At 58.0% G+C, this 57671-nt stretch carries 52 protein-coding genes, 1 pseudogene and 1 riboswitch (1 of these 54 running past the window's edge); of the genes and pseudogenes, 19 read left to right on the top strand and 34 right to left on the bottom strand.

Annotation, left to right across the window (positions count from 1 at the left end; translation table 11 throughout):
• Positions 1 to 199 carry the start of a helix-turn-helix domain-containing protein gene (locus O9H32_RS21625; RefSeq protein WP_269868208.1) on the bottom strand. It extends 611 nt beyond the left edge of the window, so 199 of the gene's 810 nt are visible here — the first part of the coding sequence; it begins with the start codon at positions 197 to 199; its stop codon lies off the left edge, out of view.
• 246 nt (positions 200 to 445) lie between these two features.
• Here O9H32_RS21625 and O9H32_RS21620 point away from each other — a divergent pair, with 246 nt between their 5' ends.
• On the top strand, positions 446 to 1129 hold the full coding sequence (locus O9H32_RS21620) for a futalosine hydrolase (protein WP_269868207.1): 684 nt from the start codon (positions 446 to 448) through the stop codon (positions 1127 to 1129).
• Between the two features lies 1 nt (position 1130).
• Positions 1131 to 1973 (top strand): 1,4-dihydroxy-6-naphthoate synthase, encoded by an 843-nt coding sequence (locus tag O9H32_RS21615; RefSeq protein ID WP_269868206.1) that lies wholly within the window; start codon positions 1131 to 1133, stop codon positions 1971 to 1973.
• Positions 1974 to 2151: 178 nt separating this feature from the next.
• Here the strand turns inward: O9H32_RS21615 and O9H32_RS21610 are convergent, their stop codons facing one another.
• The 7 genes from O9H32_RS21610 to O9H32_RS21580 form a co-directional block, all read right to left on the bottom strand.
• Positions 2152 to 3099, bottom strand: coding sequence for a phosphotransferase family protein (locus O9H32_RS21610; RefSeq protein ID WP_269868205.1), 948 nt, complete (start codon positions 3097 to 3099; stop codon positions 2152 to 2154).
• A 212-nt stretch (positions 3100 to 3311) separates the two neighbouring features.
• A complete protein-coding gene (locus O9H32_RS21605; RefSeq protein WP_269868204.1) occupies positions 3312 to 3503 on the bottom strand; it encodes a hypothetical protein in 192 nt (63 codons plus the stop codon).
• Positions 3504 to 3604: 101 nt separating this feature from the next.
• The gene (locus O9H32_RS21600) at positions 3605 to 3988 is read right to left on the bottom strand and encodes an ArsR/SmtB family transcription factor (RefSeq protein ID WP_269868203.1); all 384 of its coding nucleotides are present in this window, start codon (positions 3986 to 3988) and stop codon (positions 3605 to 3607) included.
• 3 nt (positions 3989 to 3991) lie between these two features.
• Positions 3992 to 4420, bottom strand: a complete 429-nt coding sequence (locus tag O9H32_RS21595) for an SRPBCC family protein (RefSeq protein WP_269868202.1) — start codon at positions 4418 to 4420, stop codon at positions 3992 to 3994.
• 262 nt (positions 4421 to 4682) lie between these two features.
• The gene (locus tag O9H32_RS21590; protein ID WP_269868201.1) at positions 4683 to 6407 is read right to left on the bottom strand and encodes a CotH kinase family protein; all 1725 of its coding nucleotides are present in this window, start codon (positions 6405 to 6407) and stop codon (positions 4683 to 4685) included.
• A gap of 25 nt (positions 6408 to 6432) precedes the next feature.
• On the bottom strand, positions 6433 to 7158 hold the full coding sequence (locus tag O9H32_RS21585) for a DUF4956 domain-containing protein (protein WP_269868200.1): 726 nt from the start codon (positions 7156 to 7158) through the stop codon (positions 6433 to 6435).
• 2 nt (positions 7159 to 7160) lie between these two features.
• On the bottom strand, positions 7161 to 7898 hold the full coding sequence (locus O9H32_RS21580; RefSeq protein WP_269868199.1) for a polyphosphate polymerase domain-containing protein: 738 nt from the start codon (positions 7896 to 7898) through the stop codon (positions 7161 to 7163).
• Positions 7899 to 8159: 261 nt separating this feature from the next.
• On the opposite strand from O9H32_RS21580, the gene O9H32_RS21575 reads away from it, so the two are divergent.
• On the top strand, positions 8160 to 9458 hold the full coding sequence (locus O9H32_RS21575) for a purple acid phosphatase family protein (RefSeq protein WP_269868198.1): 1299 nt from the start codon (positions 8160 to 8162) through the stop codon (positions 9456 to 9458).
• A gap of 126 nt (positions 9459 to 9584) precedes the next feature.
• Here O9H32_RS21575 and O9H32_RS21570 read toward each other — a convergent pair whose 3' ends face one another.
• Positions 9585 to 14492 carry a DUF4132 domain-containing protein gene (locus tag O9H32_RS21570; RefSeq protein ID WP_269868197.1) on the bottom strand — a complete coding sequence of 1636 codons (4908 nt, stop codon included), beginning with the start codon at positions 14490 to 14492 and terminating at the stop codon, positions 9585 to 9587.
• 16 nt (positions 14493 to 14508) lie between these two features.
• Positions 14509 to 14928 carry a hypothetical protein gene (locus O9H32_RS21565; protein WP_269868196.1) on the bottom strand — a complete coding sequence of 140 codons (420 nt, stop codon included), beginning with the start codon at positions 14926 to 14928 and terminating at the stop codon, positions 14509 to 14511.
• A gap of 181 nt (positions 14929 to 15109) precedes the next feature.
• Here O9H32_RS21565 and O9H32_RS21560 point away from each other — a divergent pair, with 181 nt between their 5' ends.
• Complete coding sequence (locus O9H32_RS21560) at positions 15110 to 15868, top strand: VCBS repeat-containing protein (RefSeq protein ID WP_269868195.1); 759 nt, start codon at positions 15110 to 15112, stop codon at positions 15866 to 15868.
• An 88-nt stretch (positions 15869 to 15956) separates the two neighbouring features.
• Here O9H32_RS21560 and O9H32_RS21555 read toward each other — a convergent pair whose 3' ends face one another.
• Together O9H32_RS21555 and O9H32_RS21550 are read right to left on the bottom strand one after the other, a co-directional pair.
• Positions 15957 to 16943, bottom strand: a complete 987-nt coding sequence (locus tag O9H32_RS21555; RefSeq protein WP_269868194.1) for a Gfo/Idh/MocA family protein — start codon at positions 16941 to 16943, stop codon at positions 15957 to 15959.
• Positions 16944 to 16958: 15 nt separating this feature from the next.
• The gene (locus O9H32_RS21550) at positions 16959 to 17921 is read right to left on the bottom strand and encodes a Gfo/Idh/MocA family protein (RefSeq protein ID WP_269868193.1); all 963 of its coding nucleotides are present in this window, start codon (positions 17919 to 17921) and stop codon (positions 16959 to 16961) included.
• Between the two features lie 163 nt (positions 17922 to 18084).
• Between O9H32_RS21550 and O9H32_RS21545 the strand changes: the two genes are divergently transcribed.
• From O9H32_RS21545 to O9H32_RS21530, 4 genes are all read left to right on the top strand, one after another.
• On the top strand, positions 18085 to 18804 hold the full coding sequence (locus tag O9H32_RS21545) for a 3-ketoacyl-ACP reductase (RefSeq protein ID WP_269868192.1): 720 nt from the start codon (positions 18085 to 18087) through the stop codon (positions 18802 to 18804).
• 265 nt (positions 18805 to 19069) lie between these two features.
• Complete coding sequence (locus O9H32_RS21540) at positions 19070 to 20641, top strand: catalase (protein WP_269868191.1); 1572 nt, start codon at positions 19070 to 19072, stop codon at positions 20639 to 20641.
• Between the two features lie 326 nt (positions 20642 to 20967).
• Positions 20968 to 21759 carry a Cof-type HAD-IIB family hydrolase gene (locus O9H32_RS21535; protein WP_269868190.1) on the top strand — a complete coding sequence of 264 codons (792 nt, stop codon included), beginning with the start codon at positions 20968 to 20970 and terminating at the stop codon, positions 21757 to 21759.
• 224 nt (positions 21760 to 21983) lie between these two features.
• Entirely contained in the window at positions 21984 to 22751 is a 768-nt protein-coding gene (locus tag O9H32_RS21530; RefSeq protein WP_269868189.1) for a class I SAM-dependent methyltransferase, read from the top strand.
• Between the two features lie 231 nt (positions 22752 to 22982).
• Here the strand turns inward: O9H32_RS21530 and O9H32_RS21525 are convergent, their stop codons facing one another.
• The 4 genes from O9H32_RS21525 to O9H32_RS21510 form a co-directional block, all read right to left on the bottom strand.
• Complete coding sequence (locus tag O9H32_RS21525) at positions 22983 to 23837, bottom strand: copper amine oxidase N-terminal domain-containing protein (protein WP_269868188.1); 855 nt, start codon at positions 23835 to 23837, stop codon at positions 22983 to 22985.
• Positions 23838 to 24029: 192 nt separating this feature from the next.
• The gene (locus O9H32_RS21520; RefSeq protein WP_269868187.1) at positions 24030 to 24764 is read right to left on the bottom strand and encodes an amino acid ABC transporter ATP-binding protein; all 735 of its coding nucleotides are present in this window, start codon (positions 24762 to 24764) and stop codon (positions 24030 to 24032) included.
• Positions 24764 to 25417: an amino acid ABC transporter permease gene (locus tag O9H32_RS21515; RefSeq protein WP_269868186.1), complete on the bottom strand. Its 654-nt coding sequence runs from the start codon at positions 25415 to 25417 to the stop codon at positions 24764 to 24766. The genes O9H32_RS21520 and O9H32_RS21515 overlap by 1 nt, the downstream gene beginning before the upstream one ends.
• Positions 25418 to 25463: 46 nt before the next feature.
• A complete protein-coding gene (locus O9H32_RS21510) occupies positions 25464 to 26261 on the bottom strand; it encodes a transporter substrate-binding domain-containing protein (protein ID WP_269868185.1) in 798 nt (265 codons plus the stop codon).
• Between the two features lie 428 nt (positions 26262 to 26689).
• Here O9H32_RS21510 and O9H32_RS21505 point away from each other — a divergent pair, with 428 nt between their 5' ends.
• Positions 26690 to 27313, top strand: a complete 624-nt coding sequence (locus O9H32_RS21505; RefSeq protein WP_269868184.1) for a TVP38/TMEM64 family protein — start codon at positions 26690 to 26692, stop codon at positions 27311 to 27313.
• Positions 27314 to 27662: 349 nt separating this feature from the next.
• On the opposite strand, the gene O9H32_RS21500 is transcribed toward O9H32_RS21505, so the two are convergent.
• From O9H32_RS21500 to O9H32_RS21475, 6 genes are all read right to left on the bottom strand, one after another.
• Positions 27663 to 28301, bottom strand: a complete 639-nt coding sequence (locus O9H32_RS21500; RefSeq protein WP_269868183.1) for a TVP38/TMEM64 family protein — start codon at positions 28299 to 28301, stop codon at positions 27663 to 27665.
• Positions 28302 to 28313: 12 nt separating this feature from the next.
• Complete coding sequence (locus O9H32_RS21495) at positions 28314 to 28748, bottom strand: threonine/serine exporter family protein (RefSeq protein WP_269868182.1); 435 nt, start codon at positions 28746 to 28748, stop codon at positions 28314 to 28316.
• Positions 28745 to 29527, bottom strand: a complete 783-nt coding sequence (locus O9H32_RS21490; RefSeq protein WP_269868181.1) for a threonine/serine exporter family protein — start codon at positions 29525 to 29527, stop codon at positions 28745 to 28747. Before O9H32_RS21490 ends, O9H32_RS21495 begins: the two co-directional genes overlap by 4 nt.
• A gap of 113 nt (positions 29528 to 29640) precedes the next feature.
• Positions 29641 to 30987 carry an FAD-dependent oxidoreductase gene (locus tag O9H32_RS21485; RefSeq protein ID WP_269868180.1) on the bottom strand — a complete coding sequence of 449 codons (1347 nt, stop codon included), beginning with the start codon at positions 30985 to 30987 and terminating at the stop codon, positions 29641 to 29643.
• A gap of 180 nt (positions 30988 to 31167) precedes the next feature.
• Entirely contained in the window at positions 31168 to 31623 is a 456-nt protein-coding gene (locus O9H32_RS21480; protein WP_269868179.1) for a hypothetical protein, read from the bottom strand.
• Positions 31624 to 31661: 38 nt separating this feature from the next.
• On the bottom strand, positions 31662 to 31985 hold the full coding sequence (locus O9H32_RS21475; protein ID WP_269868178.1) for an MGMT family protein: 324 nt from the start codon (positions 31983 to 31985) through the stop codon (positions 31662 to 31664).
• Between the two features lie 234 nt (positions 31986 to 32219).
• Here O9H32_RS21475 and O9H32_RS21470 point away from each other — a divergent pair, with 234 nt between their 5' ends.
• The 4 genes from O9H32_RS21470 (at position 32220) to O9H32_RS21455 (ending at position 37160) form a co-directional block, all read left to right on the top strand.
• Positions 32220 to 32393, top strand: coding sequence for a CsbD family protein (locus O9H32_RS21470; RefSeq protein WP_269868177.1), 174 nt, complete (start codon positions 32220 to 32222; stop codon positions 32391 to 32393).
• A gap of 199 nt (positions 32394 to 32592) precedes the next feature.
• Positions 32593 to 35091, top strand: coding sequence for a stalk domain-containing protein (locus tag O9H32_RS21465; RefSeq protein ID WP_269868176.1), 2499 nt, complete (start codon positions 32593 to 32595; stop codon positions 35089 to 35091).
• Positions 35092 to 35342: 251 nt separating this feature from the next.
• Positions 35343 to 36377: a copper amine oxidase N-terminal domain-containing protein gene (locus tag O9H32_RS21460; RefSeq protein WP_269868175.1), complete on the top strand. Its 1035-nt coding sequence runs from the start codon at positions 35343 to 35345 to the stop codon at positions 36375 to 36377.
• A 282-nt stretch (positions 36378 to 36659) separates the two neighbouring features.
• On the top strand, positions 36660 to 37160 hold the full coding sequence (locus O9H32_RS21455) for a CBO0543 family protein (RefSeq protein WP_269868174.1): 501 nt from the start codon (positions 36660 to 36662) through the stop codon (positions 37158 to 37160).
• A gap of 109 nt (positions 37161 to 37269) precedes the next feature.
• On the opposite strand, the gene O9H32_RS21450 is transcribed toward O9H32_RS21455, so the two are convergent.
• The 3 genes from O9H32_RS21450 to O9H32_RS21440 are packed head-to-tail and all read right to left on the bottom strand — an operon-like array spanning position 37270 to position 39734.
• Complete coding sequence (locus tag O9H32_RS21450) at positions 37270 to 37842, bottom strand: class I SAM-dependent methyltransferase (protein WP_269868173.1); 573 nt, start codon at positions 37840 to 37842, stop codon at positions 37270 to 37272.
• 30 nt (positions 37843 to 37872) lie between these two features.
• A complete protein-coding gene (locus O9H32_RS21445) occupies positions 37873 to 39324 on the bottom strand; it encodes a DEAD/DEAH box helicase (protein WP_269868172.1) in 1452 nt (483 codons plus the stop codon).
• Positions 39321 to 39734 carry a winged helix-turn-helix transcriptional regulator gene (locus tag O9H32_RS21440; protein WP_269868171.1) on the bottom strand — a complete coding sequence of 138 codons (414 nt, stop codon included), beginning with the start codon at positions 39732 to 39734 and terminating at the stop codon, positions 39321 to 39323. The genes O9H32_RS21445 and O9H32_RS21440 overlap by 4 nt, the downstream gene beginning before the upstream one ends.
• Before the next feature lie 187 nt (positions 39735 to 39921).
• On the opposite strand from O9H32_RS21440, the gene O9H32_RS21435 reads away from it, so the two are divergent.
• On the top strand, positions 39922 to 41148 hold the full coding sequence (locus O9H32_RS21435; protein WP_269868170.1) for an MFS transporter: 1227 nt from the start codon (positions 39922 to 39924) through the stop codon (positions 41146 to 41148).
• A gap of 127 nt (positions 41149 to 41275) precedes the next feature.
• Complete coding sequence (locus O9H32_RS21430) at positions 41276 to 42118, top strand: aldo/keto reductase (RefSeq protein ID WP_269868169.1); 843 nt, start codon at positions 41276 to 41278, stop codon at positions 42116 to 42118.
• Between the two features lie 99 nt (positions 42119 to 42217).
• Here the strand turns inward: O9H32_RS21430 and O9H32_RS21425 are convergent, their stop codons facing one another.
• Positions 42218 to 43531 (bottom strand): nucleobase:cation symporter-2 family protein, encoded by a 1314-nt coding sequence (locus tag O9H32_RS21425; RefSeq protein ID WP_269868168.1) that lies wholly within the window; start codon positions 43529 to 43531, stop codon positions 42218 to 42220.
• Between the two features lie 15 nt (positions 43532 to 43546).
• The gene (locus O9H32_RS21420) at positions 43547 to 44143 is read right to left on the bottom strand and encodes a xanthine phosphoribosyltransferase (protein ID WP_269868167.1); all 597 of its coding nucleotides are present in this window, start codon (positions 44141 to 44143) and stop codon (positions 43547 to 43549) included.
• Between the two features lie 188 nt (positions 44144 to 44331).
• Positions 44332 to 44435: riboswitch (purine riboswitch) on the bottom strand.
• Between the two features lie 263 nt (positions 44436 to 44698).
• Here O9H32_RS21420 and O9H32_RS21415 point away from each other — a divergent pair.
• A complete protein-coding gene (locus tag O9H32_RS21415; protein ID WP_269868166.1) occupies positions 44699 to 46192 on the top strand; it encodes a peptide MFS transporter in 1494 nt (497 codons plus the stop codon).
• 123 nt (positions 46193 to 46315) lie between these two features.
• Here O9H32_RS21415 and rlmN read toward each other — a convergent pair whose 3' ends face one another.
• Complete coding sequence (rlmN, locus tag O9H32_RS21410) at positions 46316 to 47404, bottom strand: 23S rRNA (adenine(2503)-C(2))-methyltransferase RlmN (RefSeq protein ID WP_269868165.1); 1089 nt, start codon at positions 47402 to 47404, stop codon at positions 46316 to 46318.
• Positions 47405 to 47698: 294 nt separating this feature from the next.
• On the opposite strand from rlmN, the pseudogene O9H32_RS21405 reads away from it, so the two are divergent.
• Positions 47699 to 48900: pseudogene (locus tag O9H32_RS21405) on the top strand (MFS transporter).
• A 105-nt stretch (positions 48901 to 49005) separates the two neighbouring features.
• On the opposite strand, the gene O9H32_RS21400 reads toward O9H32_RS21405, so the two are convergent.
• Positions 49006 to 49470 carry a CcdC protein domain-containing protein gene (locus O9H32_RS21400; protein ID WP_269868297.1) on the bottom strand — a complete coding sequence of 155 codons (465 nt, stop codon included), beginning with the start codon at positions 49468 to 49470 and terminating at the stop codon, positions 49006 to 49008.
• Positions 49471 to 49722: 252 nt separating this feature from the next.
• Here O9H32_RS21400 and O9H32_RS21395 point away from each other — a divergent pair, with 252 nt between their 5' ends.
• A complete protein-coding gene (locus O9H32_RS21395) occupies positions 49723 to 50580 on the top strand; it encodes a YhfC family intramembrane metalloprotease (RefSeq protein ID WP_269868164.1) in 858 nt (285 codons plus the stop codon).
• Positions 50581 to 50674: 94 nt separating this feature from the next.
• On the opposite strand, the gene O9H32_RS21390 is transcribed toward O9H32_RS21395, so the two are convergent.
• The 4 genes from O9H32_RS21390 to O9H32_RS21375 all read right to left on the bottom strand — a co-directional run bounded on the left by O9H32_RS21390 (position 50675) and on the right by O9H32_RS21375 (position 54676).
• Entirely contained in the window at positions 50675 to 51157 is a 483-nt protein-coding gene (locus O9H32_RS21390) for a GyrI-like domain-containing protein (protein ID WP_269868163.1), read from the bottom strand.
• 55 nt (positions 51158 to 51212) lie between these two features.
• Positions 51213 to 52160 carry a helix-turn-helix transcriptional regulator gene (locus O9H32_RS21385; protein ID WP_269868162.1) on the bottom strand — a complete coding sequence of 316 codons (948 nt, stop codon included), beginning with the start codon at positions 52158 to 52160 and terminating at the stop codon, positions 51213 to 51215.
• A 58-nt stretch (positions 52161 to 52218) separates the two neighbouring features.
• Positions 52219 to 52683: an EVE domain-containing protein gene (locus tag O9H32_RS21380; RefSeq protein WP_269868296.1), complete on the bottom strand. Its 465-nt coding sequence runs from the start codon at positions 52681 to 52683 to the stop codon at positions 52219 to 52221.
• Positions 52684 to 52882: 199 nt separating this feature from the next.
• Positions 52883 to 54676, bottom strand: coding sequence for a helix-turn-helix transcriptional regulator (locus O9H32_RS21375; protein WP_269868161.1), 1794 nt, complete (start codon positions 54674 to 54676; stop codon positions 52883 to 52885).
• Between the two features lie 295 nt (positions 54677 to 54971).
• Here O9H32_RS21375 and O9H32_RS21370 point away from each other — a divergent pair, with 295 nt between their 5' ends.
• Positions 54972 to 57128, top strand: coding sequence for a serine hydrolase domain-containing protein (locus O9H32_RS21370; protein WP_269868160.1), 2157 nt, complete (start codon positions 54972 to 54974; stop codon positions 57126 to 57128).
• Between the two features lie 59 nt (positions 57129 to 57187).
• On the opposite strand, the gene O9H32_RS21365 is transcribed toward O9H32_RS21370, so the two are convergent.
• Positions 57188 to 57415, bottom strand: a complete 228-nt coding sequence (locus O9H32_RS21365) for a GNAT family N-acetyltransferase (protein ID WP_269868159.1) — start codon at positions 57413 to 57415, stop codon at positions 57188 to 57190.
• Positions 57416 to 57671: the final 256 nt, after the last annotated feature.

Genomic DNA, 57671 nt, shown 5'->3' with positions numbered 1-57671 from the left:
GCGGAATCCAGATCAGCCTGCCCGCCCCCATCTCCAGCTCCCGGCCGTCGCACCAGACCCGGCTGCCTCCGTCTTCCACGATGCCGAGGGAATATTCCTCGTGAAAATGCTTTTTGGATGGAAGCTCGCCCGACACGCAGACTTTGCATTCCAGCTGCGGCAGGGCGGCATCCCGGTAGAACCGGATATCGGGCTTCATCCTTCTGCTCCCCCTCCGTATCGGCATAGTCCCGTTTCCTTTTATTCTAAAAGCACCCTGCTGGGCGCTGCAACCCCCGGATGTCTAATGGGCTAATCCCCGGCGGGCAGACATCCTCCCCGCCGGGCCGCAACCGCGGTTGACCGCCGCCACCCTTGCTCCCGCTGCAGTTGACCCCTGCCGAAAAAGGGCGTATCCTTGTCCTTATCTCGACGAATTCTCTTCCTTCCAAAGGAGAACTTACATATGAATGAACCGAACTTCTCTGCCGGGGCCCCGGCCCCTGCAGGCGGCCGAGTGCTCATCGTCACCGCCGTCGACGCCGAACGGGACGCCGTCCTGCGTGGGCTCCGCGGGGATTCACGCTTCGAGGTTATCGCCGCCGGCGTTGGGCCGGCTTCAGCGGCTGCAGGCACGGCTTCAGCGCTGGCTGCGGGCGGATACGGCCTCGTGATCAGCGTCGGCATCGGCGGGGGCTTCCCCGGCATAGCGGCTGTCGGATCGCTCGTTGCCGCAACGGAGATCGTGGCTGCGGACCTGGGCGCCGAGACGCCCGAGGGCTTCCGCAGCGTGGAGGAGCTCGGCTTCGGCCGCTCCCGGATTGCCGCCGACGGCGGGCGGACTCTTCGCCTTGCCGAAGCGCTGGCGGCTGCCGGACTGCCGGCAGCCGCCGGTCCAGTGCTCACCGTCTCGACGGCCACCGGCACCGCAGCGACGGCTGAGGCGCTCGCCGCACGGGTACGCGGTGCCGCCGCCGAAGCTATGGAGGGCTATGGTGTCGCTACCGCCGCTGCTCAGCACGGGCTCCCCGTAATGGAGCTCCGTGCGGTATCTAACGCGGTCGGTCCCCGGGACCGCGCCGCTTGGAAGATTCCCGAAGCGCTGAAGGCGCTCGAAGCTGCAAGCACCCTATTCCTGGAGGTCCTCTAAGATGCAGATCGCTTTCTCACCATGTCCTAACGACACGTTCGTGTTCCATGCCTGGGTACACGGTCTCGTGCCCGACGCACCGGTACCGGAGGTCTTATACGCCGATATCGACATCACCAACGCACTCGCTGCCGCTCCGGGCGGCCCCGATATCATCAAGCTCTCCTACGCCGCGCTTCCCTGGGTGCTGGAGGAGTATGCCCTGCTGCCGTGCGGCGGCGCGCTCGGCCGGGGCTGCGGCCCTCTCGTGCTGACCGCCTCCCCGGAAGCCGGCGCGCTGGGCGCGGTAGCCTTGTCCGGCAAGCGGGTCGCCGTGCCGAGTGAGCGTTCGACCGCCTACCTGCTGTTCCGCCTGTGGGCGGCTCAGAACGTGCCGGGCGGCGTAGGCGAGATCGTCGTCATGCCGTTCCACGAGATCATGCCGGCCGTCCGCGACGGACAGATCGATGCCGGGCTCGTCATTCACGAAGCCCGCTTCACTTATCCGTCTTACGGACTTACGCTGCTGACCGACCTCGGCAGTTGGTGGGAACAGGATACCGGCCTGCCGATCCCCCTGGGAGCCATCATCGCCCGGCGTTCCCTTGACCTTCCGGCGATCGCGGGCTGGATCCGCTCTTCGGTGGAATATGCATGGGCCCACCCCGAGACTTCACGGGACTACGTGCTGAGCAAGTCGCAGGAGCTGGATCCGAAGGTAGCCCAGGCGCATATCGACCTCTACGTGAACGAATTCACGGCCGATCTCGGGGATAGCGGTTATGCGGCGATCGAAGCACTGCTCGGCCGGGCGGCTAGGGAAGGTCTCGTCCCGGGGTTCGATCTGGCGAAGCTGCGTTACTAAAAGAGTTCGGGCTGCACCGAATCTAACCTAAGAAGCCCCTTCCTGCTGCCCGCGGAAAGGGGCTCTTGCTGTGGAGCCGGCTCACCGGCACTGCTGGTTTTCGTCTTCGCTTGATAATCGGAAAGTACCCCATATAGTACCGCCGGCACTTTGGAATGAGCCTCATATATTCCCTGCGTCAAGCGATATGCCGTGCGCATTGGATGAAATTCTCCAGCGTCTCTTCCCGTTGGCTCTCCAGCTCGCTTACATCCCACGGGCCGCTCTGACGCCGGAGGTCGCCGGCAATCAGCCCCAGCATCCATAGCGAAAAGGCGGCGGAGAACAAATAATATTCCTGCTTGAACGCGGACCGCCCCAGCTCCGAGCGCTCCCCGCTGCAGTCCAGATACGTATCGAGCAGCCGCTCCCGCAGCGCCTCCGTCACCGTCTTCGGGAAGACGGGATGAGACAGGTCCACCAGGTGGTACAGATCCCAGCACGGAACATTCAGATGCGCATGCTCCCAGTCGAGTACGACGACCCTTCCGTTCAAGGGCGCATAATTTCCGAGGTGCAGGTCGCCATGGGACAGTACCCGCCTCCCGCTCCAAGTATGGGACTCCAGCCGGCGCAGGAGCTCCTGCAGCATTCCTGCTGCCCCCGGAGATGGAAGCAGCTCCGCGAGTGTATCACTACTTCGCAGAAGCCCTCCCGCGATCTCCTCGATCGGGGGCTTCGGTCCCCTCATGGGAGCTTCATTCCAGCGCTCGACAGGCGAGGCATGCCATCGCGCCATCTCCTCGACCACCTGCAGCACAATCTCTTCCCGGAAAGTGTGCTGCAGCCGGCCGAGATCCTCGTAGATAACCCAGCTTCCATTCTCCGGCGCCGACTCGCCCGACCGGGCGAGCATACGCGGGTAGATCGGCGGCAGGCTGCCCAGCACCTGGTCGTATACCCAGGCCTCCCGGCCCCTCTGGCCGCTATGCGTTACGGGCTTGAATACATAGCTCTCTGTGGGAGACAAATAGAAGCGCTCCACATGCCTACCGTTCATGCCCGTGTAGAGAATTTCCCGCTTGACGATCCGGCTGTCATCGAGCGTCCCTGCGGCTGACACCACTTCTCCGATCCGCTGACCCATCGTTCATCCCACCCGAATTTACCAAGATATAGTAACCCCATTATAAACTACTTAAGCCCTTATATTAATCTTTTTTAAAAATTCGGTGCGGCCCCTCTGCAGCGGGTGGCATTCATAAGTTTCCATCCTGAATCTCCACTGAGAGACGGCTGAATGCTTCATGAGCTCCTGCTGAACATTCCCTGAACATGGGGGTGACCGGCGCCCTCTGACTAGAACCGCATGTCAAAGGTTCCGTTCGGTTTCGTCACGGAGCCCGTATGGACACCGTAGCTGTCGCGGGTACCGGCCCCTTCGCCCGGCTTCGCGGATGGAAGGAATCCCCGGTCTTCTTTGCTCCCCTGCCACTGCTTGATCTCGGCCTGAAGCCGGACTTTCTGTTTTCTCCAGGTCGCTTGTGTCATTCACACGTGCCGCCGCGGAATAAGAGTGGCTACCCTAATTTGGAGGTGGTTGGGGAAATAAAAAAGCGTCTGCACAAGGCAAACGCTTCTGAACGTACACGCTATTCCTTTCTTCCCCGGTCTTGGTCCGCGGCGGTTCCGGGCGGCCAAGCCTCGTCCCTGGCATCCCCCGGCTCCTCTACCAAACGCTGCAGGGCCGCCAGCTTGTTCTCCCAGAACCGGCCGTAGAAGTCGAGCCACTTCTGCAGCTCCTGCAGCGGCTCCGGATCCAGCCGGTAGCGTGTCTCCCGTCCTGCCTTCCGCTCCTTGACGAGCCCGGCTTCCGCCAGGATGCGCAGATGCTTCGAGACGGCGGTCCGGCTCATCGGGAAGTGGCTGGCGATCTCCTTCACCGGCAGTTCCGCAGCCGCGAGCAGTCCCAGCAGCCGGCGCCGCGTCGGATCGGCCACTGCCTGGAAGACGTCGTGCTTGGGCAGCGCGGGCATGGCTTAGGCCCCGCCCTCGACATAACCGGCGAGCTTCTGTACGAGGCCCACCCAGCCCTGCGCCATCCGTTCGCGGACCACACGGTGCGTCTCGCCGAACTCGGTGATCTTCTCCGGGTCCCAGCCCGAGTGGATCAGCGTGAATTCGGTCTTGCCGTCCACCTCCTTCAGCTCAAAGGTCAGCGACCAGTCCTGTCCCCACAGGAACGACAGCCGGTTCGGAGGATCGATATGCGTCACTTTGCAGGGTGACTTGCCGAACGGTCCTGCTTCCAGATGGAACTCGTGTCCTTCTACGGGTTGGAAGTCGTTGGGCATAAACCAGGCGGCGATGCCTTCGGCCGTGGCGACCGCGATCCATACTTTGGCGATCGGGGCGTTCAATACCTTGGTTTGCCGGATATCGGGCACGTGATTCGGATCTTGGGTCATAACTTGGATGTCCTCCTGAGGATCGGTCGATCCGTATGATGGTGTTAGTTACAGCAGCATTTCCCTTCAGGCTCCTTAGGAAACCTTTTGGTTCCCTTTGATGATACGACACCATTTGGTTGTATGTCAATGGGGACGGGCTGCTGCAAGGCGGAGCTGCAGCCGCTCCCTTTCAGTTTGCTCCCGGTAGGACCCTGTTATCATCTCCGCGGCATAACAACTTGCCCAGGCTGCGGGCCTGGGCAAGTTCGCTGTTCCGTTCCTACAACCGGTTGCGCTTGTAGAAGGTGACGATCAGGCAGGCGGCCAAGAGAACGATCATGGCTGCTCCCGTGGCTATGGCCTCAGACGCGCTGCCCTGCTGTTGTCCCGCGCCCGGGCCGCCAGGGCCTCCGCCCATCCCGCCGGGTCCTCCGCCGCCCGGAGGCATTCCCCCGGGACCACCGCCCATGCCGCCCGGCCGCTGGCCCATCTGGCCGCCGGCGGCCCCCTGGCCTGCTGCGGTTTGGCCGTTCTGGCCTTGGCCCGCTGCGGCACCCGGCCCAGCGGCTGCAGCTGCCAGCACCGGCTGGCCCGCTTGTGTGCCGCCTAGGCTTGCAGCCGGCTCGGCCTGACCGGCCCCGGCTGGCTGTCCCCCGCCGGCCGGCGCTCCTGCGCCTTGGCCTGCCTGACCACCCGGCATGCCGCCGCCCATCCCGCCGCCGCTGCCGGAGCCGTCGCCGGAGGATGGCGACGTGCCATCCAGCTGCGACGCGATCGAAGCCGCCTGCTGCGACGCGAACTGCTTCAGCTGGGTGACGCCCTGCTGATACGCCTCATAGGTGACGAAGGCCGTCGGGTCCTTCTCCACATGGGAGGAGATGAGGCTTGAGAGCTCCTGCACCCGGGTGCTGAACGTCTCGTCCGCCAGATACCCTTGAATCATCCCGGAGAGGATCGCATGGTACTTCTCTTTGTACTCTTCAACCTCAAGCAGCTTGGCCACCAGGGGTCTCTCGGCCAAGGTCCCCTGCGTCGGCTCGTCAATGAGCAGCCCGGTCCCCCCCAGACCGCCGAAGGCCATGTTATAATCCCAAGGCAGGACCGAGAATTTGCCCTCATCTTCGTAGAGATAGTAATTATGCTTGTTCTGTCCGAGATAGCTGTCCATGTTCGCCGTCAGGACGTTCAGCGCGATGAAGCTCAGCGCTTCGTCCACATCGAGCACCTGCTCCAGGTCGCCGCCGTTGTTCAAGGCATCGGTCAGCTTCAGCAGCACGTCATCGTTCGTCGACTCGGATTTTAGAGTTAATCCCGTATAGGAGTCCATATCCCCCATCCAGGTCAGATCGGAGCCCGTGCCGCCGTTGGCCTTGTACAAAGCTCCGTAGGCACTTCCGAAGTTGCGCTCAAGGTAAGCTTCGCCCACCTGCTCGACGGCCAGATAGAAGCCCTTCAGCTCCCCGTTGACATATACGTTCACGAAGGAATACTTCGGCACGGGCAGCCCCATCTGCTCCGCCAGCTCGTACGTCAGGAACTCCCGCATATACGAAGCGTCGCTGTAGTTGTTGTTGAGATTGATTTTGGTCAGGCCGTACAGATTCTGGCTGGAGATATATTCGTCAAAGGCCAGCTTGAAGCTGTATCTCTCCGAATCCGAATTAACGACGCTCCGCAGGCTGAGGTTACCCTTCGTCCGCACCGCCACATGGTCGAGCTGCACGCCGTTATAATTGACGGAAGCGGTTTTGTACTCCTCCTCCCCCGCATTGGCCAGCATATCCTGAAAGTCGGCTTCGTCGATCGTAATCCTCACATCGATGACTCTATCCTTGGGAAATACCTGCTCATCGATCTTCGTCTCGTTCTCCGAGGCTGTCCCGGACGACGCCGTCTGGACGGCAGCCATCCCCAGGGCGGGCGTGCTTGCGCCCGTCGCCCCGCACCCGGTCACCCCGAAGAGCAGGAGGGCGCTCAGGAGCAGCGCCGCGGCTCTCTTGTTCATCTGGAGATCCTCCTCTCGTTCTCGGTTAGGACACGTAGTCTCCGCTGTAGGAGATCAGTACGGCATTCCTTACGCCCGGCAGTGCCGAGATGCCGTTCACGAACCGGCCTTCCTTGTCGCGCAGACGAATTTCCAGGGTGGTTTCGATGTTGCCCGGCGTTACGGTCTTCTGCTTGACATTGAACCGCTTGACCGTCTGTGCCATGTGCTTGTGCACTTCCTTCTCGCTCTCGTCACCGTCGCAGTTGACGACCAGAAGATACGGGGTTTCGAAGGAAGTGCGCTTGATGAAGAAGAACAGCACCAGCCCGATAACCGCCGAACCCAAGATCGCCAGCGAGTAGAAGCCCGCACCCGCTACGATACCTGCAGCCGCTGCCCAGAACAGGAAGATGAGGTCGGTCGGATCCTTGATCGGTGTCCGAAAACGGACGATGGACAGGGCGCCGACCATACCGAGCGATAATACGAGGTTCGAGTTCACCGCAATGATGACCATCGCCGTCACCATCGTCATGCCGATGAGCGAGACGTTGAAGCTCTTCGAATACAATACGCCGCTGAATACGCGCTTGTAGAGCAGGAAGATGAAGAATCCGATGAAGAAGGCGACGGCCAGCGACAGGCCCATCTTGGTCAGGTCGATATCCGACACGAAATTTTTGACGACCGAGTTCTTGAGAATATCCGTAAAATTCGTCGTCCCGGTGGTCGACGCTGCGGCTGCGGTTGCCGTTGTTGTAGCTGCCATGATCAATAATCCTCCCAAGTGTTGAATTTCAAAAATTTTCTGCAGATGACATATTTGGATGCGGATTGCCGTTGAAGGCCGTCCAGCTGGAGGGCCGCCCGGATGTACTCCGGTATGTACTCGTCGAACTTCACTTCGAGAATCATCAGGTCCTCGTCGATCGCGCGGACGGGATCGAGATGCTTATTGAAGATATCCGTGGAATGCAGCCCGGTGCGCAGTTCCTTGTCGAAGGTGATCCGGACATTGCCGTTAGGGCATACATAGGGCTCGCGGATGTAGTCGACGATGACCTTCGGACGCAGCATTTTGTAGGTCATCTCGTTATACAGCTCGGTGAGAAATGGCTTCCCCGGCACGTTCAGCACCTCATAGTCCCCGCCCACTATCGACTCGTACATCTCCCGGGTCAGGGAAGCTTTGACCTTCGCGATGTAATCGCTCCGCTTGATCTTCTTCTCGAAGTGGATGATGTGATCCTGAATGTTATAGATCCGGATGCGGTACTTGTACCGGTCGCGCAAGCCCCCGAGCTTCTCGTGCAGCGCCGTATTGTGCATGTCGTCGAAGTACAGGCTGCGGATGTGATACTCCCCCGTAGCGCCGGCATGCTCGTCCCGCTTCATCAGATGCTTCAGCTTATGGCTGATGAGGTAGTGCTGGTGGCGGTTGATCATAAATTTCAATTCGTGACGGAACTTCAGCTTTTTCGGTTCCCTCGTTACGATTTGCAGCTCCATTCGTACACCTCTTTCTCTCTCAGGCAGCCCCGTATTTCGTGTGGCATCGTTTGTTTGTGCGCAATGCGTGTTTACATTTTCCTTTACAAAACCCATTGTAAGTCCCCCTGCTGAACTCATCCTTAGCGCAGCCTGAGTGTTAACTGAATGTTTTTTACGTGGAATTTACATTGGCTTTACAATGGATTTACAATAGGCAGACACCATAACGGCAGTCGCTGCAAGACAAGGGCTGCAGCCAAACAACGGGAGAGGATACGAATGAAGCGATACAGAGATTGGCTGTGGCTGGCCGGAACCGGCCTGCTGCTCGCAGCCGTGTGGATAGGGATCGAATGGCGGAAGGCAGGAGGCGAGGAGAACGGAAGCCTGCCGAAGTCCATCGTGACCACGGTCAGCGGAGACGCCCGGACTAGCCGGGGGTTCGCCTGGTACACGGCAGATCGGGACGGCGCGGCCGTGGTCCGGATCGCCGAGGGAGCGGAAGAGGATGCGCTGCAGAGCAGCACCGCACGGAGCATAACGGGCGTAACGTTACCGGTGAAGACGTCGGACGGCGAGACCCAGGGCTCGCATCAGGTGAATGTGACCGGCCTGAAGCCGGGAACGACGTACACCTACCGGGTGGGCAGCGGAGCGGAAGGGTCTTGGAGCGAGTCCGCCTCCTTCACGACGGAAGCGGACGGGGCGGAGAAGGTCACGTTCCTGAACGTGACGGATTCCCAAGGGGTGACGGAGGCGGACTTCGCCGTATGGGGCCAGACGCTGGACCGCGCATTCTCCCTATTCCCGGACGCCCGGTTCATCGTCCATAACGGGGACCTGACGGAGGATCCCGGGGATGAAGCGGCCTGGGACCAGTTCTTCGGGAAGGCGCAGCGGTGGATGCGGCGGGTCCCGCTCATGCCGGTCACCGGCAACCATGACGAGATCGACGGCGGGGCGGAGCGGCTGCTCCCCCACTTCGTCCTCCCTGCGAACGGGGCGGACGGCCCGGCTCCCGGGACGAACTACTCGTTCGATTACGGCGCCGTCCATATCGCCGTCCTCAATACGGAGTCGAAGACGGACAGGCAGACCGCGTGGCTGCGCCGAGATCTGGCGGCGACCGACAAGCCGTGGAAGATCGTCGCCATGCACCGCGGCGCTTACGGGGGCAATACGTACAAGAAGGCGCAGCAGTGGGTCCCCGTCCTCGACGAGTTCCAGGTCGATCTCGTGCTGCAGGGCCACAACCACGAGTACTCGCGCTCCTATCCGCTGCGTGGCGGCAAGGTCACCGGCTCCGCGGACGAGCCGGTAGTGGACCGTGCAGGCACAGTCTATGTCGTGACCAACGCCTCCGGCACGAAGTTCAACGAGAAGAAGGACGACCAGTTCTACCATGCGGTGCACTTCCAGAACGGGAAGCCGATGTTCGCCGGCATCACGATAAGCGGTGATACGCTTACCTATCAGGCGTACGACATCGACGGGAAGAAGCTCGATGAGGCCGTGCTGCGGCACCAAGATAAACGCGCATCGTCCTTTAAGGACGATGCGCGTTTATGGGATAGATAAGAGTACAGGATCGAACCCTGGTGAGATATAAATTCTTATCTATTAAAAAAACGCCTTCCCCTGCAAGAGCAGGCGGAAGGCGTTACGATGGACTGCATACGGTTATGAACTTGAACTTACACTGTCTTACGAAGAAATCTGCGCGAGAATGCTCGGATCTTTCAGCTTGGTATCTTGCGCGAGCATCGTAATCTTGGACAAGATCTCGGCCGTCTTCGGATCTTCATCCATGAACGGCAGGAAGATCCGGCCCCGGTGCTGGGCATGAACCGGGATGATATAGAGGGCTCCCGAAGCCTGCTTGTAAGCCATCCCGCTGCCGAGATGCACGCTGTACTCCCCGAGGCTCCCCGCAATCAACGCAAAGTTGCCCTCCAGCCGGACATTCTTGATCTTGAGCAGACGCAGCGACTCGGCCGCGATGACCCTCCGAAGTTCAATGGTCGTGAGGCTAGCTTCCGGATCGACAGAGCCGGCATGGGCCACACTGACCACTAGGTCCACATCCCTCATGACCTCCGAGAAAATCAGCGGAGGGATGCTGGCGATATCGAGCGGCTCATAGGTCCGGCGATGGAAGAATCCGACGGTCTCAAGCGTCGGGCTCTCCACCTCGGAAGGAGAGAACCAATCGGCCAGCGCGTAGACCCGGGCGATGATGTTCTCCTTATAGTACACCTTCTGCAGGCCTTCTTCGTAGCTTGCCGTCCACAACCGGGACTTCAAGAGCGCGGCGGCCTTCCGGGGCTGGATCTGGTGCCCGGCATACCGGCGGGAGAGCGTGCCTGCCGCCAGTTCATCCGGATTCGGCACATACAATTCCCGGAATACCTGCTTGAACGGCTGGCGGATCTCCCGGTCGAAGAGATGCTTCTGATACGTGCTCCAGGACCCGCTCTCCAGCAGATGAACCGGGTGGGCGATCCGCAGCTCGTCTTGTGCGGCGATCTCATGCTTCACTCCCTGCGGATCCTCCAGCAGACCCTCTCCGTAGAATCCGAGCCGGCCGCCCGCTTCGAACACCAGGGCCCGGAGCATCGGGGCAATCACGGGGCTTGTCATGAGGCCTGCGAGTTCGGCTCCCGTGAACGTACTTCCGGCGGTCATCGAACGCTCCAGCTCCTCCTTCGCCCGCTTGTACTGGCTGCGGAGCTCGGCCGCTTTCTCCCTCAGCTCCAGGATCCGCTCATGCTTTTTATACTTCGCCGGGACCGACTTCAGCACCTTGCCTTTGCTGGTCACCTCGAGCTCGGCTGTGCCTTCATCGTCAATGGCTATCCGGACCGTCAAGTCGTCCAGCGGCTGCGGCTCCAGATCCTGCAGCATCTCCTGAATTTTCTTGGCTTCGAGATCCCAGGTCATCCGGATGACGTCCGGGTATCCCGCATTCCTCGCCAGATTGTCCAGCGCGATCCCGCCGGCCTTAGTTTCGCTCGCCCGCCGCTGCGCTCCGAACTTCTTGCTCTCCTTCAGGAAATGATGAATGAGTTCATACCGGCGCAGCAGCTCTCCCTCGCGCTCAGGGGAGTCTCCCAGAGGGATCAGGCTGTAGCAGAGCAGATGGTCCTTGTTGCGCTTGGACAACGCAGACTCCCTCATCTCGCCTGCATCCAGGCGGCCCAGCACCGCATCGGCGAACAGCTGCGACCTCCGGTGATTGGCGCCCGCCGAGATATACTTCGCGCAGTCGTACAGAATACCGAAGCGCTCCCCGCCGAGCTCGCGGTAGGCTTCTTTGAACCACTCCACATCGAACGCCCCGTCATTGAAATCCTGGGAGGCAATAGGGGAATAATGCGCCACTATCGTTTCTTTCTCTGCCGAGAACGTCTCGTTGATATGCGCATGGAAATACCAGGCGGCGCTGCGCAGCCCTTCCCACTTCAGGTGCTTCGCCACGATATCGAGCCACTGCGGCGCATACATGGCCGCCTCCAGCAGCCGTTTCTCGGTGATTCCGCGGCCTTGTAGCTTCTCCCGAAGGTGCTGTTCGTCCTCCCCTTCCTTCGGGTGGCAGATGCGCAGCAAATAAGAGAAACTTTCCTTCCTGGTGGTCTTCTCCCCGCCGCCGTAGATGTACCCTCGGATGAAGGACTCCCGGTCCAGTCTCGAGAGAAGGGCCACAAAGTCGTCCATGCCCTCCATATACCGGATACTCAGCGCGAGCCCTGTCACCTCGGTCGCCAGGTCTCCCCGGTTGAGCTCGATATCCAGAATTCTCCGGACCATCCGCTCCTTCAGCGGGGCCAGCGACGGATACTTCTGTACGATGTCCAGCTTCGGTTCCGTCAGGTCCCCAATCCGCCGCCCGCTGCCCTTGCGGATCATGCACTCTTGGTATATCTCTTCCTCGCTGACCAGACCCAGCTCATAGGCCCGGGCGAGCTCTTCGGTATCCGGCTGGAAGGCATAGTAGCCCGAGAGAGCATACAGATTGAAGCCGTAGGCAAAGTATTCCGCAAAGGAGGCATCGCTTGAGGCTGTCTGGCGAAGCCAGCCAAGCCAAGGATAAGCGAACAGCTGCAGGGTGTACCCCTGGTCCTCAGGAATACGGCCTGCTTCCTCCTCCAAGCGGCGGACGATCGGATTCATCACTTGACCAGCCCAAGCGAACCGCGCCGCCGCCTCGCTGTCCTCCACATAAACCTCCAGCAGCTCAAGCACCTGGGGAGCGTACGCGAGCTTCTCCAGATAAGCATGCATCTCAACCAGCGTATCCACCGGGTAGAGCTCGGCCATGAGGGGCTTGCCCCACGTATCGATATCCTTATAGCGGTCCTCTCTCCAATATTCCAGGCTGCCCGTATAATACCGGTACAAGTCATCATGGTGCCGGCAGTAAAAAGCGGTCTGAAGGAGTTCTTCGGCCCCGAAGCCGCTCCCGGCCAAATAGCCGTTCCATACGTCGGCAAGGGGGTAGCCGTCCATCCGCTTCTCCCCCTCCTGCATGTCATGGAAATACCGCTTGTGGGACAGTTTGGTGCCAACCAGTACCGACTCCTTGCCCCCCGAATACCAGGATACCTCGTACTCGTGCTCCCTGTGCTCATGAACAAGCTCGGACAAGGCCCCGAGGAATGCCTTAATCCGCTCGGCGGACAGAGTGAAGAACGAACGGACGCCGGTGTCCGGGCAAGGGGGCATCGGCTTCAGCTCCCGGTCGGCGGCCGGGTCGAATAACCCAAAGCCGTCGCGCAGCCCATGCTCTTCCTGCTGGCTCAGCCGCCCCAGCAGCGTGCGTTCCTTCTTCGTCGGCTGCTGCACCAGGGCAGTCAGAGTAGCCATGTCTCCGAATGAGCCCAGGCGCTCCTTGTCCTCCTTCACCTGACAGAGCACTTCAAGCCCCCCGAGCCGCTGCAGCTCCTGGCCGCTGCCAAGAAGCCGTTCAAGGGATTCCCGCAGCTCATACGGCTCAAGCCCCAGCAGAATCGTGATTGCGCTCTGCCGGAGCGCTCCTGTCTTCAGCTTCAGAATTCCCTCCACGATCTCCACTTCGGAGGGCGCGAGCTTCATCTTCTTGAGTTTGGCAAGCGCCGTTTCCCGGATGGTCATGCTCTTGTCGGCCAAGCATTCGAAGACGAACGCCCGCTGAACGGGCTGGGTGAAGTCCTTGACCAAGTGCTTCAACACATCATCGCGGACATCGGGACTAACCTGATCTTGGAGTGCTATGAGCTGCTCGACGAATTCGGTCTCGAGGGCATAGGCGGCGAGATACATCAGCTTCCTCGCGATGTCATCGGTGGAATGAACGACCCACAGCCACTCGAACACGCGCGAAGGGAAGTTCATCTCCTTCTGCGGCATAGCGAGCAGCATCGATTTCAGCAGGCCGAACTGCCTCCTGCGCTCCTCCGCATCTTCCAAGCTCGGCGTACGCTCGAACTCCATCGGATGTCCTTCTTCCCCCCAGAATCGGACCCGGAAGGCGTAATTGGTAATGAGCAGCGCCTGAAGCTCCGGATCGGTCTCATCCAGATGATGCCGGGCCACCTCATATTTCAATTCGTTGTTCTGGCTCTGGTCCAAGTAATACAGGGCGGCGGCCTTCTGGTACACTTCCCCCTGGTTCAAGATCCAGTGAATCCGCTCCGGAATCTTCGCTTCGTCGCGCATCCCCGTGGCCCACAAACTGATATACAGCTTCAGGACGTCGCTGCTCCGGGACCACGCTTCGCACAGCTCCTCGTCGGCCAGGCACTGCCGAGCATACTCCAGGCTGAGCTTGAGCACCCGGCTCTGTGCCGACCCGAGCCCAAGCCCGGTCCACACATTGAACGCCCTCTCCACAGAGCTGAACCGGCCAAAGTCGTTCTTCACGATGATGTCCAGCATGTACACCATCGCATCCAGTGTGCCCTCGTCCATCGTCTCCACGATGCTCTGTCTCAGACCCTCCTGGAGCCTGGCGGCGATCAGCATGTCACCCATCATTTGATAAGCCTCCGGGAGATGGCAGAGGAAGAGGCCTTTGATCATCCGCCGGTTGAGCAGCGCCGTGTTGTTATCCCCGAAGAGGATGTCTTTGACGGCCGCCAGCACTTGATCATTCCCGCGGTCCAGCTCATAAGCGAGAATGTCGCTGATGACACCATGGCGGTGCAGCTCCTCGGAGGGCGCCGTCAAATAATCCAGGATACGGAACCCCTTGTGATGCAGCTTCGCCAGGTCAACCAGCTTTTGGATCGCGCCATCCCTATGCACTCCGATCTCGGTGGTGCGCAGCGGCCTCCTGTAATACCCCACCGTGTAGGGATATTCCGCCTGGTGGGCCAGGATATAAGCCATCACGTCTCTTTCGTAGGAACCGAGCAGCTCCCCCGCCAGCTCTATCAAGGGGTCAAGCAGCCGGCTGCCGTCCCCCTCTGCCAAAGCTTGCAGCGCTTCTTTCGCGTCGTTCAGATAATCATGGCCCGTATAGCCTGTCCGCTTCACTTCGGCGATGATGGCAAGCGCCAGATCTCGCTTCGAACCGGACAGGGCTGCTGCCCGGCCTTCCCATGCTTCGAATGTGTTGATACGTTCCTCTGTCATCGTGCTTCTCCCCCAGTCACCACAATCGTCCTGCCAGCATGGTGAATTTGATCAGAGCGATATCCGCTCCGTCGTTCACATGCAGCGGATCGTCCAGCCTCTCCGCTTCCTCTTCATCGATGAATACGCGGTATAGTCCGTCTTCGAAAGCCAGAATCGCCGTATCGACGGCCTCCTGCTCCTTCGCAGCCGCTTCATTGTATTTCGTGCCGAATCCGACCTTGCCCACACCGCGCTGCAGATCGATCTCATCCGCCGTCAGATAGTGAACCAGCGGGGTCTCCGCCGCGGATGCGTTGAAGCGCTTCACATTCTGCACCACCAGCGCGGTAAGCAGCTCTCTTAACGTGTGAGGCTCTTCTTCCAGCACAATCTCTACCTTCTCCAAGTAGTTCTTCCTCTTGGCCAGGCTCTTCACGGTAACAAAAATTCTCATACATCCTCCGTTCCCGCTTCCCTACCGAAGTGCTCTGTTTCTATAATTCAACCAATAATCCATTATATTCCGGAACCCGCTCCCCTGTATAGATGTGCCTCCTCCCCCTAAGCTCCACACCACGGAGTGGGCAGCCGCATAGGATGATGACAGGTTACCATCTTATAAGGAGGTCATGTACATGAGCTGGCAGTACCGCAGCTACCAACAGCCGCCGGCTGGAAGTACCCATCCCGCCGTACTGGCCGTCAAGCAGGGGGATGTCACCGGGGACGGCATACCGGATACCGTCTATTTGTACGGTACGAAGTCCCAAGAACCATCCGGATTCGCAGACGGCATCACCCTCGTCATCCAAGACGGAAGGACCCATTACAGAACAACGGTGAATCTCCGCAATAACGCAGGCTACGGTGCCCGGCTGCTCCTGGGGGACTTCACCGGGGACCGGACCGCAGATATCCTGGTCACGATCGACTCCGGAGGAAGCGGGGGATATATCAACGCTTATCTGTACTCTTTCCGCGATCATAGGCTGCGGGAGTTATTCGATGCCGAGAAATACAACCAAACTTCCAAGTTCAAAGTGAACTACGAGAACGGGTATAAGGTGAGCGTGGGAAGTCCCCAGCTGGATGTGCTCTTCACTTTGGATATCAGCCATAAGGGGGCCGAATACCTGTCGCCGTATTACCGGGAGGATGGACAGCTGAAACAGCCGGTCCAGGGCGAGGTGCTGGCTCTCGGTGCGCTGTATCCCATCGTTACGGACCCTGGGGGCATGCGCTACGATCTCATGGCCCTGCAGCGGATCATCGGCACCTATAATGCGGATACGCTGGGTTATGTCCAGAACCTGCTGACTTGGAACGGAACCGCGTTCCATTCCTCCCGGTTGTCGGCGGCCATCCCTCCGGTTAAGCTGATCGCGCACTATTAGCCACTTTCTCCGCCGCTTGCCCCACTACAAAAAAAGCTCCGGAACCCGGTGATGGCCGGTTCTCCGAAGCTTATCGGGTGCGGCCGGTCTAATAGAGTACGACCGGCTCGCCCGCCTTTGCATATATCGCCGTGATGAGCTCCGTGGCCGTCTTCGCGGACTCCCCGTCGATGAACGGCGGCCGGTCCTCCTCGATCGCGCGCACGAAGTCGGCGGCCAGCCGCTCGAACAGCACCGGATTCGGCGAGTCTCCCGCCATGGCCGGCTTCGCGAGACCCGGTACCTCCCACGCGAGGATCTCGTGGTAGTTCGCCGCAATGCTGCCCTTCGTGCCGGAGATCTCGAGAGTTTCCTTCTTCATCCCCATGCTCGCCGTGGAGGCCTCGATCATGCCAACCGCGCCGTTCCCGTACTGCAGCAGCGCATACCCATGGTCCTCCGTCTCGATCTGGTGGTACGCCTTGAATCGCCTCGCCTCCAGCACCTCCCGCCAGCCGCCGCACATCCACAGCGCCAGGTCGATGATGTGGCTCCCCTGCTGGATGAACGGCCCGCCGCCGTCATGCTCGTACGTGCCGTGCCACGAATCATAGTAGGCCGGCTCGCGCCAGTGCTTGATCGTGACGTCCACAACAGTTATGCGGCCCAGGGCGCCGGAGTCGATCAGCTCCTTGATGTACCCCATATGGCTGATGAACCGGCGCATATAGGAGACGCCCAGCTTCACGCCGTGCTCCCGGCAGCTCGCGATCATCTCCGCCTGCCTCTGCGGAGAGATATGCAGCGGCTTCTCGCAGAGGCAGTGCAGACCGAGCCGCGAGGCTTCCATGACGTTCTCATAGTGCGCCGCGTTCGGGGTGCAGACCACGACGGCCGTCGCTTCCGACCGCCGCGCCACATCGGCGAGCTCCGTGCCCGAGACGGCAATGCCATGCCCTGCCGCGAACGCTGCCGCCTTCTCCGCTGTCCGCCCGACCACACCGGCGATCTCCACCCCCGGCACCTTAGCGAACGCTGAGAGATACGAATGCGAGATATTGCCGTGGCCGATGAGGACAAGCCTATGCTTTGCCATGGGCTTCGCCTCCTTCTACACGGGCTTCACGCTGGCAAGCAGCATGTCCAGCACCTGCATGTTGCGGCGGGTCTCCTCCAGCGGGAACAGCGGAGGACGTCCCTCCAGCACCGCAGCGGAGAAGTCCGCCACCTCCAAGGTATAGCGGTCCGATTCCGCGACATCAATCTGGCGGCTGCCCTCCTCCGTAACCACCGTAATCTTCCCTGCCGTCCCGAGGAACGTATCGGGAATCTCGATCCGCCCCTTCGTGCCGACAATCTCCGAATTCATCTGGCCGAACGCATTGAACCCGCTGTTGATCGTCGCCACAATGCCGCTCTTGTACTTCAGGACGGCGGAGAACAGGACATCCACCCCGTTCTCTAAGACGCTCTGCGATACGCAGGACTCCGGCGTCTCTCCGGTGATCATCCCGATGAAGTTGACCGGGTAGCTCCCCACGTCATACAGCGAACCCCCGCCGAGTCCGGGCTGCATCTTGATCGTACCCGGGCGGTTCAGCAGGAAGCGGAAGGCCGAGTGGATGTAGCGGATCTCCCCGATCTCGCCGCTGCGTACAAGCTCCTGGAGCTTGCGCACCCGGTCGGTATAGCGGTACATGAACGCTTCCATCAGGTACACGCCGTTGTTCTCTGCCGCTTCGATCATCTCGCCGCATTCTGCGCTGTTCAGCGCGATGGGCTTCTCGCAGAGCACATGCTTGCCCCGATTCATGGCTGCGATAGCCCACTCCTTGTGCATGGAGTTCGGCAGCGGAATATACACCGCCTGCACCTGCGGGTCGTCGAGCAGCTGCTCGTAGCCTTCATATACCTTCGTTCCCGCGTAGGTATCGCGCACCTCTTGGCGCTTCTCCTCATCGCCGGAAGCGATCGCGTACAGCTCTGCGTTCTCCGACTTCAGGATGCCCGGAATAACCGACGTTTTCGCGATTCTCGCATACCCGAGAATGCCCCATCTCACTTTGCTGCCCATCGTCATGCTCCTCCTTGATTGTGTCCGGTTTCCTAATGCACACGTTTTCATTATTCATATGAATCTATTGTAGCAGAAGTTGGTTCCGGGAGCGACAAGGCAATGTATAGAAGAACATGGTAAAATAATGAAGGAAACCAACGAAATGAAGGAGTGGTTCGGTATGGAACTCAAAAACAAAACAGCGATTATCACCGGCGGAGGCAAGGGAATCGGCAAAGCGGCGGCTGTCGCCCTGGCGAAGGAAGGCGTGCACCTCGGTCTCATCTCCCGGAGCACAGGAGATCTTGAAACGCTGAAGAGCGAGCTCTCGGGTACCTATGGGGTTAACGTCTACTATGCTTCGGCCGATATCTCGAACCGGTCCGAAGTGGAAGCCGCTGTCGGCAGTCTGATCGCGCAGCTAGGCTCCCTCGACATTCTCATCAACAATGCGGGGATCGCGAGCTTCGGCAAAGTAGCCGAGATGGACCCCGACCAGTGGGAAGGCATTATCCGCACGAACCTCCTCGGCACCTACTATGTCACGCGGGCCGTGCTGCCTACCCTGCTCGAGCAGCAGAGCGGCAGCATTATCAACATTGCTTCCACGGCGGGAGAACGCGGCTTCGCGACCGGCTCGGCCTACTGTGCGTCGAAGTTCGCCGTGATGGGCTTCACCGAGTCCCTCTTCCAGGAGGTGCGCAAGTCCAATATCCGCGTCACTGCGCTGACGCCGAGCACCGTGAACACGGAGCTCGCCACGAACGCAGGCCTGCCGATCGGCGACGAGGACCGGATGATGCAGCCGGAGGACGTGGCCGAACTCATCCTCGCCACCCTGAAGCTGCCGGCCCGCGTGTTCGTCAAAGCCGCCGGCATCTGGACGACCAACCCGCAGTAAGCGGATCGTGTGGCACCCAGGCCGCTGCTGCAGGAGTGCAGCAGCCGGCTAATCAGGCACCCGAAGGGACTCACCACAGTCTGGGGCACCTTCGGGTGCCTTTTTTGATTTCCGTGTCCCAGGCACCTTCGGGTGCCTTTTTGATTTCCAAGTCATGTTTGTCTCCTTCGGTGAATAGGTTGTTTCATGTAGGCTGAACACGGTTCAATACATGGGCTGCTTCTTTATCCTATTCCTCCCTTTTGGGCGAAAGGTGGTATGACTAGTGACAGAAGCGAACGAGAATCAGAAGGGATCCACTCCGCAATCTGCGGACAATACGCTGACGAACCGCCAGGGCCACCCGATCACCGATAACCAGAATACAAGGACGCTGGGCAACCGCGGTCCGACCTCCATGGAGAATTACCATCTCCTCGAGAAGATCAGCCACTTCGACCGGGAGCGGATCCCCGAGCGTGTCGTGCATGCCCGCGGCGCCGGAGCCCACGGGGTCTTCGAAGCCTACGGCACAGCCGGGGACGAGCCCGTCTCGAAGTATACCCGCGCCAAGCTGTTCCAGGAAGCCGGCAAGCAGACGCCCGTATTCGTGCGCTTCTCTACCGTAATCCATGGCGGACATTCTCCCGAGACGCTTCGCGACCCGCGCGGGTTCGCGACCAAATTCTATACGGAAGACGGCAACTGGGATCTCGTCGGCAACAACCTCAAGATCTTCTTCATCCGCGACCCGCTCAAGTTTCCTGATATGGTGCATGCCTTCAAACCGGACCCGCTGACGAATGCGCAGAGCATGGAACGCTTCTTCGACTTCGTCTCGCTGAGCCCGGAGGCGACGCATATGGTGACATTCGTCTTCTCGCCTTGGGGCATTCCGGCGAACTACCGGCAGATGCAGGGATCGGGAGTCAATACATACAAATGGGTGAACCAGGAAGGCGAAGGTGTGCTGATTAAGTATCACTGGGAGCCGCTCGGGCAGGGCATCAAGAACCTTCGGCAGAAGGAAGCCAGCGCCATCCAAGCCACCGAGTTCAACCATGCGACACTGGATCTGTACCATGCCATCGAGAAGGGCGACTACCCGCAGTGGGAACTCTGCGTTCAGATCATGAGCGACGGGGAGCATCCGGAGCTGGACTTCGATCCGCTCGACCCGACGAAGCTGTGGCCGCCCGATCAATTCCCATTCCTGCCTGTGGGCAAAATGACGCTGAACCGCAATCCGGAGGATTACTTCACGGAGGTGGAACAGGTAGCGTTCGGTACGGGCGTGCTCGTCGACGGGCTCGACTTCTCCGACGACAAGCTGCTGCAGGGCCGCACCTTCTCCTACTCGGACACGCAGCGCTACCGTGTGGGGAGCAACTACCTGCAGCTGCCGATCAACGCGCCGAAGTCGCGCGTGGCGACGAATCAGAGCGGCGGGCAGATGCAGTACAAGGTCGACCGCGCGCCGGGGCAGAACCCGCACGTGAACTACGAGCCGTCCTCCCTCGGCGGCTTGAAGGAAGCGCCGAAGAGCGGCAAGGAGCACGAGCCGCACTATAACGCGAAGCTCGTCCGGGAGAAGATCGAACGGACGAACGACTTCGGCCAGGCGGGCAAGACGTACCGCGCATTCGAGGAGTGGGAACGCGAGGAGCTCATCGCGAATCTGGGCGGGGCGCTGGCTGGCTGCAGGGCCGATATCCAGGAGCGCATGATCGGCTACTTCACGCAAGCGGACGAAGACTACGGCCGGCGCGTGGCGGAAGCCATCCGGCAGGCCGGCGGGGATGTGAACCCGCAGACCAGCGGGGCCGATCCGGCCCGGGCAGAAGACCAAGGCCGCTAAGCCGGGCCTTATTGACGGGCTGCACAAGATTCAGCCAAAAGCCGCAAGCGGTTGCTTGCGGCTTTTGGGCATGAGGCCGGACGGAACGGGGCAGCAGACGGGTGCCGGCGTCCGCCCCTGATCTCGCAGTCCACGCGCTGCCTCCTTAGCGTTCAAGAGCGAGGGGCTTCTTCCCCTTGCAGGTCCTCCTGGGGCCATATCCCCCCGCCCCCCTTGCTCCTCCCTGCTTCCCGGTGTATGATGACCAAGAGAAACCATACTGGATTGACATCCATATATACAAAGAGCCGCCGGGCCTGCCCCGGGCGCACGGAAGGGTGGATTTTATGTCTTACAAGATCGTATTTTTTGACATCGACGGTACGCTTGTCAATGAGCACAAAGAAGTTCCGCAGGACACCATCGACGCCGTCCGCGAACTGAAAGCAAGCGGCGTAGAGCCGGTCATCGCTACCGGACGGGCCCCCTACTTCTTCCGCCCTCTGGCGGAGCAGCTCGGCCTCGAATCGTTCGTCAGCCTGAACGGTGCATACGTCGTATATAAGGGAGAAGCGCTCTACTCCCGCGTGATCCCGAAGACAAGCCTGCAGCTGCTCGTCGAGCATGCGGCGAAGAACAACCATGCGCTGGTATTCCAAAGCCATGAAGCATTCTTCACGAACAGCCAGAAACACCAGCACGTCTTCGACTCGGTGGCATCGCTGAAGGTGAACCAGCCCGGCTACGATCCGGACTATTGGCAGACGGCGGATATTTACCAGGCGTTCCTGCACTGCAGCGCCGAAGAAGAAGCCCTCTACCAGGACGCCTTCCCGGATCTGCAGCTCGTCCGCTGGCATCCGTCCGCGATGGACGTGCTGCCGAAGGGCGGATCCAAGGCCCAGGGCATTCAGGCGCTCCTGGCACATCTGGGCATCCCGCCGGAGGAAGCCGTAGCGTTCGGCGACGGCCTCAACGACAAGGAGATGCTGTCCTACGTCGGCCTCGGCATCGCCATGGGCAACTCGAACCCCGAGCTGCTCCCTTACGCGGACTTCGTGACGGCCCACGTCGACGAAGGCGGCATCCGCAAAGGCTTGGAGCATGCCGGCCTGCTGCCCGCGGTCAGCCGCGCGTAGCATCCCTTATCTGCGAACCGCAGACCAGACAAGCCCTGCCCCGGAGTTCCTCTCCAAGGCAGGGCTCTTTCGTGTTCGGGTGGGTTCGGCCTGGATCCCGTACGACCCGCAAGGCGGGAAGTATCATTATGAACCATTCTTCCCCTACTGGCCCGGCACCGGACAGCCATATCATAGACTTATCATCATCTTCTTCCTATCCCAATCGACCGGAGGCAACCCAAATGAGCCTTGGCGCTTATGGAACATTATGCACGGAAGTCTACAATCTGACGAAGCCGGTCGGGAAGTCGATCGGTGGAGACCTCGAGTTCTACCGGGAGCGGCTTCGCTCCTCCAGAGGGCGCATTCTCGAAGCGATGTCCGGCTCCGGACGCCTGCTGATTCCCCTTCTGGAAGCAGGCCTTGCGGTGGAAGGGATCGACGCCTCCCCTGAGATGCTCGCTGCCTGCCGCCAGCACTGCGAGGAGCGGGGATTGCACGTACGTCTCTTCGAAGGGGAGCTGCAGGAGCTCTCCCTGCCCTATCTATACGAGGCGATCATCGTGCCTGCCGGCTCTTTCCTGCTGATCGAAGACCGGGAAGAATCGGTCGAAGTGCTCCGGCGCTTCCACGACCACCTGCAGCCCGGCGGCCGGTTGATTATCGACTTGGAAATACCTGAACCCCATAGCTTAGAGACCGGCCGGACAGGTATCTCCACCTTCCACCTTCCAGACGGGGACGTGATCACGATGGAAAGCCGGATCGTAGAAGCTGACCTGTTCCGTCAAACTTATGTGACGTATCTCCGGTACGACAAGTGGCGCGGCGGCGCCCTCCTCTCCACCGAGCTCCAGCGGCTCGCCCTGCGCTGGTATGGTGTCGAAGAGTTCCAGATAATCCTGGAACGGCTCGGATTCACGAAGATTACCGTGTCCGCCGGTTACCAGTACGGCAAGCCTCCGGCCCGTCACGGACAGGCCCTCACCTTCGAAGCATTCCGCGCATAGCCCGGTCTCCCGGATCCGACTGCCTGACCTGACTCGGGCAAACCCCTCAGCTTCTGAAGTCAGTGACGACCTTCCGGAACGACGGCAGGCCCCTCTCCTCCGATACGAAGAAAGGGGCCTGCCATAGGTTAAAACCGAGGTTGCCTCATTACACCCCTGACTTCAGAAGCTTGCCGAGGAACGCCTGCGTCCGCTCGCGCTTCGTCGCATCGAACAATGTCTGCCTCCTCACTATCCCGCCGGGACAGCCTTTGCCTCCAGGGTTCCAATGAACACCAGATCGCTCAACTTGTACTCATTGCCTTCCTTTACGAACTTGATCTCCACTGAATACAAGGAATCCTTGTCACTGCCAGCCTGAACCTGATAATGCAGCGTCAGGCCGTTCTGCGCATCATACCCGGAAGACTTATCCGGGAACTCCCGGGAGCTCACCGCTGCGAGGGCATCCTCCATCTGCTTCCGGATATCCGCCGGCCGGAGCTGACCCCCCGTCACTTCCAAGCCACGGCTTGCCCGTTGATATATCTTCTCGGGACTGTCCGCCGCTAGGTCCTCAGGATAGTATTTGTACACAAAATCCTTCAGCTTCCCGTCCATGTCCGCCGTCCCCAGTGCATAGATATAGACGGTAAGTCCTTCTCTCGCCATCGTTTTGTATTCGTCATAAATCTTCGACGGTTCGGTATCCGCCGGGTACGTCACGGGGATCCCGCCGGCCGTCTTCTCTGCCGGCTTGTCCGTAGCAGAGGCCTCCGGTTCTCCCTGCTCCCCGGCAGGCGCCCCCTTGTCGGCTGTAGTAATGATGACACGCTCCGTCTCCTCATCCCAGCGCACCTGTGCCCCGAGAGCCTCGGCCAGCGGCTTTGCAGGCACATAGGACCGCCCCTCATAAATGATCGGGGCGAGCTCCTCTTTCCCATCGGCAAGCTTCACTTGGGTTCCGTCTACCTGCAGGGTCATTCGTTTGTTCACATGAGCCGTAATCTCGGCAATCGCCTCGTCTGCATACGTCCCGACTACCATCCCCATGGTGAGAGTTAGGGAAAGAACACCGACCACCGCTGCCGTGTTCCGTTTTTTCACAGGTCATCCTCCTCATAATGTAATCCATATAAAGGCAATATACCTATTTAGTGTAAATCACAACAGGCCCGATAGCAACCGGTTTTGAAGGACGAACGTTCCTGTATCCCTCCCCCCAACGGCAGCAGGCCCCTCTCCTCCACAAGGAAGAAAGGGGCCTGCCACAGGTTAGAACCGTGAAAGCCGCGCCGCCTACGCGCCCGACTTCAGGATCTTGCCGAGGAACGCCTGCGTCCGCTCGTGCTTCGGCGCATCGAACAATGCGGAGGGAGGTCCCTCCTCCAAGATGTAGCCCCCGTCCATGAAGATCACGCGGTCGGCTACTTCCCGGGCGAAGCCCATCTCATGGGTCACGACGATCATCGTGATCCCCTCGCGCGCGAGCTGCTTCATGACGAGCAGCACTTCGCCGACCATCTCCGGGTCGAGCGCCGAGGTCGGCTCGTCGAACAGCATCACCCGCGGGTTCATCGCCAGGGCACGGGCAATGGCTACCCGCTGCTGCTGCCCGCCGGAGAGGCGGTCGGGGTACTCGTCCCGCTTCGCCTCCAAGCCGACTTTGCGCAGCAGCTCCATCGCCTGCTTCTCATTGTCCCCCTTGTCGCGCTTCTTGACGTACTTCGGGGCGAGCATAATATTCTCGAGAACGGTGAGATGGGGGAACAGGTGGAAGTGCTGGAACACCATGCCTACCTGTTCGCGCAGGGCGTCGATATTGGTCTTCGGGGAAGTCACTTCGGTCTCGCCGATCAGAACCGTACCGGAGGTGACTTCCTCCAGCAGGTTCAAGCATCGCAGGAACGTGCTCTTGCCCGAACCCGACGGCCCGATCACACAGACGACTTCCTGCTCCTGGATGGTGGTCGAGATGTCCTTCAGTACCTCGACCGCTCCGAAGTTCTTCTTTAGATTCCGAACGGTGATCATTAGGCCGCAAATCTCCTCTCCAGCCTGCGGGCTACCCACGACAAGGCATAGATGATAATGAAGTAAAAGATCCCGACGACGCCCCAAATCTCGAAGGCGCGGAAGTTCTCGGCGATGATGATCTCCCCGCTCTGCGTCAGCTCCCGGATCCCGATGACCGATAGAAGCGATGTATCCTTGATGCTGACGATGACCTGATTCACAAAGGCCGGCGTCATCCGGCGGATCGCCTGCGGCAGGATGACCAGCCGCATCGTCAGGTACTTGCTCATCCCAAGGGATCGGGCCGCTTCCATCTGGCCCCGGTGGATCGAATTGATCCCCCCGCGGAAGATCTCCGAGATGTACGCGCCCGCATTCAGCGAGATAGCGGCCACGCCGGCGACCTCCGCGGGAATCCGGATATCGAGGAACACCGGCAGGCCCAGGTAGATGAAGAACACCTGGACGAGCAGCGGCGTCCCCCGGATCAGATCGACGTAGAAGATGGCCGGAATGCGTAAGAGCCGATTGGAGGAAGTACTCATAAGTCCCGAGATGAGACCGATCACGAACGCGATGACCAGTGAAATCGATACGATTTTAAGCGTAATCAGCGTGCCTTGGAGCAATACGGGGATGGCATCCAGCATGATTTGCCACGGAGACGTCAACGAATTCCAGTCCTTTCTGTATAGGAAGTCCTTTCTCCAGACTGTTCTATTTCTTGGCGTCTTCCTTCATGTACTTATTAATGATCTCGTCAAGCTTGCCGCTGTCTTTCACTTTCTTCAGCCCGTCGTTGACCTTCTTCAGCAGCTCGGCATTATCCTTGCCGACAGCAATACCGTAGAAGTCGCCGTTCAAGCGGTCGCCTACGATCTTCAGCTTGGAAGCCGGGTCCACGGCAATCTTGTAAGAAACGACCGGATAGTCCTCTACGGTCACATCGGCATTCTTGTTCACGACCTCCTGGAACATAGCGGGACTGTCATCGAAGTAGTTGACCTTCGCGCCGTACTTCTTCGCGAGTTCGTCCGCCTGCTTCGCGCCCGTGGTTCCTTTCTTGATCGCAATGACTTTATCCTTCAGATCCTCCGGCCCCTTGATTACCGTGTTGTCTTCACGCACGACCAGCGACAGTCCCGCCTTGTAGTAAGGCTCTGAGAGTGCGACAACCTGCTTGCGCTCGTCGGTAATGCTGATGCCTGCAATCGCCCCGTCGAGCTGTTTGGCGGTGATCGCAGGAATAATGCCCTTGAAGTCCATCGGCTTCAGTTCCACTTCGAAGCCCTCTTCTTTGGCGATCGCATTGATGAGCTCCACGTCGATACCGATATATTTGCCATCCTTCTCGAACTCGAACGGAGGGTACGTGGCATCCGTACCGAATACGTACTTCTTCGATCCCGCGCCCTGCTGCGCGCCGTCCGTACTTGCCGTCTTATCGGCCGAACCACAGGCACCAAGCGAAAGCGCGAGTACGGTGGTGAGTAGAATGGACCCTAATTTTTTCATAAACATTTGACCTCCTCTGGATTAAACAATGTACGGCGGACAACACGCAGCCCCTGGCTGTACGCCAAGGTTCTCGGGCAGATGATAAAGGTTTATCATACAGCCCTTTCCGTGCCTCCGACCTTCTTGTAAAGTTATCTAACATGAACGAACCCATTCTAGTCCATAACTAACCATGTGTCAATATTGATGACGCCATTCCTCCATTTGCCGTGTGAGTTAGCGCCCTATGGCTACCAGATGATGGATTCGTCCTCCATTAGTGTAAAAGAAAGCGCTTCATCTATCAACCCCTCTTTTTGTATTCCTTATATCCCTTGAGCTTCCCCTTCGACCACCTGTATCCCTTGAGCCGCCCCGTTATAATATGGATTATCTGGGGATAGTAGGACTGGCACCGCTATGATTTGGATCGGAGGGCAGAACTTATGAAGATGCTTAGACTCGCACTCGTGCTCGCCGCGGCCGTATCGCTGTGGCTGATCAACCACTATTACTTTCATTTCACCCCCCAAGGGGTCAGGGATGCGATCCTGAGCTTCGGCATTTGGGCGCCCTTGATTTATATTGCAGTATATACGGTAAGGCCGCTCTTCTTCTTCCCTGCCACCGTGCTATGTCTCGCCGGAGGACTGGCGTTCGGCCCCCTCTGGGGCACCTTCTACACGATTCTTGGCTTTACTGGAGACTCCATGCTCGTCTTCCTGCTGGCCCGCCGCTATGGAACCCGCTTCATCCGGCCGCCCGAAGGGAACATACGGAAGTGGCAGGAGCGTCTGGCACGCAAAGGCTTCCTCGCGGTGGCCTCGCTCCGTCTGATTCCCGTCGTTCCGTTCGACCTGATCTCGTTCGCCGCCGGCCTCTCTCCGATCCGCTTCCTACCTTACCTGGCCGGTACGGTACTCGGTACGATTCCCGTGACCTTCGCCTACAGCTTCCTGGGCGACCGCCTCTCCCATGGTCTCAGCCCCGCCCTGCTTCCGGGCCTGGCAGCGGTTCTGCTGCTTGCGGTGATTCCGGTCCTGCTCGTACGCCGGCGTTCAGCCAGATGACCGGGCTGGCGGGACCGAAGGGTAAAGCGTGTCAGAACCACCGCAGCTTGGGAGATGGACCTTGTGCTGCCTCTTCTCTTGGCCGTAGAAGACTCCTGCTTACCTTCACCAGGGTACAGAACAGCAATCTTGTGCTTATGTATACAGAATTCGTTTCAATACGCATTCTATTACCCCTCACAGCAGCTGATTAACCCATTTTATACCATAAATGTTGTTCCCCGGGGAACATTCCGTTCTCTTTCCCGCCGGCCTCCCGCGTTCCATCCACGCCAAAAAGGATACCTGCCGCCTCCCCGGCTTCCAGGTATCCTCTTTCCACTTTATCTTACAGCGGCTATCTCCGCTGCTACGCCCCCGGCTTCCCCACCGGAAGCCCCTGCTTTCGCTTCCACAACCGGTTGAGTCCGGCCATGACGGCCAGGAACACCCCATATCCCGCAAGCGTGCCGAGCAGACGCTTCGGATCGCTCGCCAGATTGTCCCCCGCCAAGGCGAACAGCAGCATGGCCGGCACTTTCCCCAGCGCCGACGCGGCGGCATACGTCAAGAACGGCACCCGGCTCAAGGCGCAATAGACGTTGACGAAGATCGACGGCACGAAGGGAATCATCCGTGTGAACAGAATCGAGAGGAATGCGTTACGCTCGAAGGCTGCCGTCAGCTTATCGAGACCCTTGCCTCCGTGCAGCAGCCGCTCGCCCCACTCCCGGTACCCATAGCGCACGAACAGGAACATGAGCAGGGATGCCGCCGTGGAGCCTGTCCAGGTGACGGCACCGCCGAGCAGCGGGCCGAAGGCCGCGCCAATCACGCCGCCGACCACCGGGTACGGAATCACCGGGAATAGCGCCATAAGCGAAGCCGCGAGGATGACCAAGAGAAGGTTGTCGGCTCCCTGCATCCAGTCCAGGATGCGGCTTCCGTACAAGTACAATAAATACGCTATGCCCACATAAACGATGCCGAGGCCCAGTTTGCGGATCATGCCACCCTCCCGTTATCCCTGCCGCCATCGGCGGATGAGATGGTTGATCACTTCCGAGAATACGAGCCCGATCGCGATAGCCCCGGACATCATGAACGCCTTGGCCGCCAAGGGCACCGCCAGATCGTATTGATTCTCCACTGCGTTGCGCATCGCATCATAAGCCATTCCCCCCGGAACCAGGGGGATAATGCCGGAGACGCTGAAGACAATCACGGGCGTCCTGTAGACCTTCGCGAACACTTGCGAGACCACGGCGACGAAGCAGGAGGACAAGAGCGTCGCTACGATTGGATCCACCGGCACCTCCAGGAACGTGAGGTACAGGGCCCAGCCGAGCATACCGACGAACCCGCCCTGGAGCAGTGTCCCCTTCGGCACATTGAAGAGGATCGCGAAGGCCGCCGTGGCAATGAAGCTGGTGGCGAGCTGTTCGAGCATCGTCATGCGATTCCCTCCCCGCCGAAGAAAGCGAACACGAAGGCGATCCCTGCTCCGATCGCGAAGGCGGTCAGGAACGCCTCCGCCCCCTTGGACAGCCCCGAGACGAAGTGGCCGGCCATCAGGTCCCGGACCGCATTCGTAATGAGCAGCCCGGGGACGAGCGGCATGACGGAGCCGATGATGATTTTGTCCAGATCCCGGCCGATCCCCGCCTTCAGGAAGAGGAAGGCCAGGCAGCCGATCAGCAGGGAGGACAGGAATTCCGCGAAGAACTTGATCGGCACCAGCTTGTGAAAGTAGAGCAGGAACGCAAGTCCCGCTCCGCCGGACAGCAGGGCCGGGACAAAGTCACGCCACGCGCCTCCGAACATGATAAGGAAGCAGCCGCTGGCAATCGCCGCAGCTGCGATCTTGAAGCTGACGGGATACCTCGGCCCGGCGGCATCGATCCCTTCGAGCTCCCGGTAGGCTTCGGCCGCCGTGAGTTCCCCGCTGCTGATCCTGCGGGAGACCGCATTGACATCCGTAACCTTGCGCAGGTCCGTGGACCGCTCCGAGATCCGAACGAGCCGGGTCGTCTGCCCCGGTCCCTCCACCGAGAAGATGATTCCGGTAGGCGTCACGAAACTGTGGGTGTTCGGCATGCCGAAGGCGTCCGCGATTCGGGCCATCGTATCCTCGACCCGGTACGTCTCCCCGCCGCTCTCCAGCATGATTTTGCCGGCTAACAGGCAGACCTGCACGACCTCTTGGGCGGGATTGGATTGTAGTAGCTGATCCATAGGTGTTATCTCCTAGCCAGCAGCCAAAGGGCGGTCCTCCCGTCCCGGCTTACGTCCGTTAGTTGGTTTCCAAAAGTATAGTATAAGGAGCCGGAGCTTTCAAGGCAGCCCCCTCACCTCAGGAGACGGACAAGCACCGAGGGGTGGAAAAATATATTCGCGGAGTGCGTCAGGTTCATCGCCTGCACCAGCTTCTTATACACCGTCTCATCCTTGGCGGATGCGCGGTAGATCTTCATCGTCAGCCACTGCTTGAACCGCAGGCCCGGCGGCCTCCGGCCGGGAATCGCGGGATGCCGGAACGCCTCCGTCAAGGCCGTCTCCCACGGGTAATCCGTCAGCTTGACGAGCTTCCGGTAGTATTCCCGGTGTAGCGTATCCAGCCCGCCGGCATCCTGTGCTCCCGCCAGCTGCCCCTGCAGCAGCTCCGCTTCCATCGCCGCGACGGACATCCCCTGCCCATAGATCGGATCGAACCGGCAGTAGGCATCGCCCAGCATCACCAGCCGGCCCGGCAGATGCCCCATCCGCTCCGGCCTGCGCCGCTGCTGGGCCGGAATCCGGCAGGTCTTGATCCCGCCGAGCGGCTCCGCGTCCCGGATGAAGTCATAGATATGCGGCTGGGGGAGCGCACTCGCCAGATCGAGGAATGCCTCTTCGGTCGCCGCCGGCTCTCCAAGGTAGGTGCCCAGCGTCACGCCCATCTTGCCGTCCTCGTACGAGAGGATGACGCCGAAGCTGGGCAGTTCCGGCAGCCGGGCGGAGATCAGCAAGTTCTTCCACCCCGGGGCGTGTTCTTCAGGCAGCCGCTTGTAATAACGGGTAGCGTAACACAGACCGATGTGGATGTTCTCCGACGTCCCGGCGGCATCTTCCTTGCCCGTCAGCCACTCCATCGTCTTCGAACCCGCCCCGCTTGCATCCACGATGAAGTCCGCCTCCAGCACCTCCGCCCGTCCCGATTCCTCCCGCAGCTTCACGCCGCGCACAGTCTTGCCTTCGGGAGACAAGAGAAGCCCTTCTGCGGCGGTGCCGTACCGGAACAGGACGCCGGGGCAATCCGCGGCAAGCCTCCGCCGGATATGCCACTCCAGGAAGGGCCTGGTCTGCTGCAGGCCCTCCAGCCCGCTGCGGAAGCGCCGCTTCCACGCCCCGGCTTGATACCATGCCATATCCCCGATGAAGTCCGTCACCACGCTGCCATCCGCGACCAGTTCTCCGGTGAACCCGGGGAACAGCCGGTCGAGCACCTGCTGCCCGCTCATCAGCAGCAGATGCGAGTGATGCCCCTGCGGGACCCGCCTGCGCGGCGTCTTGCCCTCCTGCGGTTCGCCCGCTTCCACAATCACCACCTCGCCGAACGACCCCGAGAGCGCCCGGGCCGAGAGCATTCCCGCAATGCTGCCGCCGATGACGACAGCCCGGCGGCCGAGCCGCCCCTGTGCTACCGATTCCTGCACCTATGCTTCCTCCATCTCCGGTTGGCTTCCATAAACATGAATATTTTACCAGCCTATGCGGAGTCCATGTGCTTTCTAAAGCACTCTTAAGGACACGGAGGACCACGGCAAATAACCCCTCCCCTGGAAAGGGGGAGAGGTTAGGACGATTGCAATCGGTACGTGCCAGGAGGATATCTTTCACTCCTGCAGCAGTCCCCGGATTTTCAAAAAATTCCGGAACGCGCTCAGGAGAAACGCGGCGGCCGCAGTGGATAGCGGCAAACAACAGATCGCATAGACTGGGCCCCATACCCAATAACCGGAGACATTCACTTGGCGGAGCCCGCCAAATGCAAGAGAACTTCCCATGATCGCGCCGGCAGTTCCCATATATAACACATTGATAAAACCAATGAAAGCACATAAGAACCAGAACTTTGATCTACTCAGGGCTTGAAAGGCGTGAAAGTAACCGGCAATCCCGAGTGTAATACACAAAGGAATACTTAACCCGCCGAAAAACCAGAACCATCCCTCCGCACCGCCCCCTCCAGCCAACCCATTAGCCAATACGGCAATAAATAGACTGAAGATAACACTGGCCACCAGTCCATAAGCAACTCCCCACAATGTACGGCGATAAGTATCATTCATCAGGACCGCCCTCCGTTCCCACTCGGGGTGGTTATAGTTCATTCCAACGCAAACTCCCCCGGCTCATGCCGGTACCGCTCCAAGTCGATGCGGTCGCCCGGGCCCATTTCCACGCCTTCGCTCTCCAAATAAAGCTTCTGCTTCTCCCTCGACTCCTCGTCCCGCATGGCAATCTCCCCTTTGGCATTGACCACCCGGTGCCAGGGAAGCCGGTGGGCCCTGCTCATCGAATGCAAGATACGGACGACCTGCCGCGCTGCTCTGGGGCTGCCGGCCAAAGCCGCAATCTGCCCGTACGTCATCACGGTTCCTTCCGGTATTTCCTTGATAATTCCGATAACTCTCTCGGTATAAGGATTCATTCCGCCGTCTCCCGTTCTTGTATAGACCTCGCCTGCGCTTCTATACCCCTCAGCCGAGGTTAGCCGGTGGCTCTGTAATCCTATTCTACCATAGCTCCCATCCCTATTTCCCACTTCCTCCCGCATCCTGCAGTCACGGCATTGCCCCCAATGGAACGGAATCCCAGGGGATTCGTTTAGCCTCCCCCTGGGCCGGGTAATAAGAAGCAACCTTACTTGAAGGAGATGGTAACGATGAGCAGCACACAAGGACTCAGTGACAAGATCAAAGGCGGCGTTTCCAAAGTAAAAGGTGAAATCAAAGACCAGATCGGCAACGCCACTGACGATAAATCCCTTCAAGCCGAAGGCAAACTGGACAAGCTGAAAGGCGAAGTGCAGGAAGGCATCGGCAAGCTCAAAGAATAGCCGTACTCGAGCGGATACGGCCCCCAGCCTGCGGGTTTGGGGGCTTTTTCCTGTATAAAAATGGATTGATATTGGCAGAGGTTGGTTTATAATAGAGAGATTCATAGTCCAATAGTCTCATCCCCTTTCTTACAAGAGCAGGTAAGGAAACCATGCGGGACTGGACACCATGCAGCTTCCATAGGAGGGTAACATCATAGTGAAAACTAGCTTCAACATCGCGGTCTCCGTCATACTAATCGCGCTGCTTCTCGTCCAGGCTTCAGCCTTCTCTTCTCCCGTTAGAGCTGCAGCTGCCGCCGGCGAGCGTACTTCGCTGATCATCCTGGTCCAAGACCGTGTGGACGAGTCCGCAGCCAAGCCTTATCTCAGGGCCCTGTCGTCTGTCGGATTGAACTTACAAGTGATGTCCGTATCCGAGACCATCGATTGGTCCAAGACCAAGCTGGTCATCGTCCCTGAAGCGACGGCTGCCTCTCTGCCCCCGCAGCTGCAGGATTCCTTGGCCGCTGAGACCCGCCAAGGGCTGGGCCTCGTCATGGAAGGCCCGTCGGACCTGGCCGCGAAGCTCGGCGTGAAGGTCCAATCCGGGACGGTCGGCATTCGCGATATCGCGGACCAGGCCCATCTGTCGACGGCCATCCACTGGAAGGAGCAGCTGACGATGCGGTTGTTCTCCATCGAGAATGGCCGAACCTTCGTCAGCGACAAGACCTCCGGTTCTCCTATCCTGTCCGGCGGCCAGGCGGGCAGCGGCCGCTTCCTCTATCTCGGGGTGCCGCTCGACGCCCGGGACGCTTGGGGCTTCGACCGGTTTCCCTTTTTCCATGACACCTTGACCGGCTACTTCGGCATCCAGCCGAACGTACGGATCGACGGCTTGTCGGCCTTCATCGACTGGGGGTATTACTACGATCAGGACCCGGTGCAGCTGGCCGAGAAGCTGAAGAGTATGGGCATCCGCAAGGTGTTCCTGAGCAGCTGGTATGACCGTCATCTCGTGTCCGACTATTACAAAAAATTCATCCATAGTGCGCATGTCAACGGCCTGCTCGTCTACAGCTGGTACGAGTTCCCGATGGTGTCCAAAGGCTTCTGGGACGCCCACCCGGAGTGGCGGCAGAAGACTGCCGCCGGCGGGGAAGCCCATATCGATTGGCGCTACCTGATGGCGCTGGAGATTCCCGAATGCCTGGAAGCGGTCAAGGAAGTCATCCGGCAGGATTTGACCGCCTATGACTGGGACGGCGTCAATCTCGCCGAGCTCTACTTCGAATCTCCCAATACGGCATTCGGGGACAAGGCTTCGATCACGCCGATGAGCGGTGCGTTCCGTGCGTCCTTCCAGGCGCAGTACGGCACCGATCCCCTGGAGCTGTTCACCGAGGGCAGTGCGAACCACCGGACGAAGAACGACGCTCTCTTCCAATCCTACGTGAAAGAACGCACCCGCCTTATCACGAAGCATCACGGGGAGCTGCTTGATTTTATCTCCAAAGGAACTTGGCCCCGTCCGCTGGAGCTCCTCCTTACGAACGTCGATACCGCCATCGAGACACACATGGAGGCCGAAATCGGTGTGGATATGGAGGAACTGACAGCCATTGCTTCCCAATATAAAGCCACAGTCATCGTGGAAGATCCGTTCACCCTGTGGAGCCAAGGTCCGGAGCGCTACCGCACGATGGCCGAGACGCACCAGAAGACGCTGGCTTCGGCAGGCTCCCTCTCTCTGGATATCAACGTAGTCGACCGGGCGGATCAGGGAGAGCGGCCGACGAAGCGGCAGACCGGCCTAGAATTCACCACCCTGATCGCCGAGGGGGCCAAGCACTTCCGCCCTGTCGCCGTCTACGAATCCCGGGTAGGCGATGCGGACAAATACAAGTACGCGCCTTATGCGCTGGGCTCCACTGTGAAAGTAACGCCTCTGTCTCAGACAGACCTGCGTGTGGAGGCGCCTTCCACCTTCGTCTACGAGATCGGCGGCGGCACCGGGATGCTGTACGAGGCCACGGTAGACGGCAGCGCGTGGCCTGCCGGCGGCCCAGACGGTGTGCTGCTGCCGAGGGGCAGCTATACCGTGAAGCTCGCTCCTAGAGCGGCGGAGGACAGCCGGCTGTGGCTCACGAGCTTCAACGGCGAAGTGCTGGACGCCGGCCGCACCGCTGGCGGGCTGACCCTGAGCTACGACGAGAAGCACCTCGTATCGGCGGAGCTGAATGCCAGACCGAAGACCGTCCTCGTGAACGGGCAGCCCGTGCAGCCTACGATCTACTACCGCAGCGGCGTCTTCGTCGTCGAGCTTCCCGCCGGGAAGAACACAGTGGAGTTCGCCGGAGGAAGCGACGAAGTGAGCGTGTCCCTGAACGGCAAGCTCGTGCCCTTCACGGAACCCGCCGTCATCCGCAGCGGTACCGCGCTCTACGCGCTGAGCGATCTGCTTCGCGCCCTGGGAGCGCCTTACCAGTGGAACGCTGAGCACCGGTCGGTCGAAGCCTCCCTCGGCGGCTACGCCATCTGGGCCCAGATCGACAATCCCGCCGCCCGGGCGAACGGATCGGATGTCTCGCTCGAGGTACCTCCGCAGATCATCAACGACCGGACGATGGTGCCGATCCGCTTCGTCTGCGAAGGATTCAACCTCTCCGTGGACTGGGATGCGCCGACACGCACAATTATCGTGAAATCCAAATAAGCGAAGGAGAACGGTCCTGCCTGCGTAAGCGGGCGGGGCCTTTTGGGTTAGAGCTTTTCCTTCAGTTACAGCTTTCTTCGGGTTGCAACCCTCCCATTTTCCATTTATTGGACGTGTCTATTTTTGTCGGTTCTTGCAACCTTCTGCGGAACCCGCCCGTCTGAGAGTTTGAAAGCAGCACCCACTACACAAGCCTGAGAGGAAGTAAGATGATGAACGCACCGAAGAATAGCACAATGAAGAAAAGCACAATGAAAAAAAGCCTGGCCCTGCTCACCCTGTCCACGGCCCTGATGTCTACCGGAGCCGCCTACGCTTCGACGACAACGAGCATGCCGCTGCCGATAGCAGCCGTATCCGCTCCGGAATCGGCCTCTGCTCCGGTTCTCATTAAGATTGGCGAAGAGACGCTGGCCGAGACCGGCTATCAGGTACCGGGCCAAGCCGAGCCGATGATTCCGCTGCGCAGCACAGCCGAGAAGCTCGGGTTCACGCTCGTATGGAAGCAGGAGACGCTCTCCGTCGAACTGAACAAAGGCAATATCTTCACCACGGTGAAGACCGGCGAAGACCGGTATGCGATCAACCGCATGTACACGTCGCTCGGCGCCGCGCCTGCGCTCGTCGAGAATAAGCTGTACGTACCGGTTTCCTTCGTAAGCAAAGTGCTGCATACCTCCGCATCCGTACAAGGGAACGCTGTGACGATCACAACAGAGGATGCGCAGAAGAACGAGCGGACGACCGGCGTAGTGACAGCGGTGACCTATAAGGATAATTACCGTTCCGTCCAGATCCAGGGGACAGGCACGAACGGAACTGTGCTCAATGTGGGCAGCGATACGGTCTTTCAGAAGAAAGACGGCTCCGCGCTCGCCTTCTCCGATCTGCATATCGGCATGACCGTGGAAGCCGAGCACGCGAAGTTCGCCACACTCAGCCTGCCGCCGCAGACACCAGCGTATAAGATTACGGTGCTTGATGCGGAGCAAGGCAAGGACCTCCTCGCTACAGCGGGTGAAATCCAGGACGTACGCAGCGGAGATAAGAAGGACAGCTTCTCCGTCGTCATCAAGGGCACCGGCTTGACCGAGCTCTCGCAAACCGAGGTCGTTCTTAGCGTTACCGCCGAGACTCCGGTCGTGAACATGAAGGGCGAGAAGGTGGACGCCGGCAAGCTGGTCAAAGGCGCCAAGGTAGTCGGGTTCTACGGCCCGGTCCTCACCAAGAGCCTGCCGCCGATCGGCAGCGCCTGGAAGATCGTAGTCGAAGCTCCGCAAGAATAGTCCGGAGGCCGGCCTCCTATGCGGTTCTATCGAGATAAACGACTTCACCGCCCTTTTTAAGGACGATGCGCGTTTATGAGATATATAAGATCACAGGATTGAGCCTTGGCGAGATTTAAATTCTTCCCTATCAACAAAAAAGACCTTCCATCCTACGGATGCGAAGGTCTTTTTCGGCTTTGGACTGCTGCTGTTCCGAAGGCGCCCCCCTCCTAAGGGGTTACATTTTCCACCGGCGGGGAAGTCTAAGAGAAAAACGGAAAGGAGAACGGAGGCCGGCTCATGGTAATCCTGACCAACCTTGCATTTCTCTTTTGGGCCCTGGCGTCCAAAGCTTACAAACAGTGGAGGACGTACTATCCGACCCTGGTTTTCGTCCCCTTCGTCAACGCCATGTATAACGTGCTCTGCGCGGACTACTTGCCTTGGTTCTATCAATCCGATTCCCTGCTGAGCCATAAGGCCATTGATCTCATCAATACCTTTATCCTGCTTCCCTGTACGGCGCTGCTTTACCTCCATTACTTCCCCGGCAGGCAGCGGATCCAGCTCTGGTACTATCTCGGCTGGATCTCGTTCTTCACCCTTATCGAATATGCCTGGCATGCGCAGGGACTGATCCAATACAACATCGGGTGGAACCTTTATTGGTCCATTCTCTTTTATTTCGCCATGTTCCTGGCGATTGTGCTGCATGACAGGCGGCCCCTCATGTCCTTGTTCTTCTCCTTCTCCTTCGCGGCTTCGCTGCTCGCTATCTTCCGGATCCGGTTCTGGGAGTAACCTGCGGCCTGGGAGCGGGGGCTTGACCTCATGACCATACCAAAAAACCGCAAGAGCCCCTGCTTCCCAGCGGGATGCTCCTGCGGTCTATTCTGCTTGGCGTCCTGCTTCACGGCACCCGGTACACATACACCTTCGTGCGGTGGAGATCCCTGCAGGTGACGACCCGCTCCGCCGTCCACCCCGGCAGGGCAAAATAAATGCTGACGACCCGCGTCCCCGGCTGCAGACGCTGGCGGAAGATGCCGCTCAGCCTCTGCATCGCGCCCGGGAACAGATAGCAGACGACGAGATCCGCCCCCTCGTAAGGATACCCGTACAGATCGCGCCGGAGGAAGGTGATCCGGCCGCTGCCGGCTCCTCCATAGGCATCCGGCTGCAGGCGCTGCAGCACTGCCGCTGCGGCCCGGGAGAACGCGTAAGGGATCGGCGAATTCTCGATCCCGACCAGCCGCCGGTCCGGGTACAGCCTCGCGAGCTGCAGTACGAGCTGGCCCCAGCCGGAACCGGCCTCCACTACCCGGAGGTGCTCCGGGAACCGGCCCACCTCCCGGGCTGCGGCCTGACGGACCAGCGCCGAGGAAGGCATCGGCGTAATGCCGTTCTTCCAGCTGGCATAGACGATGGACAGTGCAGCCAGCAGCAGGATGCCGATGAACACCGCAGACAGAACTTGGGTCACGCCGGGTCGCCTCCGTCTCCCTCTTACCTCTTATCTCTTCTTGTTCGCTTCGTGCACCTTGAGCAGCTTCCCCTTCAGGGTTGTCGTCTTCATGGCCTCGATGACCAACCGGCCTTTGCCGTTATGGATATCGACATACGACACATTATCGAGAATGTTGATGATGCCGATATCCGCAGCGCTCATCCCTTCGATCTTGGCCAGAGTGCCGACGATATCGACGGTCCGGATCTTCTTCTTCTTCCCGCCGCTGATGTACAGCTGCATGATGTCCTGATCGAGCTGTCCCTTCTTATCCTGCTTCGGGACCGGCTGCACCTGCCGCTTGGCCTCGAATGCCGCTTCGGCCTCCGCTACCTCATCCGGCGAAGGAGCTTCGCCGCGGCGGATCTCCTGCCCGATATAGCTCTCGATATTCCGGAGCGCCTTATGATCTGATTCCGTCACGAAAGAGATGGCTTTGCCCTGCTTGCCTGCCCGTCCCGTACGCCCCGTCCGGTGCACATAGCTCTCCCGGTCCACCGGCAGATCGTAGTTGATCACGTGGGTGATATTGTCGATGTCAATCCCTCTCGCCGCCACATCCGTCGCCACCAGGAAACGGAATTCCCCCCGGCGGAACGCATGCATGACGGCAAACCGGTCGTCCTGCTCCATGCCTCCGTGAATGCGGCCGCAGGAGTAGCCGAGCTCGTCCAACGCCTCGAAGACACTATCGACCCCTCCCTGCGTACGGCAGAAGAGGATGCAGGTGTCCGGGTTCTCGGTCACGAGCACATCTCGGAGCAGCTGCGCCTTCCCCTCCTCGCTCACCTCGAAGAGGGCATGGTCGATCCCTGCCGTCGTCCGCCCGGCGGAGGCGATCTCGATATCCTCCGGATCGTTCATGTACCGGTGGCAGAGATCCTCCACGTCTTTCGGCAGCGTAGCCGAGAACAACATCGTTACACGGTCCCGGGGCAGCTCCCGTAAGATGGCTTCCACCTGCTCGATGAAGCCCATGCTCAGCATCTCATCGGCTTCGTCGATGACCAGATAACGGACCCGTTCGAGATCCAGCGTGTCCTTCTCGATATGGTCCATCACGCGGCCGGGAGTGCCCACGACGATATGAACCTTCTGCATCAGCTCCGTCTTCTGTTTGGCAAAAGGCTGCTTGCCGTACAGTGCCGTCACGCGGATCCGCTTGAAGCGGCCGATATTCGTCAGATCCTCTTTGACCTGATCGGCCAACTCGCGGGTAGGTGTCAGGACCAAGGCCTGCGGCCGGTTCTCCTCCCATTCCACCCGTTCGCAGAGAGGAATGCCGTAGGACGCCGTCTTGCCGCTCCCCGTATGGGATTTCACTGTGATATCCTTGCCCGCTAGCGCCGCGGGAATGACAGCGCTCTGCACCTGCGTCGGCTCCTGGTAGCCGAGGCTGTCCAAGGCCCGGAGAATCTCTTCACTTAAGGCATACGCCCCAAAACCCGCTTCACTCATAAAGGAACTCCTTCGCGGCCGGGCTGCGGCCCGCTGTCTTTGGTCTGGTGGTTCAGGATATTATCCTCGAGCACCGCGAACTTGTCGCCGTACTCCCGTACAATGTGCCTCTCTCCCCAGGCGCAGAGGGAATCCAGGATGCTCTTCAGGCTCCATCCGTATTCGCTGAGCTCATACTCGACTTTGGGCGGCACCTGATTGTAGCTGATCCGGTTGACGATGCCGTCTTCCTCGAGCTCGCGGAGCTGCTGGGTCAGCATCTTCTGGGTGATGCCGTGCATCAGCCGCTTGAGATCGCTGGTTCTCTTCTTCCCATGGGTAAGATGGCACAGGATCACGCACTTCCATTTTCCCCCGATGACTTCCAGGGTGGCTTCTACGGAGATATTATATTTCTTTTTGGTCGTCACTACGCACTCCTCCTGCCCTCTGCCCTTATCCTTAGGATGACCGGGCCGTCCGCGTTATGGGTACTTTTTGGTGCCTATCATACTTCCGAGTACCTATAGCACTTCAAGGTACGTACTGTTCACATGGAATGGAATACTTCATAATAGCATTTACCGGCCGGTGATTACCATAGTAGGAGTGAAATCCATGTCTCTTGATTCCCGAAAAAGTACCTTGGCCCTGCTGGCCCTCGCCATCAGCGCCTTCGCGATCGGAACAACCGAGTTCATCAGCGTGGGCCTGCTGCCTCTAATCGCTGATGACCTGCATATATCCCTGACCACGGCAGGGCTTACCGTTACGTTATATGCGCTGGGCGTCACCCTGGGCGCCCCCATTCTGACGTCCCTCGCCTCGCGGATTCCGCGCAAGACGCTGCTGCTCTGGATCATGATCGTGTTCGTGGCCGGCAACAGCCTGGCCGCCGCAGCGGGCGGCATCACGCTGCTGCTGGCCGCCCGCGTCGTGTCGGCCTTCGCCCACGGCGTCTTCATGTCGATCGGCTCCACCATCGCCGCCGATCTCGTCCCGGAGAACCGCCGGGCCAGCGCCATCTCGATCATGTTCTCCGGGCTCACGATCGCCACCGTCACCGGCGTCCCCCTTGGCACCCTGATCGGGCAGCACTGGGGCTGGCGGACCGCCTTCATCGCGATAGCGGCCATAGGGCTCCTGGCCCTCGTCGCGAATCTGGCTCTCGTCCCTGCCGGACTGCGTCAAGGCAGCCCCACGCGGCTTCGGGACCAGGCGCGGCTCGTCAAGAACGGCCGCCTGCTCCTCGCCTTCGCCATGACCGCGCTCGGGTACGGCGGCACCTTCGTCGTATTCACTTACTTGTCCCCGCTGCTTCACGAGATCACAGGCTTCCAGGAGAGCACGGTAGCCGCCATTCTGCTCCTCTACGGCATCGCGATTGCCATCGGCAACGTGATCGGCGGGAAAGCCGCCAACCGCAGCCCCCTCTCCGCACTGTTCTATATGTTCGCCCTCCAGGCCGTCGTGCTCTTCGCCCTGTTCTTCACGGCGCCTTACCAGGCGTTGGGACTCGTTACGCTCTTCTTCCTCGGGCTGCTTGCCTTCATGAACGTCCCCGGGCTCCAGGTGTATGTTGTGATCTTGGCGAAGCGATTCGCGCCAGGTTCGGTGGATGTCGCTTCGGCGGTTAATATCGCCGCATTCAATGCGGGCATCGCCATCGGGGCTTATCTCGGCGGCGTCATAGCCGACTCGATCGGATTGATTCATACGACCTGGGTAGGCGCCCTTATGGTGCTCGGCGCCGTCCTGTTAACGGCCTGGAGCCGTGCGCTGGAGCGCAGGGACCAGCAGCCGGAGCGTGGACGCTTGGCGGAGAGCGTCACCGCGCGCGGATAAGCCAAGCCTTCGCCTTTATCAGTAAATATCACGATGTACCCGCAGTACGCAGCAGCTTGGGCATCTCCATCTACTCGCTCAGCTTATTCTTATTCTTCTGTGTACTCATCCTTAGGAGGTTCCAACCATGACTGTATCCATTCATCCTACCACTACCCTGCACAACGGGGTCACCATGCCGGTGCTCGGGCTCGGCGTATTCAAGGTCGAAGAAGGCGCCGAGCTCGTCGAGGCCGTCAAGTCCGCCGTCTCCCTCGGCTACCGGAGCATCGACACCGCGGCGGTCTACGGCAACGAGACCAGCGTCGGACAAGGCATCCGCGAAGCCCTGCAGGAGAGCGGCCTATCCCGCGGCGACCTCTTCGTCACCTCCAAGGTATGGAATGCCGATCTCGGCTACGAAGCCACTTTGGCGGCCTACGAGGCGAGTCTGGCGAAGCTCGGGCTTGATTATCTGGATCTGTATCTCATCCATTGGCCGGTCGCCGGCAAGTACAAGGAAGCTTGGAGAGCCCTCGAGAAGCTCTACAAGCAGGGACGGGTCCGGGCAATCGGAGTCAGCAACTTCCAGATCCATCATCTCGAAGACATTCTGCGGGATGCCGAAGTGAAGCCGATGGTGAACCAGGTCGAGTTCCACCCGCAGCTCACTCAGCAGGAACTGCTGCTCTTCTGCAGAGAGCAGGGCATCCAGCTCGAAGCCTGGGCGCCTCTCATGCAGGGCGGACTGCTGGAGCATCCGGTGCTTCAGGGCATCGCGGCGAAGCATGGCCGGTCGGTCGCCCAAGTTATCCTGCGCTGGGATCTGCAGCAGGGCGTCGTGACGATCCCGAAGTCCGTCAAGGCGCACCGGATTGCCGAGAATGGCGACCTGTTCGGCTTCGAATTAAGTGCCGGGGACATGGCTCTGATCAGCGGACTGAATGCGGATCATCGGGTCGGCCCCGATCCGGACAACTTCGACTTCTGAGGAAGAACCCGCCGGAGCGGGTCCACCCCATCCAACAACGAAGAGACCTTTCCATCCGCCTCATGGAAAGGTCTCTTCTTCATTCCCAATCTTCCCTCGTTACGCCCCGCGCACGGCGGAGCCGGCTTCCACCCGCGGCTCGTCAGCCGCTGCTTCGCCTCTTCCGGACAAGAAGATGTTGAGTACAATTGCGGTCAAGGAACCCGACACGATGCCGTTCTGCAGCAGCATCTTCGCGAAGTCCGGCAGCTGGTCGAACATCTGGGGCAGCGTGGCCGAGCCGAGACCGACGGCAATGCTGCACGCCGCGATCAGGAGGTTGCTGTCCTTGCGCAGATCCACGCCGGAGAGGATCGAGATGCCCGAAGCGGCGACCGAACCGAACATGACGATCATGGCGCCGCCGAGCACCGCACTCGGTATCACGGTCGTCAGTGCCGCGAGCTTCGGCAGCAGGCCCAGCACCACCATGATGCCCCCGGCCGCGAAGATGACGCTGCGCGACTTCACACGGGTCAGGGAGATCAGACCGACGTTCTGGGAGAACGCCGTATACGGGAAGGCATTGAACAGGCCGCCGAGCATAATGGCGACCCCTTCGGAGCGCAGGCCGTTCACGATCTGGCGTTCTTCGACCTTCTGGTCGGTCGCTTTGCCTACGGCAAAATAAACGCCGGTCGATTCGACCATACTGACAATATTCACAATGATCATCGTGATGATCGCCGTGATGCTGATCTGCGGCACGCCGAAGTAGAACGGCTGCGCAATGCTGACCCACGAAGCTTGGCCGACGGAGTCGAAGCTTACGATGCCCATCGCATAGCCGGCTGCCGTGCCCGCGGCCAAGCCGACGAGCACGGAGATCGACCGCAGGAAGCCGGAAGCCAGCCGATTCACGAGCAGGATGACGACCAGCGTACCGAGAGCGAGCAGCAGGTTGCGGGGCTGCCCGAAGTCCGGGGCGCCTTGTCCGCCGGCGGCATTGTTCATCGCTACCGGAATCAGCGAGAGGCCGATGATCGTGACGACAGACCCGGTCACAATCGTCGGGAAGAACTTCAGCATCTTGCCGTAGAGCGGCGCGGCCAGCACCACGAACAAGCCTGATAAGATAATCGCCCCGTACGCGGTGGCGAGGTTCGATGTCGAAGCGATCGCGATAATCGGACCGACCGCCGTGAAGGTACAGCCGAGGATAACCGGCAGTCTGCTGCCGAAGTACCGCGTACCCATGACCTGCAGAATCGTGGCGAGGCCGCAGGTGAAGAGATCCGCTGCGATGAGATAGGCCATCTGTTCGCCGGTGAGCCTCAGCGCGCCCCCGACGATCAGCGGCACGACCACGGCGCCGGCATACATGGCAAGCACGTGCTGGAAGCCTAATGTAATCACTTTTTGTTTGCTTAACATGCTGTACGACGCTCCTTAGGATGGTTGGTATACACTGTCGTTCTCAATGAAATGCACTTCGCCCGGCGCCATCGAAGCGATACGGGCCAGGGAGTGGACCTGCACGCCCTTGTTCTCGAGCAGGCTGCGGCCTTCCTGGAAGCTCTTCTCGATCACGCATCCAACACCGACCAGCTCCGCTCCCGAGGCTCTCACGATATCGACCAGTCCGACCAGCGCGGCGCCGGTAGCGAGGAAGTCATCGACGATGAGCACTTTGTCGTCCGGGCCGAGATAATTCTGGGAGACGCTGATTTGATACGTCTCTCCTCGGGTAAACGAATGAACGGGAGCCGTATACACGCTCTCCGAAAGGGTGACGGCCTTCTTCTTCTTGGCATAGACGAACGGGACGCCGAGAGCGATGCCCGCCGCCATTGCGAATTGAATCCCGCTCGCTTCGATCGTCAGCACCTTGGTAATCGGCTGACCGCCGAAGATCCGTCCGAACTCCTTGCCGATCGCAAGCGCCAGCGCAGTATCCACCTGGTGGTTCAGGAAGGAATCCACCTTGAGCACCGTATCCGACAGAATGAGCCCCTCTTGTCTGATGCGTTCTTGAAGTAATTTCATGCAGTAACCGCTCCTTTGGTGTACATAATCAAAAAAGGACAGTTTCCCTTGAGCGCTGTTTCTCTCAAGTGAAATCTGTCCCCGGGGACCCCGGGTCCCTCCTGGTATAACACAAATAAAGTGTCCGCACCGCATGGACCGGCCTTACTTCCCTTTCCTATACGGATGTTCGGAATAAGAAACGGCACGCCCGGTGCGCTTTCACTCATAGTCGGATAATTACAGTGGTCATCCGGTAGAAACGTTTGGGCCATATCCCCAAAATTATACGAGTCGTTGTATGAAGTTATTTGTCTATATTACACGCTGCGCCCGGGCGTTTCAAGAGCGATTTTGGCGTGGTCCGGGTCGTCGGCATGAGTTGAATTAATTAACCTTAGGATAAGAATTGGGTTCAGATTCCGGAATATACCCCGAAATCAAGGGATTATACGAGACTTCATCGGCTAATCGTTCCTCTTACGTTCCAATTATCATCCAAACATTACCAAATTCCTTTTGACAATGGAAATTCAAAAACCGTATTATAATAGAAGAATAGGAGGGTTTAATCAGATGACAGGTTCCGACAAACAACAGATCGTCGAAAGTGTGCCTCAGCAAGGGTTCTTCGGGCATCCCAAGGGATTGTTCACGCTCTTCTTCACTGAATTCTGGGAGCGGTTCTCCTATTACGGCATGAAGGCCATCCTGGTTTTCTATATGTACTACGAGGTCTCCAAGGGCGGGCTCGGCATCAACGAGAGCACGGCACTGGCCGTTATGTCGATCTACGGATCGCTTGTCTACATGTCCGGCATCATCGGCGGATGGCTGGCCGACCGGATCTTCGGCACGTCTAAGGCGATTTTCTACGGCGGCATATTGATCATGATCGGCCACATCGTATTAGCATTACCTGGAAGCGCTGCCATGCTTTTCGTCTCGATGGCGCTGATTGTCCTCGGTACCGGACTGCTCAAGCCTAACGTATCGAGTGTCGTCGGCGAGATCTACAGCGAGGGTGACCACCGCCGCGATGCGGGCTTCAGTATTTTCTACATGGGCATCAACCTCGGAGGCTTCCTGGCTCCACTGGTCGTAGGCACGCTCGGCATGAAATACAACTTCCACCTCGGCTTCGGCTTGGCCGCCATCGGGATGCTGCTCGGGCTCACGGTCTTCATTCTTACGAAGAAACAGAATCTCGGGCTCGCCGGCACGATGGTAGCCAACCCGCTGTCCCCCGCCGAGAAGAAAACCGCCTACACCCGGATCGGGTTCGGCGTCCTCGTGGTTGCGGTGCTTATCGCCGTGGCTATCCCAGCCGGCCTGCTTACGTTCAAGAGCTTCATCAAGCTCGTAGGGATCCTCGGGATTCTGATCCCGACCCTCTACTTCATCGTCATGTACCGCAGTCCCAAGACGACGGCCGTCGAGCGTTCCCGCATCATCGCCTACATCCCGATCTTCATCGCTTCCGTGATGTTCTGGGCGATTCAGGAGCAAGGCTCGACGATTCTCGCCAGCTATGCGGACAAGCGCACCCAGCTCGACTTCGCGGGCATTCACATCTCGCCGGCCTGGTTCCAGTCGCTGAATCCGCTGTTCATCATTATCTTCGCTCCGGTCTTCGCCTGGCTGTGGGTGAAGCTCGGGGACCGTCAGCCGACGATCCCGCGGAAGTTCTCGCTCGGCCTTCTCTTCGCCGGCCTGTCGTTCCTGGTCATCCTGCTCCCGGCCACCCTCGGCGGCAGCGACGGGCTCGTCAATCCGCTGTGGCTCGTGCTCAGCTACTTCATCGTCGTCGTCGGAGAACTGTGCCTCTCGCCGGTAGGCCTCTCGGCTACCACCAAGCTGGCGCCCGCCGCGTTCTCCGCGCAGACGATGAGCCTGTGGTTCCTCTCCAACGCCGCGGCGCAGGCCATCAATGCGCAGATCGTGAAGTTCTACACGCCGGAGACCGAGATGGTCTACTTCGGTGTCATCGGGGGAGCCTCCATCGTCCTCAGCCTCATCCTCTTCCTGCTCTCGGGCAAGATCCAGGGCTATATGAAGGGTGTAAAATAAGGCATTACCGCCTTCCTCCTCCGACCGGCCGGCCGGAAATTTTCCGTTCCGCGCAGGCTGGACCTATAGAACGCATATGAACAAGCCCCCTGCCGAATGCTCGGTCAGGGGGCTTATGTCGTCTTAGCCAGCAGTTGGAGTTGATTCCGCCGCGGGCCGTTCATCTCTCAGCTGCTTGCTCCGCAGCTGTCCGCAGGCGGCATCGATGTCCGTGCCGTGCTCCAGCCGTACACTGCAGCTCAGTCCCTGCTTTTTGATAATATCGTAGAACGCCCGTACGGACTCCTTCTCCGTCCGCTGGTACTGGCTGTGCTCGTCTACCGGATTGTAGGGAATGAGATTCACGTTGACGCTCATCTTCCGTTCCTTCATCAGCTCCGCGAGCTCCAGGGCCTGCTCCGTGCCGTCGTTGACGTCCTTCAGGAGGATGTATTCGATGGTGATCCGCTGGTTCGTCTTCTCCCAGTAATAATCCATCGCTTCCATCAGCTTCTCGATCGGCAACGCCTTATTGATCTTCATGATCCGCGTACGCAGCTCGTTGTTCGGCGCGTGCAGGGAGATCGCCAGGTTGACCCGCATGTTCAGGTCGGCGAATTCCTTGATCTTCTCCGTCAGGCCGCTCGTCGATACCGTGATGTGCCGGGCGCCGATCGCCAGTCCCTTGTGGTCGATCACCACCCCGAGGAAGTCGATCAGGTTCTTGAAGTTATCGAACGGCTCGCCGATCCCCATCACCACGATATGGCTCACCCGCTCGTCTTGGCCCGCGGCATCCAGGTGGAGCTGGACCTTCATGATCTGCTCCACGATCTCGCCGCTCGTCAGGTCCCGGCTCTTCGCCAGCAGCCCGCTCGCGCAGAAGCTGCAGCCGATGTTGCAGCCCACCTGCGTCGTCACGCACACCGACAGCCCGAACTTATGACGCATGAGCACCGTCTCGATCAGGTTCCCGTCCTGCAGCTGGAACAGGAATTTCACTGTGCCGTCCGCCGATTCCTGCTTCGTATGCTCGTTCATCGTCTTGAAGACGAAGTGCTCCGCAAGCAGCGCCGTACATTCCGGATGCACCTCCGTCATCTCGGCGAAGTCCGTCACCCGCTTGCGGTACAGCCCCTCCCACACCTGAGCCGCGCGGGACTTCTTGTGCCCCCGCTCCCCCAGCCACTCGGTCAATTGCTCTAATGTCAATCCATATATGGATGGTTTCATATCGGTTGTCCTCTTTTCGGTACTTGGAAGTCTAGTCTGTAGGGACTATAAGTTGGTTTGCACTCTCTCTCATTATTGTCCCAGATTGTTTTTAGTAAAACAAGGGGAAAAACGAGGGGAAAGCCCATCTACCCTATTTGACCGACTTCCGTTCCACGCTATCTCTCTCTGAACTTAGGATTCTGTCCAACCTCCCAGCCTCCCGAAGCCCTTGGCAGGAGATTCTCCTTGCCCGGCCGCATGATATTCTGTAAACTTCTTGAATATGCTTCAAGAAAGGTTGACAAGAACACCATGGACTTATCTCAGCGTAGTATGGCCCGGAATCAAGCAGCCAAAGAACCGTTCCCGGTCTCGATCCTGTCCCTTACCGCAGGCGCCTTCGCGATCGGTATGACGGAATTCGTCATCATGGGGCTTCTCCCCAACGTCGCAGAGGATCTGCAGGTCAGCATCTCTTCGGCCGGGCAGCTCATCACGATGTATGCCTCGGGGTAGCCGTCGGAGCTCCCATCCTGACCATCCTCACCCACCGGATTCCTCAGAAGCAGCTGCTGTGCCTGCTTATGCTTCTGTTCATTCTCGGCAACGGCATCTCGGTCGTCGCTCCAAACTATGCCGTTCTCATGGGCGCCCGGATGATCACGGCCCTGACTCACGGCACCTTCTTCGGCGTCGGAGCCGTCATCGCCTCCAATCTGGTGCGTCCCGACAAACGCGCCGGGGCCGTATCCATCATGATGGCCGGCCTCACGATTGCGAATATTATCGGCGTTCCGCTCGGCACCTTCATTGGCCAGCATATGGGCTGGCGTGCCTCCTTCGGCGCGATTGCGATCATGGGGGTCATCGCCTTGATCGGCATCCTGATCTTCATCCCGCAGCTGCGGCAGGACAAGCCGGCAAGCATGGCCCAGCAGATTACCGCGCTGGCCCGGCCCAAGCTGCTTCTCTACCTGCTCATCGGTGCGCTGGGCAATGCCGGGCTGTTCGCCGTCTTCACGTACATCACCCCGCTGCTCACGCAGGTTACCGGGTATATGGAACACAGCGTGACCTGGATTCTCGTCCTGTTCGGCTGCGGGGTGACCCTCGGCAACATCGTCGGCGGCAAGCTCGCGGACTGGAAGCTGATGCCCTCCATCCTGGGCCTTTACTTTGCGGTCTGCGTCATCCTCACCCTTTTCACGTTAACGGTCTATCATCCCATTGCGGCTGTATTGACCATTTTCCTGTGGGGCGCCGCGTCCTTCGCGGTCATGCCGGGGCTGCAGGTGCGCATCATGAGCCTCGCCCAAGCAGCACCGGCCCTGGCTTCCACCTCCAGTCATTCGGCCGGCAATCTGGGCAACGCGGCAGGGGCATTCATCGGAGGCTGGGTCATTACCCATCTGTCCATCACCTCCCTGCCTTGGGTCGGAGCCGTGCTGGTGGGCCTCGCTCTGGTGCTGGGGCTTGCCTGCTATATCGCGGAACGCCAATCCGCGGCGGCTTAATCCCCTGCTTCTTCCACTTCTTTTCTTCCGCTTCTATGACGAACAGCCCCGGCTTCTCTCCGAAGCTGGGGCTGTTTGTTATGCCGCGAAGCATACCTTACTCTCTTACGCCTTCAGCAGCACCCGATTCGAGTGGTTGGCACGGCGGAATTTGATGAAGCTGACGATACGCCAGGTCGCGATGTAGCCCAGCGTCGCCAGGTTGCACATGAAGCTGAGCGTGCTCGGGTCGATAGACTGTACCGTCGCAATCACCAGGAACCGCAGCGCAAAGATCGTGATGAACAGGACGAACACCGCTCTGCTGCGCTTAATGAACGTGTCTCCGTTGCCCCTTACTTCAAAGTTGGTCGTTACGATCAGCGGGATGGCAAGCACGATCCCAATCAGCAAAGCAACGAGCACCTGCCCTTGCTCGATGTGCAGCCGCGGGTCGAATAACTGGGTCAAGGAAGTGGAGATATAGAGGATCGGCAGAAGCAGAGTAACTCCAGATGGGTTCAACGGTTTACGCATCCCTCTTACGTGTCCACGCAGGATAAGGATAAAAATTAATGCTGAGATTATCATTGAAACGGTTGTATTCATATCATCGCCACTCCCTTAAGGTTTCTTTTCGATAGATTCATTATCGCTTGTAAGGGAATGATTCCCTAGTGAGGGAAGTCATCGAATCCAGGGTGACTATCGTCATGATTGGATGATCGCTTATCCTCGGCCTCTCTCCTATTTTTTATAATTTCAATATTTTGCTAAATGTGATATCATCTCAATATCAATTAAAAGCAGGAAGCTGATCCAAAGAATAGGGAGTGAAGCCAGATGGTAAATCAAAGCTCGATTACGGCTATGATCGTTCAGGTTATCCTAGGCATTGTAATCATTGTGTCTCTGCTCGTGTATTACCGCCGTACACTTCACATTTCTTACCGTGCGGTCGGTGTCGGAATTCTGATCTTTATCGTTTTCTCGCAGATCTTGGAGCAAGCACTGCATGTCTATATGTTCTCCGGCAACCAAACGACGGGAGCGTGGCTCACCAATCCTTGGATGACCGCTGTTTACGGCGGACTGGCGGCAGCAATATTCGAGAATGCGGGGCGTTGGCTCGGGTTCTCGTATCTACTAAAAAACCGGCAGGAGCGCAAAGATGGCATTGCGGTAGGAATAGGCCACGGAGGGATCGAGATCCTGCTCATTAGCGTGCTTCTTGGCATCGGGGGGATCGCGCTTGCTTCCATGATCAACACCGGAACCTTCGAGCAGCTGCTCCGCGCCGAAGCCACGCCCGAGCAGCTTGCTCTGTTCCAAGGGTTCAAAGACCGGATGATTCATGCAACGCCGGGTGAATATTGGCTGGGCGCGTTCGAGCGCATCCCGGCGATGGGTATCCAGATCGCGCTTTCCGTAACGGTTTTGTACGGGATTCGGGCACGAAGGGCCGTCTACTTGCTTTATGCCGTTGGGGCTCATGCTTTTATCGACTTCTTCGCGGGGTTATACCAAGGCAAGGTGCTGCCATTATGGGCAGTCGAAGGTATCGTGTGGACGGCGGGGATCGGTGCCGTGATCGTGATTGTGAAGTCAAAGGGCTGGTTCGCGAACTTCACGCCACGTTCTGAACAAAGAAAGGAAGACTTCTCCGATGAGCAGTCCTCCTCATTTGGCAGCCGTTTGTAACCCGCCCCTCCCTGCCAGCCCACAAACAAAAAGGCCACTTCTATCGCAGAAGTGGCTTTGCCGTCTATCGCATTTGCGGTCTATACGAGGTTCCCTATTTTACTGCAATATAAATTTCCACTTCAGCAGAAGAAGGATCGAAACCGCGGGTATCATACCTTTCGAAATCCCCCGTGTAGGCTCTCTTCTCCACCGAATTCTCAAAATACGCCCAAATGTCTCTCCATGCTTGAGGTATCACTTCAAACACCGGGCCTTTTTTCGTCTTGAACACGACATACTTGCCTGCCGGAATTATGAAATGATCCTCTTGCTTCTCACCCTGGAACGCATCATTGCTTATTTCATGTCCGATGACGACCGTGTACGCTCCTGTGGCATCGCTCTCGTAATCCGTATATAAGACATAAGTGAATTCGGGATTGGCAATACCAGGATGGGCTGCAATGCTGCTGGAGTAGAGGGTTTTCCACAGTCCCGGGATAAGGCCCTCCGGTCCCGCTTCCTGAGCGTTGGTAGTACGTGCACTAATGCCAATCATCTTTATTTCCGGTTGAACAGCCGTAGCCATAGACATGAGTCATCCTCTTTTCTAAGTGATTGACACCAGTATACAGCGGCAAAGTGGACACCTATATGTCCAGGTTCGAATAGCACTCCATAATTTTCTGTGCTCTTCGTCTGATCTCCTTGGCCACATCAAGCGGCTGCTCTACCTTGACCCCATCGCCATAACTTAGCAGATTACCATAGAACCACTCATCGCCTATGAACTTGCCCTTCACCTGTACCGAACCATCCTCCAGAATACGGATGAGGTCCGCAGGATAGGTATCTTCAACCCTGTAGCGCACCTTCGGATGAAACGTAAGGGTCATCTCCTGCTCCTTCTCTTTGGACCATTCCGAATCCCAGCCATACCTCTCCAGCGGCGGAATCTCACGAGGTGCGAAATGTTCTGTGGTCAACTGCAATCCCTGGATACGGGACAGCCGAAATACCCGATAATCCTCTTTTAGCGTACAATACGCTTGTACATACCACAAATCCCCCTTCAATATCAGATTGCACGGCTCAATGACCCTCTCGCTCTCTGATCCGTCCCGGTTTGAATATTGAATATTCACCCGGAGAGAGCTCTCTATGGCCTGCTTCAACGTATTTATTTTTTTCCGTGCGGCGGCACTCTGTCCCCAAGGGTTAAAATCGAAAATAACCCCCGTTCCTCTGGATTCGCCGTCTACCCGATCCGATTGGCGGAGCAGGGCCTTCACCTTCTCGAGCAGATGCTCCAGCATCCCGTCATCTAACGCAGAGGCAGCCCCTTGGACTGCAGCAATCAGAGCGGCTATTTCTTTAAGGGACAGGAATTGGCGGCCTATCGTGTACTGCTCCATGATTTCAAACCCGCCCGCTGTCCCCTGGTGTGCGGCAATAGGAATGCCCGATTGGCATAAGGTATCGATGTCCCGATAAATCGTCTTCGTCGAAACCTCGAATCGGTCCGCCAGCTCTTTAGCACTGATGCGTTCGCGATTTAGCAATAGAATCGTTATCGCCAGCAAGCGATCCATTTTCATGTTGTTTCTCCTGGTTCTTTCTAAGTTAGGTAGTGGCCATGAGCCCCCAGGAACTAGTTTACATGATAATCCGGTCCCTCGCATCGCCCAGCATGGCGGTTGCAATCTTCAGAAAGTCCTCCCGTTCGATCTCGAAATGGCCGAAGCGGAAGGTATAGCCCCAGTTCTGCTTCCCTTGTGTGAAGCTAAGTTGATCCAGCAAGCCGGAAATCTTCACTTCACTGCACGGCGTATATCGTATATTCCGGCGGAAGGGCACGAACGATTCAGACATCGGATACTCATACACTACATCATCCAGAACCTGTCCAATCGCCGTGAAGGCCTGGAGTGGTTCTCCCTTCGCCATATCCGTTCGTGGAGAATAGTAGATGAGCCAATCGCTGGCACGCATCCGCCGCAAGGGCGCTGCCTTGCCGTGGCACAGCTGGGCGAATCCGCCCTGTACCCCCCGCTGTACATGTGATGCGGATACGACTCCAATCCAGTAGCGGCTTTGTCCGTTCGTTGCTCCCGTCAACATCATACTCATTCCTTCCTTGTTCCTCTTTACAGCCAATATACAAAAAAGCTCCTGACAACGTTGTGTCAGTAGCTTTTTTACCGTGTTTCTCTTATTTGGGCCAGACCTATGTATGATGGTCCGCTTCCAGGTCACTTCCCGTGAATGCGCTCACTCGAAGCCTGGCCACCATGGGTTCATCCGGCCGAAACCCATGCCATCATAGAATACTCTCCGTTTGCGCCAATCCTACGGCTTCTTCACGATTGCTGACGCCGAGCTTCGAGTAAAGAATCGAGCAATAATTGCGGATTGTCCCCTCTGATAGACCCATTTTGGCGGCGATCGATTTGTATCGCAGTCCGTTCGACAGATGCTGCAGAATCTCCATCTCGCGTCTCGTAAGCCCATACGGATACTGTTCCTGACTTGAACCGTACTTCTCTAACTGCTCGCGTTGACGCTTCATCCCTTCGAATAATCGCGTAGCTATCGATTGATCGATCCACGTACCTCCGTTATGGATCAGTTTCAAGGCTTCCACCATCTCCCGCGGATGAATCGACTTCAGCATATAGCCCTCCGCCCCATGCTCCATTGCAGTTGCCGCCGATATGGAGTCCTCGAACGTCGTCATAAGCACAACCTTCATGGCGGGCCAGCGGTGCTTCATCTCCAGTAAAGCTTCTAGCCCGTTCATTCCCTGCATCCGAATATCCATGAGCACGATATCCGGCTTGGATTGCTCACAACACGCTAACGCTGCGTGACCGTCTTCGGCCGTACCAACGACCAGAAAATGGGGGTACTGGTCAAAAATTTGCTTCAAGCTGCCGGCGACGATCTCCTGATCGTCAACAATTAGCAAGCGGATCATCCCAAGAACAGGCTCTGTCTGAAGAGGAATATTACATATAATCACGGTTCCTTGTCCTAATTGAGAATGAACGGTCAGTGTTCCAAGAAGCTGATCCATTCGTTCCTTGATACCGTTCAAACCAAATCCGAAGCGGATCCCTTCCGCACCCATCCCATTATCTTCGATCTGTAACCGCAGCTGCTGGCTATCAAAATGAAGCTGAACGAATATCGCGCTCGCTTGACCGTGACGAACCGCATTGGTAAGGGACTCTTGCAGACAGCGATATAAACCAAAATTTATTTTTGGCATCAGGGGAATTTCACTGCCAATGACACGGAAGCCGACCGCCACTCCGGTTGACCTCATAAATTCATCGGATAAATGCCGCAGCGACTCACCAAGCGAAGGGCCAGAAGCAATAGGAGAAAGCTGGTGCAGATGCTTACGAATATCATCCAAGCTGCGCTGCGCGACACGAACAAGCGAATCGACCCTCTCGATCCCCGAATCAGGTACGGACGATCTCAGCGATTCTACACCAATGATCATCGAGGTTAACGTATGGCCAATCGTGTCATGCAGCTCATGTGACAACCGGTTGCGCTCCTCTTTCAGCGTAAGCTCCTCAATCCGTGTAATATGCTGCTCCAGCAATTGTTTCTGCTCTTGAATAATTCGGGCCTGCTTATTCGACTGAATCAATACATTAAACGCGAAGCCGATGGCAAAACCGAAGCTGCAGCTAAAGATGAACTCATACGGGGAGCGGTCAGCGATCCAGCCGTTTATGGCAGGGAAAATGATTCCAAGCGGCAGTCCCGTCCACACATACGTTCTCCGGTTGCTGCCTAAGCCAATAATGATTACGAGTAAAGTGAAAGTCCAGAGCAATCCCGGCGCTGCGTAGGCTAAATAAACGTGGAAGATGCCCGCGGCTATGACTTCGGCCCCAAGATACCAGCTTTCTTTTCGATACTGAATGAGTAGTGGAAGGAGATATACCAAAGAAGCAAGGCTGAGTACAATCCAGAACGGTGCAACGATCAATGACGGGTTGATCCATTCAGCACTTAAGATCGCGACCAGCCAGAAGGTACGTATCGCAATAACGATCCAATCGTACCAGAACCGCTTTTTTATGATGGACAACACAGATTATATGCACCTGCTTTTATTTTATTGGGGGAAACCATGATACGAACAATTCAAATTTATCATGCCTCACCGGTTCCCAATCGTCAAGGAAAGAAGGATTGTAACGCTTAGCACAGCTAAATGGGCATGTCACATCGAAGAGTTGACCGTTTGTCATAGGGAAGACGTGACACGTCTAAGTACCATGTCATTTATAACCTAGCGGTTTCGTTACTATCCGTTTTGACATCGCTCCAGGTAAGGTGACAACGTGAACCAACACCACATTCTAAATTCACAGGAGCGATGCGAGATGAAATCATTTACTATGCGAAAAGGAATCGCCTTACCTCTGACAGCGATCGTGGCAGGGGCGCTGCTATGGCCTGCTTATGGCGGTGCCCACGCTGCGGGTCAAACGCCAACCCAGCATGCTATCGATAAGGCTGCCCATGCGGACAACATTCCAGGAGTCATTGTTACCGTAAAGAAGGGCGATGCAAACTGGTCGTATGCTTCCGGGGAAGCCAATATAGAAAGGAACCATAAGGTGGACGCCGATTCTGCTTTTCGGATCGGAAGCACAACGAAGTCGTTCGTCGCTGCGGTTGCCTTGCAGCTTGCCGGCGAGAAGAAGCTAAGCCTGGATGATACGGTGGAGAAATGGCTGCCGGGTGTCGTGAAGGGCAATGGACATGACGGCAATAAAGTGACGATCCGTCAGTTACTAAATCATACAAGCGGAATTCCAAACTACTTGGATGAAACGTTCAAGAATAGTATACTTGCGGACCCTAACCAGAATTTCACAGCCGAACAATTAATCGCCCGTTCTTTAACGATGAAGCCCGTAACGGGCTTCGAATACTCGAACACGAATACAGCTATCGTGGGGCTCATTATCCAGAAGGTCACAGGAGATCCGTACGCCGAGCAGATTAAGAAACGAATTATTGAACCGCTTAAGCTTAAGGAGACATTCCTGCCCGGCAGCTCGGCAGATATTCCCAAAAAGAATGCCCGGGGATACTTGAATACTGGAGATCGATTAGTGGATATTACTTGGCTTAATCCATCGTTCACCAATGCCGCCGGGGAAATGATCTCGACCGGGGAAGATATGACGACTTTTTTCCGTGCCCTATTGAGTGGAAAGCTGCTGACGCCCGAGATTCAGAAGGAAATGATGACCACGATTGATTCCCCACTCGGCAAGTTCGGACTGGGTATATACGAAACCAAGCTGGCGAATGGCGTCAGCGTATGGGGACATGGAGGCGGCATTCCGGGATTTACTAATTTTGCAGGCGGAACAGCGGACGGCCAACATGTCATTTCGATCAATATCAATGTGCTGGGGGGTGCGGAAGCACATATATACGATATTTTGACGCCGGAATTCGCGAAGGAAACGAATCAAGAACTGACGAAAGAGGAGCAGAAAAGGAAGCATCGGGAAGATGTCAAACTTGTTATGGATCAAGTGGTAACCCATAAGAATATTCCGAGTGTAGCGGCCGGCGGACTAAAGGACGGAAAACGCTGGTCCTACGCCAAAGGTACAGCCAGCCTCGAGATCCCGCGCCCGGTCAAGCCCTCCTTTTCCTTCCGCATCGGCAGTATCACGAAGACGTTCACCGCTGCCGTTGTATTGCAGCTGGCCGAAGAGCGGCAATTAAATTTGGACGACTCCGTCGAGAAGTGGCTGCCTGGCATCGTACAAGGTAACGGGTATGACGGCAATAACATTACGATTCGACAGTTATTGAATCATACGAGCGGGCTTGCGAACTACACAGATCTGGATATGCGGGACATTACCCTGCCTCAAAATCCATTCCGCTACTATAGCGTTGATGAACTGATCAGCAAGGCACTTGCAAAACCGCCTGTATTTGCACCAGGGGAGGGCTGGAGTTATTCCAATGTGAATACGGTGCTGGCGGGTCAGATTATCCTGAAGGCCACAGGGGATACGTATGCGGAGCAGATCAGAAAACGGTTCATCGAACCGCTTGGGTTGAAGGGGACATTCGTGACGGAAGCCCATTCCCAGATTCCTGGTGATCATGCCAGTGGATATAACATGGACCGATCTGGGCATCTGTATGATATGACAGAAGTGAATCAATCATGGGCCAATGCAGCCGGAGATATGGTTTCGACAATCGAGGATCTGACCACCTTTTTCAGTGCCCTGTTAGGCGGTAAGCTCCTGAATAAAGAGATCATGGACCAGATGCTCACCACCGTAGATAGCCCTATCGGTAAAGTCGGACTAGGCATTTATGAAGAAAAAACGCCGGACGGGCAATCTTATTGGGGACATGCCGGCGGCACGTTTGGATTTGAGTCGAGAGCCGGCGGCACGCTAGGCGGAAAGCATATTCTGGTAACCGTTATGAACGCGGTAGGTCCGGAAGTGATCACGGGCAGAGACAAAATATTCAATAAGGAATTTGGCCGTTAATTTACAACCCGGCATCGCCCCCTTTGTTCGGGGGCGATGCCGGGTTTTTGTAAGGAAGTCTAGCCCCCAATATTGATTGACATATAGTTCTTTCCTTCAACAAAACCAAGACTTTCATACATCGTTTTAGCCATATCAGACGAATGCAGCAGGATTTTTCCAATTCCTTGTGCCTTCAAATCGTCTATTGCTTCACTAACAAGTTTGGATACTATACCTTGACGGCGGTAATCTGGAATTGTGAAAACATTCGAGGAATCAAAGTAGTTTCTAAATGTTTCATCCATACTGCTGTTGTCCTCATAACATAGCAATATCTAGCGAAATTTAATTAACTGGGGTATATCGGAAGTAACAACTTTTCGAAACCGCACGATTGACTTCCTTCCTGTTTAAAGTATAAATTTCCAAGCTTATCTGCTATATAAGACGCAATTAAGATTATAACCTTAAGAGTAGTCGATCAATTGTCATCAATGGATGCTTGTTGATTCGCTTCATGAACTGACCTACATGTAACTTGATTCGATAAAACTTTTCAAA

This window comes from Paenibacillus caseinilyticus (genome assembly GCF_027533645.1).
Classification (GTDB): Bacteria; Bacillota; Bacilli; order Paenibacillales; family NBRC-103111; genus Paenibacillus_G; species Paenibacillus_G caseinilyticus.
The sequence above is the reverse complement of the archived record's forward strand: the minus strand, read 5'-3'. Positions and strand labels throughout refer to the sequence as shown.

Coding starts and splice junctions, on each gene's coding strand:
- O9H32_RS21620 (WP_269868207.1), top strand. CDS start 446: ATGAATGAACCGAACTTCTCTGCCGGGGCCCCGGCCCCTGCAGGCGGC.
- O9H32_RS21615 (WP_269868206.1), top strand. CDS start 1,131: ATGCAGATCGCTTTCTCACCATGTCCTAACGACACGTTCGTGTTCCAT.
- O9H32_RS21610 (WP_269868205.1), bottom strand. CDS start 3,099: ATGGGTCAGCGGATCGGAGAAGTGGTGTCAGCCGCAGGGACGCTCGAT.
- O9H32_RS21605 (WP_269868204.1), bottom strand. CDS start 3,503: ATGACACAAGCGACCTGGAGAAAACAGAAAGTCCGGCTTCAGGCCGAG.
- O9H32_RS21600 (WP_269868203.1), bottom strand. CDS start 3,988: ATGCCCGCGCTGCCCAAGCACGACGTCTTCCAGGCAGTGGCCGATCCG.
- O9H32_RS21595 (WP_269868202.1), bottom strand. CDS start 4,420: ATGACCCAAGATCCGAATCACGTGCCCGATATCCGGCAAACCAAGGTA.
- O9H32_RS21590 (WP_269868201.1), bottom strand. CDS start 6,407: ATGAACAAGAGAGCCGCGGCGCTGCTCCTGAGCGCCCTCCTGCTCTTC.
- O9H32_RS21585 (WP_269868200.1), bottom strand. CDS start 7,158: ATGGCAGCTACAACAACGGCAACCGCAGCCGCAGCGTCGACCACCGGG.
- O9H32_RS21580 (WP_269868199.1), bottom strand. CDS start 7,898: ATGGAGCTGCAAATCGTAACGAGGGAACCGAAAAAGCTGAAGTTCCGT.
- O9H32_RS21575 (WP_269868198.1), top strand. CDS start 8,160: ATGAAGCGATACAGAGATTGGCTGTGGCTGGCCGGAACCGGCCTGCTG.
- O9H32_RS21570 (WP_269868197.1), bottom strand. CDS start 14,492: ATGACAGAGGAACGTATCAACACATTCGAAGCATGGGAAGGCCGGGCA.
- O9H32_RS21565 (WP_269868196.1), bottom strand. CDS start 14,928: ATGAGAATTTTTGTTACCGTGAAGAGCCTGGCCAAGAGGAAGAACTAC.
- O9H32_RS21560 (WP_269868195.1), top strand. CDS start 15,110: ATGAGCTGGCAGTACCGCAGCTACCAACAGCCGCCGGCTGGAAGTACC.
- O9H32_RS21555 (WP_269868194.1), bottom strand. CDS start 16,943: ATGGCAAAGCATAGGCTTGTCCTCATCGGCCACGGCAATATCTCGCAT.
- O9H32_RS21550 (WP_269868193.1), bottom strand. CDS start 17,921: ATGGGCAGCAAAGTGAGATGGGGCATTCTCGGGTATGCGAGAATCGCG.
- O9H32_RS21545 (WP_269868192.1), top strand. CDS start 18,085: ATGGAACTCAAAAACAAAACAGCGATTATCACCGGCGGAGGCAAGGGA.
- O9H32_RS21535 (WP_269868190.1), top strand. CDS start 20,968: ATGTCTTACAAGATCGTATTTTTTGACATCGACGGTACGCTTGTCAAT.
- O9H32_RS21530 (WP_269868189.1), top strand. CDS start 21,984: ATGAGCCTTGGCGCTTATGGAACATTATGCACGGAAGTCTACAATCTG.
- O9H32_RS21520 (WP_269868187.1), bottom strand. CDS start 24,764: ATGATCACCGTTCGGAATCTAAAGAAGAACTTCGGAGCGGTCGAGGTA.
- O9H32_RS21510 (WP_269868185.1), bottom strand. CDS start 26,261: ATGAAAAAATTAGGGTCCATTCTACTCACCACCGTACTCGCGCTTTCG.
- O9H32_RS21505 (WP_269868184.1), top strand. CDS start 26,690: ATGAAGATGCTTAGACTCGCACTCGTGCTCGCCGCGGCCGTATCGCTG.
- O9H32_RS21500 (WP_269868183.1), bottom strand. CDS start 28,301: ATGATCCGCAAACTGGGCCTCGGCATCGTTTATGTGGGCATAGCGTAT.
- O9H32_RS21495 (WP_269868182.1), bottom strand. CDS start 28,748: ATGACGATGCTCGAACAGCTCGCCACCAGCTTCATTGCCACGGCGGCC.
- O9H32_RS21490 (WP_269868181.1), bottom strand. CDS start 29,527: ATGGATCAGCTACTACAATCCAATCCCGCCCAAGAGGTCGTGCAGGTC.
- O9H32_RS21480 (WP_269868179.1), bottom strand. CDS start 31,623: ATGAATGATACTTATCGCCGTACATTGTGGGGAGTTGCTTATGGACTG.
- O9H32_RS21475 (WP_269868178.1), bottom strand. CDS start 31,985: ATGAATCCTTATACCGAGAGAGTTATCGGAATTATCAAGGAAATACCG.
- O9H32_RS21470 (WP_269868177.1), top strand. CDS start 32,220: ATGAGCAGCACACAAGGACTCAGTGACAAGATCAAAGGCGGCGTTTCC.
- O9H32_RS21460 (WP_269868175.1), top strand. CDS start 35,343: ATGAAAAAAAGCCTGGCCCTGCTCACCCTGTCCACGGCCCTGATGTCT.
- O9H32_RS21455 (WP_269868174.1), top strand. CDS start 36,660: ATGGTAATCCTGACCAACCTTGCATTTCTCTTTTGGGCCCTGGCGTCC.
- O9H32_RS21445 (WP_269868172.1), bottom strand. CDS start 39,324: ATGAGTGAAGCGGGTTTTGGGGCGTATGCCTTAAGTGAAGAGATTCTC.
- O9H32_RS21435 (WP_269868170.1), top strand. CDS start 39,922: ATGTCTCTTGATTCCCGAAAAAGTACCTTGGCCCTGCTGGCCCTCGCC.
- O9H32_RS21430 (WP_269868169.1), top strand. CDS start 41,276: ATGACTGTATCCATTCATCCTACCACTACCCTGCACAACGGGGTCACC.
- O9H32_RS21425 (WP_269868168.1), bottom strand. CDS start 43,531: ATGTTAAGCAAACAAAAAGTGATTACATTAGGCTTCCAGCACGTGCTT.
- O9H32_RS21420 (WP_269868167.1), bottom strand. CDS start 44,143: ATGAAATTACTTCAAGAACGCATCAGACAAGAGGGGCTCATTCTGTCG.
- O9H32_RS21415 (WP_269868166.1), top strand. CDS start 44,699: ATGACAGGTTCCGACAAACAACAGATCGTCGAAAGTGTGCCTCAGCAA.
- rlmN (WP_269868165.1), bottom strand. CDS start 47,404: ATGAAACCATCCATATATGGATTGACATTAGAGCAATTGACCGAGTGG.
- O9H32_RS21400 (WP_269868297.1), bottom strand. CDS start 49,470: ATGATAATCTCAGCATTAATTTTTATCCTTATCCTGCGTGGACACGTA.
- O9H32_RS21395 (WP_269868164.1), top strand. CDS start 49,723: ATGGTAAATCAAAGCTCGATTACGGCTATGATCGTTCAGGTTATCCTA.
- O9H32_RS21390 (WP_269868163.1), bottom strand. CDS start 51,157: ATGTCTATGGCTACGGCTGTTCAACCGGAAATAAAGATGATTGGCATT.
- O9H32_RS21385 (WP_269868162.1), bottom strand. CDS start 52,160: ATGAAAATGGATCGCTTGCTGGCGATAACGATTCTATTGCTAAATCGC.
- O9H32_RS21380 (WP_269868296.1), bottom strand. CDS start 52,683: ATGTTGACGGGAGCAACGAACGGACAAAGCCGCTACTGGATTGGAGTC.
- O9H32_RS21370 (WP_269868160.1), top strand. CDS start 54,972: ATGAAATCATTTACTATGCGAAAAGGAATCGCCTTACCTCTGACAGCG.
- O9H32_RS21365 (WP_269868159.1), bottom strand. CDS start 57,415: ATGGATGAAACATTTAGAAACTACTTTGATTCCTCGAATGTTTTCACA.